The organism is Amycolatopsis sp. cmx-4-61 (assembly GCF_046548775.1).
Taxonomy (GTDB): Bacteria; Actinomycetota; Actinomycetes; order Mycobacteriales; family Pseudonocardiaceae; genus Amycolatopsis.
Genome location: NZ_JAEBEI010000024.1, coordinates 1 through 53,828, shown reverse-complemented (window position 1 = coordinate 53,828; position 53,828 = coordinate 1). Strand labels below are relative to the sequence as shown.

Annotated in this window: 57 protein-coding genes, 1 pseudogene and 1 riboswitch (1 of these 59 running past the window's edge); of the genes and pseudogenes, 21 read left to right on the top strand and 37 right to left on the bottom strand. The window is 72.5% G+C overall.

What is annotated here, in order from left to right:
• The 4 genes in view from ACLJOU_RS40880 to ACLJOU_RS40865 are tightly spaced (at most 24 nt apart) and all read right to left on the bottom strand, a layout consistent with a single transcriptional unit that may run on beyond the window.
• Window positions 1-399 carry the 5' portion of an ESX secretion-associated protein EspG gene (locus tag ACLJOU_RS40880; protein ID WP_410574705.1) on the bottom strand. Its footprint begins 330 nt before the window's first position, so the window shows 399 of its 729 coding nt (coding positions 1-399); it begins with the start codon at window positions 397-399; its stop codon lies off the left edge, out of view.
• 24 nt (window positions 400-423) lie between these two features.
• Window positions 424-1,803: a hypothetical protein gene (locus tag ACLJOU_RS40875; protein ID WP_410574648.1), complete on the bottom strand. Its 1,380-nt coding sequence runs from the start codon at window positions 1,801-1,803 to the stop codon at window positions 424-426.
• A gap of 3 nt (window positions 1,804-1,806) precedes the next feature.
• Window positions 1,807-2,445 carry a DUF3558 domain-containing protein gene (locus ACLJOU_RS40870; RefSeq protein ID WP_410574647.1) on the bottom strand — a complete coding sequence of 213 codons (639 nt, stop codon included), beginning with the start codon at window positions 2,443-2,445 and terminating at the stop codon, window positions 1,807-1,809.
• A gap of 2 nt (window positions 2,446-2,447) precedes the next feature.
• A complete protein-coding gene (locus tag ACLJOU_RS40865; RefSeq protein ID WP_410574646.1) occupies window positions 2,448-2,849 on the bottom strand; it encodes a hypothetical protein in 402 nt (133 codons plus the stop codon).
• A gap of 183 nt (window positions 2,850-3,032) precedes the next feature.
• Here ACLJOU_RS40865 and ACLJOU_RS40860 point away from each other — a divergent pair, with 183 nt between their 5' ends.
• From ACLJOU_RS40860 to ACLJOU_RS40840, 5 genes are all read left to right on the top strand, one after another.
• Window positions 3,033-3,614, top strand: a complete 582-nt coding sequence (locus tag ACLJOU_RS40860; RefSeq protein ID WP_410574645.1) for a TetR/AcrR family transcriptional regulator — start codon at window positions 3,033-3,035, stop codon at window positions 3,612-3,614.
• A gap of 202 nt (window positions 3,615-3,816) precedes the next feature.
• On the top strand, window positions 3,817-5,178 hold the full coding sequence (locus ACLJOU_RS40855) for a hemolysin family protein (protein ID WP_410574644.1): 1,362 nt from the start codon (window positions 3,817-3,819) through the stop codon (window positions 5,176-5,178).
• Window positions 5,175-6,218: a hemolysin family protein gene (locus ACLJOU_RS40850; protein ID WP_410574643.1), complete on the top strand. Its 1,044-nt coding sequence runs from the start codon at window positions 5,175-5,177 to the stop codon at window positions 6,216-6,218. The genes ACLJOU_RS40855 and ACLJOU_RS40850 overlap by 4 nt, the downstream gene beginning before the upstream one ends.
• The gene (locus ACLJOU_RS40845; RefSeq protein ID WP_410574642.1) at window positions 6,215-7,096 is read left to right on the top strand and encodes a 3-methyladenine DNA glycosylase; all 882 of its coding nucleotides are present in this window, start codon (window positions 6,215-6,217) and stop codon (window positions 7,094-7,096) included. The genes ACLJOU_RS40850 and ACLJOU_RS40845 overlap by 4 nt, the downstream gene beginning before the upstream one ends.
• A 116-nt stretch (window positions 7,097-7,212) precedes the next feature.
• Window positions 7,213-8,868 carry a hypothetical protein gene (locus ACLJOU_RS40840; RefSeq protein ID WP_410574641.1) on the top strand — a complete coding sequence of 552 codons (1,656 nt, stop codon included), beginning with the start codon at window positions 7,213-7,215 and terminating at the stop codon, window positions 8,866-8,868.
• Here the strand turns inward: ACLJOU_RS40840 and ACLJOU_RS40835 are convergent.
• Together ACLJOU_RS40835 and ACLJOU_RS40830 are read right to left on the bottom strand one after the other, a co-directional pair.
• Window positions 8,865-9,644 (bottom strand): aldo/keto reductase, encoded by a 780-nt coding sequence (locus tag ACLJOU_RS40835; RefSeq protein WP_410574640.1) that lies wholly within the window; start codon window positions 9,642-9,644, stop codon window positions 8,865-8,867. The genes ACLJOU_RS40840 and ACLJOU_RS40835 overlap by 4 nt on opposite strands.
• A gap of 40 nt (window positions 9,645-9,684) precedes the next feature.
• Entirely contained in the window at window positions 9,685-10,479 is a 795-nt protein-coding gene (locus ACLJOU_RS40830; protein WP_410574704.1) for a helix-turn-helix domain-containing protein, read from the bottom strand.
• A gap of 193 nt (window positions 10,480-10,672) precedes the next feature.
• Here ACLJOU_RS40830 and ACLJOU_RS40825 point away from each other — a divergent pair, with 193 nt between their 5' ends.
• Window positions 10,673-11,032 (top strand): nuclear transport factor 2 family protein, encoded by a 360-nt coding sequence (locus ACLJOU_RS40825; RefSeq protein WP_410574639.1) that lies wholly within the window; start codon window positions 10,673-10,675, stop codon window positions 11,030-11,032.
• A 37-nt stretch (window positions 11,033-11,069) separates the two neighbouring features.
• Here the strand turns inward: ACLJOU_RS40825 and ACLJOU_RS40820 are convergent, their stop codons facing one another.
• Window positions 11,070-12,224 (bottom strand): NAD-dependent epimerase/dehydratase family protein, encoded by a 1,155-nt coding sequence (locus tag ACLJOU_RS40820; protein ID WP_410574638.1) that lies wholly within the window; start codon window positions 12,222-12,224, stop codon window positions 11,070-11,072.
• A 139-nt stretch (window positions 12,225-12,363) separates the two neighbouring features.
• On the opposite strand from ACLJOU_RS40820, the gene ACLJOU_RS40815 reads away from it, so the two are divergent.
• Window positions 12,364-12,861: a GtrA family protein gene (locus ACLJOU_RS40815; RefSeq protein WP_410574637.1), complete on the top strand. Its 498-nt coding sequence runs from the start codon at window positions 12,364-12,366 to the stop codon at window positions 12,859-12,861.
• On the opposite strand, the gene ACLJOU_RS40810 is transcribed toward ACLJOU_RS40815, so the two are convergent.
• The 4 genes from ACLJOU_RS40810 to ACLJOU_RS40795 form a co-directional block, all read right to left on the bottom strand.
• Window positions 12,791-14,965, bottom strand: coding sequence for a glycosyltransferase family 2 protein (locus tag ACLJOU_RS40810; RefSeq protein ID WP_410574636.1), 2,175 nt, complete (start codon window positions 14,963-14,965; stop codon window positions 12,791-12,793). The genes ACLJOU_RS40815 and ACLJOU_RS40810 overlap by 71 nt on opposite strands.
• Window positions 14,962-15,897: an NAD-dependent epimerase/dehydratase family protein gene (locus ACLJOU_RS40805; protein ID WP_410574635.1), complete on the bottom strand. Its 936-nt coding sequence runs from the start codon at window positions 15,895-15,897 to the stop codon at window positions 14,962-14,964. The genes ACLJOU_RS40810 and ACLJOU_RS40805 overlap by 4 nt, the downstream gene beginning before the upstream one ends.
• Before the next feature lie 36 nt (window positions 15,898-15,933).
• Window positions 15,934-18,810, bottom strand: coding sequence for an aminomethyl-transferring glycine dehydrogenase (gene gcvP / locus ACLJOU_RS40800; RefSeq protein ID WP_410574634.1), 2,877 nt, complete (start codon window positions 18,808-18,810; stop codon window positions 15,934-15,936).
• Window positions 18,811-18,975: 165 nt separating this feature from the next.
• Window positions 18,976-19,074: riboswitch (glycine riboswitch) on the bottom strand.
• 42 nt (window positions 19,075-19,116) lie between these two features.
• Window positions 19,117-19,695, bottom strand: a complete 579-nt coding sequence (locus ACLJOU_RS40795; protein WP_093946742.1) for a MerR family transcriptional regulator — start codon at window positions 19,693-19,695, stop codon at window positions 19,117-19,119.
• A gap of 279 nt (window positions 19,696-19,974) precedes the next feature.
• On the opposite strand from ACLJOU_RS40795, the gene ACLJOU_RS40790 reads away from it, so the two are divergent.
• Window positions 19,975-20,610: a TetR/AcrR family transcriptional regulator gene (locus ACLJOU_RS40790; protein ID WP_410574633.1), complete on the top strand. Its 636-nt coding sequence runs from the start codon at window positions 19,975-19,977 to the stop codon at window positions 20,608-20,610.
• Here ACLJOU_RS40790 and trxA read toward each other — a convergent pair.
• The 8 genes from trxA to ACLJOU_RS40750 form a co-directional block, all read right to left on the bottom strand.
• A complete protein-coding gene (trxA, locus tag ACLJOU_RS40785; protein WP_410574632.1) occupies window positions 20,591-20,926 on the bottom strand; it encodes a thioredoxin in 336 nt (111 codons plus the stop codon). The genes ACLJOU_RS40790 and trxA overlap by 20 nt on opposite strands.
• A gap of 11 nt (window positions 20,927-20,937) precedes the next feature.
• Window positions 20,938-21,333, bottom strand: coding sequence for a MerR family transcriptional regulator (locus ACLJOU_RS40780; RefSeq protein WP_410574631.1), 396 nt, complete (start codon window positions 21,331-21,333; stop codon window positions 20,938-20,940).
• Window positions 21,334-21,374: 41 nt separating this feature from the next.
• Window positions 21,375-21,848: a bifunctional nuclease family protein gene (locus ACLJOU_RS40775; RefSeq protein ID WP_004559569.1), complete on the bottom strand. Its 474-nt coding sequence runs from the start codon at window positions 21,846-21,848 to the stop codon at window positions 21,375-21,377.
• 216 nt (window positions 21,849-22,064) lie between these two features.
• Complete coding sequence (locus tag ACLJOU_RS40770; protein WP_410574630.1) at window positions 22,065-22,811, bottom strand: MerR family transcriptional regulator; 747 nt, start codon at window positions 22,809-22,811, stop codon at window positions 22,065-22,067.
• Window positions 22,808-23,272 (bottom strand): glycogen accumulation regulator GarA, encoded by a 465-nt coding sequence (gene garA / locus ACLJOU_RS40765; protein ID WP_410574629.1) that lies wholly within the window; start codon window positions 23,270-23,272, stop codon window positions 22,808-22,810. The genes ACLJOU_RS40770 and garA overlap by 4 nt, the downstream gene beginning before the upstream one ends.
• A gap of 114 nt (window positions 23,273-23,386) precedes the next feature.
• Window positions 23,387-23,773, bottom strand: a complete 387-nt coding sequence (gcvH, locus tag ACLJOU_RS40760; protein WP_410574628.1) for a glycine cleavage system protein GcvH — start codon at window positions 23,771-23,773, stop codon at window positions 23,387-23,389.
• A gap of 92 nt (window positions 23,774-23,865) precedes the next feature.
• Complete coding sequence (locus ACLJOU_RS40755; protein ID WP_410574627.1) at window positions 23,866-24,486, bottom strand: CDP-alcohol phosphatidyltransferase family protein; 621 nt, start codon at window positions 24,484-24,486, stop codon at window positions 23,866-23,868.
• A gap of 356 nt (window positions 24,487-24,842) precedes the next feature.
• Entirely contained in the window at window positions 24,843-25,049 is a 207-nt protein-coding gene (locus ACLJOU_RS40750) for a hypothetical protein (protein WP_410574626.1), read from the bottom strand.
• A gap of 316 nt (window positions 25,050-25,365) precedes the next feature.
• Here ACLJOU_RS40750 and ACLJOU_RS40745 point away from each other — a divergent pair, with 316 nt between their 5' ends.
• Together ACLJOU_RS40745 and ACLJOU_RS40740 are read left to right on the top strand one after the other, a co-directional pair.
• Window positions 25,366-25,869 carry a hypothetical protein gene (locus ACLJOU_RS40745; RefSeq protein WP_410574625.1) on the top strand — a complete coding sequence of 168 codons (504 nt, stop codon included), beginning with the start codon at window positions 25,366-25,368 and terminating at the stop codon, window positions 25,867-25,869.
• Window positions 25,870-25,902: 33 nt separating this feature from the next.
• The gene (locus tag ACLJOU_RS40740; RefSeq protein WP_410574624.1) at window positions 25,903-26,301 is read left to right on the top strand and encodes a hypothetical protein; all 399 of its coding nucleotides are present in this window, start codon (window positions 25,903-25,905) and stop codon (window positions 26,299-26,301) included.
• Between the two features lie 112 nt (window positions 26,302-26,413).
• Here ACLJOU_RS40740 and ACLJOU_RS40735 read toward each other — a convergent pair whose 3' ends face one another.
• Both ACLJOU_RS40735 and ACLJOU_RS40730 read right to left on the bottom strand, forming a co-directional pair.
• Window positions 26,414-28,117: an AMP-binding protein gene (locus ACLJOU_RS40735; protein ID WP_410574623.1), complete on the bottom strand. Its 1,704-nt coding sequence runs from the start codon at window positions 28,115-28,117 to the stop codon at window positions 26,414-26,416.
• 11 nt (window positions 28,118-28,128) lie between these two features.
• Entirely contained in the window at window positions 28,129-28,971 is an 843-nt protein-coding gene (locus ACLJOU_RS40730) for a crotonase/enoyl-CoA hydratase family protein (protein WP_410574622.1), read from the bottom strand.
• A gap of 146 nt (window positions 28,972-29,117) precedes the next feature.
• Here ACLJOU_RS40730 and ACLJOU_RS40725 point away from each other — a divergent pair, with 146 nt between their 5' ends.
• On the top strand, window positions 29,118-29,993 hold the full coding sequence (locus ACLJOU_RS40725) for an alpha/beta fold hydrolase (protein WP_410574621.1): 876 nt from the start codon (window positions 29,118-29,120) through the stop codon (window positions 29,991-29,993).
• A 48-nt stretch (window positions 29,994-30,041) separates the two neighbouring features.
• Here ACLJOU_RS40725 and cobA read toward each other — a convergent pair whose 3' ends face one another.
• From cobA to ACLJOU_RS40705, 4 genes and pseudogenes are all read right to left on the bottom strand, one after another.
• Window positions 30,042-31,262, bottom strand: a complete 1,221-nt coding sequence (gene cobA / locus ACLJOU_RS40720) for a uroporphyrinogen-III C-methyltransferase (protein ID WP_410574620.1) — start codon at window positions 31,260-31,262, stop codon at window positions 30,042-30,044.
• Window positions 31,263-31,677: 415 nt separating this feature from the next.
• The gene (gene rpsN / locus ACLJOU_RS40715) at window positions 31,678-31,983 is read right to left on the bottom strand and encodes a 30S ribosomal protein S14 (RefSeq protein WP_410574619.1); all 306 of its coding nucleotides are present in this window, start codon (window positions 31,981-31,983) and stop codon (window positions 31,678-31,680) included.
• 7 nt (window positions 31,984-31,990) lie between these two features.
• Window positions 31,991-32,149: pseudogene (gene rpmG, locus ACLJOU_RS40710) on the bottom strand (50S ribosomal protein L33); the annotation flags it as partial.
• The gene (locus ACLJOU_RS40705; protein WP_410574618.1) at window positions 32,149-32,289 is read right to left on the bottom strand and encodes a large ribosomal subunit protein bL28; all 141 of its coding nucleotides are present in this window, start codon (window positions 32,287-32,289) and stop codon (window positions 32,149-32,151) included. The pseudogene rpmG and the gene ACLJOU_RS40705, both read right to left, overlap by 1 nt.
• 345 nt (window positions 32,290-32,634) lie before the next feature.
• Here ACLJOU_RS40705 and ACLJOU_RS40700 point away from each other — a divergent pair, with 345 nt between their 5' ends.
• Together ACLJOU_RS40700 and ACLJOU_RS40695 are read left to right on the top strand one after the other, a co-directional pair.
• Entirely contained in the window at window positions 32,635-32,889 is a 255-nt protein-coding gene (locus tag ACLJOU_RS40700; protein ID WP_410574617.1) for a type B 50S ribosomal protein L31, read from the top strand.
• 187 nt (window positions 32,890-33,076) lie between these two features.
• Complete coding sequence (locus ACLJOU_RS40695; protein WP_410574616.1) at window positions 33,077-33,745, top strand: hypothetical protein; 669 nt, start codon at window positions 33,077-33,079, stop codon at window positions 33,743-33,745.
• Between the two features lie 5 nt (window positions 33,746-33,750).
• Here ACLJOU_RS40695 and ACLJOU_RS40690 read toward each other — a convergent pair whose 3' ends face one another.
• Window positions 33,751-34,053, bottom strand: a complete 303-nt coding sequence (locus ACLJOU_RS40690) for a hypothetical protein (RefSeq protein ID WP_410574615.1) — start codon at window positions 34,051-34,053, stop codon at window positions 33,751-33,753.
• Window positions 34,054-34,195: 142 nt separating this feature from the next.
• Here ACLJOU_RS40690 and ACLJOU_RS40685 point away from each other — a divergent pair, with 142 nt between their 5' ends.
• From ACLJOU_RS40685 to ACLJOU_RS40670, 4 genes are read left to right on the top strand one after another with little or no spacing between them, the layout of a single operon-like run.
• Window positions 34,196-34,630 carry a MarR family winged helix-turn-helix transcriptional regulator gene (locus ACLJOU_RS40685; protein WP_410574614.1) on the top strand — a complete coding sequence of 145 codons (435 nt, stop codon included), beginning with the start codon at window positions 34,196-34,198 and terminating at the stop codon, window positions 34,628-34,630.
• Window positions 34,627-36,312, top strand: a complete 1,686-nt coding sequence (locus tag ACLJOU_RS40680; RefSeq protein WP_410574613.1) for an MFS transporter — start codon at window positions 34,627-34,629, stop codon at window positions 36,310-36,312. The genes ACLJOU_RS40685 and ACLJOU_RS40680 overlap by 4 nt, the downstream gene beginning before the upstream one ends.
• The gene (locus ACLJOU_RS40675) at window positions 36,309-37,049 is read left to right on the top strand and encodes a dienelactone hydrolase family protein (protein ID WP_410574612.1); all 741 of its coding nucleotides are present in this window, start codon (window positions 36,309-36,311) and stop codon (window positions 37,047-37,049) included. The genes ACLJOU_RS40680 and ACLJOU_RS40675 overlap by 4 nt, the downstream gene beginning before the upstream one ends.
• 12 nt (window positions 37,050-37,061) lie before the next feature.
• Window positions 37,062-37,334 (top strand): DUF6295 family protein, encoded by a 273-nt coding sequence (locus ACLJOU_RS40670; RefSeq protein WP_410574611.1) that lies wholly within the window; start codon window positions 37,062-37,064, stop codon window positions 37,332-37,334.
• 3 nt (window positions 37,335-37,337) lie between these two features.
• Here the strand turns inward: ACLJOU_RS40670 and ACLJOU_RS40665 are convergent, their stop codons facing one another.
• From ACLJOU_RS40665 to ACLJOU_RS40650, 4 genes are all read right to left on the bottom strand, one after another.
• A complete protein-coding gene (locus ACLJOU_RS40665) occupies window positions 37,338-38,753 on the bottom strand; it encodes a pyridoxal phosphate-dependent decarboxylase family protein (RefSeq protein ID WP_410574610.1) in 1,416 nt (471 codons plus the stop codon).
• Window positions 38,740-40,053, bottom strand: coding sequence for an MFS transporter (locus ACLJOU_RS40660; protein ID WP_410574609.1), 1,314 nt, complete (start codon window positions 40,051-40,053; stop codon window positions 38,740-38,742). Before ACLJOU_RS40660 ends, ACLJOU_RS40665 begins: the two co-directional genes overlap by 14 nt.
• Before the next feature lie 361 nt (window positions 40,054-40,414).
• Window positions 40,415-41,440, bottom strand: a complete 1,026-nt coding sequence (locus ACLJOU_RS40655; protein ID WP_410574608.1) for an LLM class F420-dependent oxidoreductase — start codon at window positions 41,438-41,440, stop codon at window positions 40,415-40,417.
• A 9-nt stretch (window positions 41,441-41,449) separates the two neighbouring features.
• Window positions 41,450-42,367, bottom strand: a complete 918-nt coding sequence (locus ACLJOU_RS40650) for an oxygenase MpaB family protein (RefSeq protein WP_410574607.1) — start codon at window positions 42,365-42,367, stop codon at window positions 41,450-41,452.
• A gap of 87 nt (window positions 42,368-42,454) precedes the next feature.
• Here ACLJOU_RS40650 and ACLJOU_RS40645 point away from each other — a divergent pair, with 87 nt between their 5' ends.
• From ACLJOU_RS40645 to ACLJOU_RS40635, 3 genes are all read left to right on the top strand, one after another.
• Window positions 42,455-43,075, top strand: coding sequence for a TetR/AcrR family transcriptional regulator (locus ACLJOU_RS40645; RefSeq protein ID WP_410574606.1), 621 nt, complete (start codon window positions 42,455-42,457; stop codon window positions 43,073-43,075).
• A gap of 58 nt (window positions 43,076-43,133) precedes the next feature.
• On the top strand, window positions 43,134-43,919 hold the full coding sequence (locus tag ACLJOU_RS40640) for an IclR family transcriptional regulator (RefSeq protein ID WP_410574605.1): 786 nt from the start codon (window positions 43,134-43,136) through the stop codon (window positions 43,917-43,919).
• Between the two features lie 73 nt (window positions 43,920-43,992).
• Complete coding sequence (locus tag ACLJOU_RS40635; protein ID WP_410574604.1) at window positions 43,993-46,035, top strand: glycosyl transferase; 2,043 nt, start codon at window positions 43,993-43,995, stop codon at window positions 46,033-46,035.
• 252 nt (window positions 46,036-46,287) lie between these two features.
• On the opposite strand, the gene ACLJOU_RS40630 is transcribed toward ACLJOU_RS40635, so the two are convergent.
• The 6 genes from ACLJOU_RS40630 to ACLJOU_RS40605 all read right to left on the bottom strand — a co-directional run bounded on the left by ACLJOU_RS40630 (window position 46,288) and on the right by ACLJOU_RS40605 (window position 51,669).
• Window positions 46,288-47,439, bottom strand: a complete 1,152-nt coding sequence (locus tag ACLJOU_RS40630) for an LLM class flavin-dependent oxidoreductase (RefSeq protein WP_410574603.1) — start codon at window positions 47,437-47,439, stop codon at window positions 46,288-46,290.
• Window positions 47,436-48,446, bottom strand: a complete 1,011-nt coding sequence (locus ACLJOU_RS40625) for an ABC transporter substrate-binding protein (protein ID WP_410574602.1) — start codon at window positions 48,444-48,446, stop codon at window positions 47,436-47,438. The genes ACLJOU_RS40630 and ACLJOU_RS40625 overlap by 4 nt, the downstream gene beginning before the upstream one ends.
• Window positions 48,433-49,137, bottom strand: a complete 705-nt coding sequence (locus ACLJOU_RS40620) for an ABC transporter ATP-binding protein (protein WP_410574601.1) — start codon at window positions 49,135-49,137, stop codon at window positions 48,433-48,435. The genes ACLJOU_RS40625 and ACLJOU_RS40620 overlap by 14 nt, the downstream gene beginning before the upstream one ends.
• A complete protein-coding gene (locus ACLJOU_RS40615; RefSeq protein WP_410574600.1) occupies window positions 49,122-49,940 on the bottom strand; it encodes an ABC transporter permease in 819 nt (272 codons plus the stop codon). Before ACLJOU_RS40615 ends, ACLJOU_RS40620 begins: the two co-directional genes overlap by 16 nt.
• A gap of 126 nt (window positions 49,941-50,066) precedes the next feature.
• Window positions 50,067-50,777: an MBL fold metallo-hydrolase gene (locus ACLJOU_RS40610; protein WP_410574599.1), complete on the bottom strand. Its 711-nt coding sequence runs from the start codon at window positions 50,775-50,777 to the stop codon at window positions 50,067-50,069.
• 10 nt (window positions 50,778-50,787) lie between these two features.
• Window positions 50,788-51,669 carry a LysR family transcriptional regulator gene (locus tag ACLJOU_RS40605; protein ID WP_410574598.1) on the bottom strand — a complete coding sequence of 294 codons (882 nt, stop codon included), beginning with the start codon at window positions 51,667-51,669 and terminating at the stop codon, window positions 50,788-50,790.
• Between the two features lie 102 nt (window positions 51,670-51,771).
• Here ACLJOU_RS40605 and ACLJOU_RS40600 point away from each other — a divergent pair, with 102 nt between their 5' ends.
• The gene (locus tag ACLJOU_RS40600; protein ID WP_410574597.1) at window positions 51,772-52,383 is read left to right on the top strand and encodes a dihydrofolate reductase family protein; all 612 of its coding nucleotides are present in this window, start codon (window positions 51,772-51,774) and stop codon (window positions 52,381-52,383) included.
• Here ACLJOU_RS40600 and ACLJOU_RS40595 read toward each other — a convergent pair.
• Window positions 52,352-53,479: a hypothetical protein gene (locus ACLJOU_RS40595; RefSeq protein ID WP_410574596.1), complete on the bottom strand. Its 1,128-nt coding sequence runs from the start codon at window positions 53,477-53,479 to the stop codon at window positions 52,352-52,354. The genes ACLJOU_RS40600 and ACLJOU_RS40595 overlap by 32 nt on opposite strands.
• Window positions 53,480-53,828: the final 349 nt, after the last annotated feature.

The window sequence follows — 53,828 nt, the reverse complement described above, 5'->3', positions numbered from 1 at the left end:
GCCCGGCCCGACCGGCGGCAGCTGCTCGACGAGGGATTCGACGAGCCGGCTCCGATCGATCTCCTGCACGCCGACGTGGGTCCCGTCGGAGACGGCCAAAACCGCCTGCAGGCCCTTGGCGGCGGCGAGCACGCCGTAGGTCCGGCCGCCGGTGCCGACCCAGCCGTAGCACTCGCGGGCCGGGCTGACCAGCAGCGGCAGCCAGTCGAGGAAGTCGACGGTGACGCGGCCCCGGGCGTCGACGAGCCCGGCCTCGGCCAGGGCGGCGTCGACCCGCTTGTCGGCCTCTTCCCGTTCGTCGTCCGAGAGCCACAGCGGCTCCGGACGCAGGGTGAGGTGGAGCTGGCCGACCTGCTCGCGTTCGGCGAGCGCGGCCAGCGCCTCGACCGGAACGTCCACCCGGCCTGTTGCCACGTCCACCGCCTATTCGCCGATGACCGGCGGGCTGGTCCGCTGGTCGGTACCGAAGATCGCGTCCGGGTCCGCCTCGATCAGGAAGTCCGGCCGCTGGTGTTCCTCGTCCTCGTCGCCTTCGCCGCGGCGCCCGCCGGGCCCCATCGGTCCCATCGACCCGTTCCGCCCGGCGGCCGACCGCGCGGCGGCCGCCTCCGCGGCGGCGGCGTTGCCGAGGCTGCCCATGCCGGAGCCGGAGCCCCGGCCCAGGCCGCGCTCCCCCGCTCCGGCGCCGGCGCCACTCCCGGAGCCGCCGCCGGTCCCGGAGCCGGTTCCGCTGCCGGTCCCGGTGCCGCCCCGGCCGGTCGGGTCGAGCAGCCGCCCACCGGCGTTGCCGCTCGTGGAGCCCCGGCCGCCGGTACCGGAGTTCGGGTCGCTGACGTTGGGGTAGTTCTGGCCGTAGTTCGGGCCGCCGCCGGTGTTGGCGGGGTAGAAGTCGATCCCCCCGGTGTTCGGCGGCGTCTTCCCCGGCTGGTCGGTGGCCTGCCCGGGCCGCGGCAGGGTGGGGACGCCGGGGCGGCCGGAGCCGGTGGTGTGGGTGTCGTCGCCGGTGCCGGTTCCCGTGCCCGTTCCCGTTCCTGTTCCGGTGCCGCCCGTTCCTCCGGTGCCCCCGGTCCCGCCGGTACCTCCGGTGCCGCCCGTACCCCCGGTGCCTCCCGTGCCGCCGGTCCCGCTGGCGCCCCCGGTGTGCCCGGGGTCGAAGCCGGTGGTGGAGGTGCGGTCGGTGCCGCCGGTGCCGGGGTGGCCGGGCAGCCAGTTGCCCTGGCCGCCCGGCTGGTCGACCCCGCCGGGACCGCTCGGGGTGTTCACGGCGATGGCGGCACCGTCGGCCTCCAGGACGCCGTAGTCGGTGGGCAGCACGGCCCTGGTCCCGCTGGTGACGCTGCTGTACTGGTCCATCACGCGGACATTGGTCTCGTTCGCGGCGTTGTACCGCGCCATGCCCTCTTGGTAGTTGTCGATGTCGTCCTTCGCCATGAACGGCCCGGCGATGGGAATGGCGGCCTTGAGCCCGGTGGTCCAGGGGTTGGGCTTTTCGGGCTTGGGCGGAATCTCGACGACGGAGTTGCTGGAGGAGTCGAAGACGGCAGCTTGGGTGTCGACGGAGGCCTTGGTGACATCGAGGGGCGCGGCAGTCTCGGCGAAGGCCTGCTCGAGCGGGCCGGCCCCGGCGTTCGCCGCGTCGGCGGCGTTCCCGGTCCACGCCTGCTTCATCCGCTCCTGCAGCGACTTGATGCCCTGGGCCCGGTCCAGGTAGGCCGACGAAAGCTTCGAAACCTCATCCGCGGCGTTGCGGAGGCCGCTGGTGTCGCCCTGTCTGAAGTTGTCGTAGATCTGCTTGCCGTCCACTCGTCATGCCCCCTTGAGTGTGGTGATGATCGATGCCGCCACCTTTTGGGCCGCGGCGCAGGAGTCGTCCGCGCCTTCGTACCCCCCGGCGTACACGTTGATCGCGACGTCGTCGGCGACACCGACGTCCATGACGCAGTTGCCGATCGGCCGGCGGTCCCGCTTGTCCAGGTAGATCGCCGGGTAACCATCCACGGCCGGGGCAGGCTCGAGGAACGGCAACTGGCCGCTTTCGTGCGCTCCGTACAGCCCCGCCAGTCCTCCGGCGCCCCGGTCACGGTTCCCGGTGCCGATGATGACCTGCATGCTCACGCCTTCGCCGGAGATCTTCCAGCCACACCCCGGCCCGGCCGCGCCGAGTCCGTCGTCCTGCAGCTGGGTGTGCCCCGGGTCCGTGAACCGCAAGGACGACAGCACCGAACCCGGCACGATGTCGCAAGGCTTCGAAGCGTATTTCGAGACGTCGAGCGGTGCGGTCACCTTCGGCACGTCGGGGTCGGACGACGCACCGGACGACGCACCGGACGATGACGCCGCCCCGCTCGGCGCCGGGGTGGCCGTCCCGGTCGTTTCGGGGGAACACCCCGCGAGCAGCAGCGCGGCGGCCACGCCGCCGGCCAGGACGCGGGCAGGCAGGCGCACGGTCACACCGTCCGGAACGGGTCGGCCATGCCCTGGTCGGTCGCGACGGTCTTCGTCTGCGCTTCCTTGAGCTTCTTGATGTACCCCTGCACGTACTTGCGCATGGAGTCGTTCTGGCTTTGGAGCGCCGCGAGGGAGTCCATGCTCGTCGACACGTAGCCCCCGCTGACCGAGTCCTTCCCGGGCGCTTCGAGCATCACCATGATGTTCTGGATGCGTTCACCGTCGTCGACGATCTTGTCCAGTTCCGCTTCCCACTGGCCGATCACCGCGGCGAGCTCACCGGGCTCCATCTCGAACCGGCCGCCCCCGCCGCCACCGCCGCCGTAGACGCGGCCGCGCTCGCCGAGGATGTCGCCACCCCACACCGCTTGGACCGCCTGCCCGGCCTCACCGATGATCACGCCGCACCTTCCCCTCAGTTCACCCACCGTGATGGGGCAAACCTTAGCCAACCGTCTCACTTCGTGTCAGCGAAACGCCGCAACGTTCGACGGTGGGGACACTCGGCCGGTTCCCCCGCACTCCGGGTCACAGTACGTACGTACGGATTGCGAGATGCCGGTCCGCGGTGCCAGGATTTCAGGATGCCACGCGTAAGCCAGGATCACCTCGACGCACGCCGGCGCCAGATCCTCGACGGCTCGCGCGTCTGCTTCGCGCGCTACGGCTACGAAGGTGCCACAGTCCGGCGCCTGGAGGAAGCCACCGGTCTCTCGCGCGGGGCCATCTTCCACCACTTCCGGGACAAGGAGTCGCTCTTCCTCGCCCTCGCCGAGGACGATGCCCTCCGGATGGCCGACGTCGTCGCCGAACAGGGCCTCGTGCAGGTCATGCGGGATCTGCTCGCCGGCGGCGACCACCCCGCCGACTGGCTCGGCACGCGCCTGGAGGTGAGCCGGCGGCTGCGGACCGACCCGGAGTTCCGGGGCCGCTGGGCCGAACGCTCGCAGCAGCTCACCACCGCCACCCGGCTGCGGCTGCTGCGGCAGCGGGAGGCCGGGAACCTGCGGGACGACGTCGACGTCGACGTCCTCACCGCCTTCCTCGAACTCGTCCTCGAAGGACTCGTCTCGCACCTGGCCATGGGCCTGCCCGCCGCCGGCCTGGGGCCGGTGCTCGACCTCGTCGAGGAAACCGTGCGGCGGCACCGGCCGGGCGCCGCCTGATCCGCGGATGAGCGCACCGACACACCCCGCGCCTCAGCGGCGGGGGCCGGGGACGAGTTAAGCTGGTCCGCACTACCCGCCGATTCACTGCTAGGAGTGACCGTTTCGTGCGCGCAGCGCAGTCACCCGGTGACAGTACCGGGCCGGGTGACCGACCCGGCTGTCCGATAGGTTCATCCCCCGCCATCGAGGCGGGTGCGGAATGATCCAGATCCTCTTCGCCGTGCTCGGCGTCCTCCTCTTCCTGCTGCTGACGATCGGCACCGGCCTCGCCGTCGCCGCCGAGTTCTCGCTCACCGCGCTGGAACGCAGCACCGTCGAGGCCAACGTCCGCCAGGTCGGCGACCGCCGCGCGCTGACCGTCCAGAAGGCGCACCGGACGCTGTCCTTCCAGCTCTCCGGCGCCCAGGTCGCGATCACCCTCACCACGCTGATCACCGGGTACCTGGCCGAGCCGCTGATCGGCGAGCTCGTCCGGCCGCTGCTCACCTGGCTCGGCCTGCCGGAGGCGTTCGCCGCGGGCGCGGCGATCGTGCTCGCCCTGATCATCGCCACGTCGATGTCGATGATCCTCGGCGAGATGGTGCCGAAGAACCTGGCGATCGCCCGGCCGCTGCCGACCGCCCGCGCGGTCGCCGGCTACCACTCGCGGTTCTCCGCGCTCTTCCGCTGGCTCATCACGCTGATGAACAACAGCGCGAACTTCCTCGTGCGCAAGTTCGGCGTCGAGCCGCAGGAAGAACTGCGGTCGGCCCGCTCGCCGCAGGAGCTGGGCTCGATCGTGCGCTCCAGCGCCGAAAGCGGCACGCTCGACACGTCCACCGCGGAGCTGCTTGACCGCTCGCTGCGGTTCGGCGAGCGCACCGCGGAGGAACTGATGACCCCGCGCGTGCAGCTGGAGTCCCTCGCCGTCGACGACACCGTGGCCGACCTGATCGCGCTCTCGCTGCGCACCGGGTTCTCCCGCTTCCCGGTGCACGCCGAAGACCTCGACGACGTCCGCGGCGCCGTGCACGTCAAGCAGGCCTTCGCCGTGCCCGCCGCCGACCGGGCCGCCGTGCCGATCGGCTCGGTCATGCGGCCGGTGCCGACCGTGCCCGAGTCCCTGCCCGGCGACGACCTGCTGCTGCGCCTGCGCGACTCCCGCTTCCAGCTGGCCATCGTCGTCGACGAGTACGGCGGCACGGCCGGGCTGGTGACCCTCGAGGACGTCGTCGAAGAGATCATCGGCGACGTCCGCGACGAGCACGACGAACGCGAAGCACCGGCGTCCCAGCAGGTCGGCACGGACAGCTGGCTGGTGTCCGGGCAGCTGCGCGCCGACGAGGTCACCAGTGTCACCGGGTTCCGGATGCCGGACGGCGACTACGAGACCATCGCCGGGCTGATCCTCGAGCGGCTCGGCAAGATCCCCGCCGAGGGCGACGCCACCGAGGTCGACGGCTGGCTGCTCACCGTGACCGTGATGGACAAGCTCCGGATCGCCGAGGTCGAGGTCGCCCCGGTCCGCACGGCCCCGGAACTGACCCCGGAAGCGGCCCCGGAAGCGGAGGTGGCCTCGTGACCGACTGGCTGAACATCGCCCTCGTCGTGGTCCTGCTGCTGACCAACGCCTTCTTCGTCGGCGCCGAGTTCACCCTGATCTCCTCGCGCCGCGACCGGCTCGAAGCGCTGCTCGAGCAGGGCAAGACGCGCGCGAAGATCGTCATCAACGCGAGCAGGCACGTGTCGCTGATGCTCGCCGGCGCGCAGCTGGGCATCACCATCTGCTCGCTGCTGCTCGGGCGCCTCGGCGAGCCGGCCGTCGCGCACCGGCTGTCGGCGGGCTTCGACCTGCTGGGTCTGCCCGAGGCCCTGCTGCACCCGATTTCGTTCGCCATCGCGCTGGCGTTCATCACGGTGGCGCACGTGCTGATCGGCGAGATGGTGCCGAAGAACCTCGCCATCGCCGAGCCCGAGCGGCTCGCGCTGTGGCTGGTGCCGGTGCACGTGGGCTGGATCAAGCTGGCCCGGCCGTTCATCTGGCTGCTGAACTTCGTGGCCAACTCGCTGCTGCGCGCGGTCCGCGTCGAGCCGAAGGACGAACTGGAGACGGCCTACACCTCCGACGAGCTGGCCGAGCTGCTCAGCGAGTCGCGCCGGGAGGGCCTGCTCGACCAGTCCGAGCACCAGCGGCTCGCCCAGACGCTCTCGTCGGTGCAGAAGACGGTCGCCGACGTGCTGGTGCCCACCGCCGAGCTGACCACGCTCCCCTGCGGGCCGACCGTCGGCGAGGTCGAGCAGGCCGTGTCCTCGACCGGGTTCTCGCGTTTCCCGGTCTGCACCGACGACGGCCGCCTGACCGGCTACATCCACGTCAAGGACATCCTCGACCTGGCCGGCCAGGACCCGAAGACGACCGTGCCCGCCACGAAGACGCGGGCGCTGACCGAACTGCGCGCCGACGCCCGGCTCGACGTGGCGCTCTCGGCCATGCGCAAGGAGCGCAGCCACCTCGCGCGGGCACTGGACGCGGAGGGGAACGCCGTCGGCGTCGTGGCGCTGGAAGACCTCGTCGAGGAGTACGTGGGCACGGTGCGCGACGGCACCCACGTGAGCGCATGACCGGCACCGAGGTGCTCGCCGAGTCGGACTGGCTGGCCCGGGAGGCGGCGCACGTCTCGCGGATGCGCCGGTGGACCGGCCCGCACCAGCAGCGGCGGTCCCGCGGCGAGAAGCACCCGGTGCTGGACTTCCTGTTCACCTACTACTCGCACCGGCCGTCGCACCTCGAGCGGTGGCAGCCCGGGCCCGGCGTCACGCTCGCCGGGCCCGCGGCGCGGCGCTTCCTGGACCGCAAGGGGTACGTCGAAACACCGGACGGCGTGGTGCTGGATCCCGCCGGGTTCGGCGCGGGCAAGGTCCGGACGGCCGAGTTCGTCCTCGGCCTGCTGACCGCGACGGCGGCCCGCGCGCCCCGGTTGAGCTGCTTCGGGCTGCACGAGTGGGCGATGGTCTACCGCGAGCCGGCGGACTCCGTGCGGCACGACCAGGTGCCGCTGCGGCTCGGGTCGGCGGGCACCGACGCGGTCGTGGAGTCCCTGGACATCCGGTGCGGGCACTTCGACGCGTACCGGTTCTTCACCCCGCCCGCACGGCCCCGGAACGGGCTGACGCCGTCGCGGGAGACGCAGATCGCACTCGAGCAGCCCGGGTGCCTGCACGCGAACATGGACCTGTTCAAATGGGCGTACAAGCTCGACCCGTTCGTGCCCGCCGAACTCGTGGCGGACTGCTTCGAGCTGGCGGTGGAGATCCGGACGCTCGACATGCGGGCGAGCCCGTACGACCTGGCTTCCCTCGGCTACGCCCCGGTCCGGATCGAGACGGCGGCGGGCCGGGCCGAATACGCCAGGGCGCAGGCGGAGTTCGCCCGTCGGGCGGCGCCGCTGCGTCATCGCCTGATTGCGCACTGCCATCGCCTGGTCAGCGCAGCACCCTGAGCACGATCAACTGTGAGTCAGATTATTCTCTCTCCGATACTCACCTGTTAGGGTGATAACGGTTTGATTGCATAGCAGCGCGTGCTTGGCATGCGCTCACCCCGAAAGGATGACGGATGGGGCGACACTACCGGGACGAGGAGCCGGTGCCGCACCCTCAGGACCGCACGCCGCGCGCTCCCGCCGAGGGGCGCAGCGAAGCTTCCGGCGCGTTCCGCACCCCCGGCCGCAGCTCCATCTCGGACGCGTTCGGCATCGCGGGCCGCGGTGGTGCCGCCGCGCGGACGCCCGGCCAGTCATCCGGTTCGGCCTTCTTCACGGAAGGGGCGGCGGCGCCCGGCTTCCCGCCCGAGAACGGCGGCGCGCAGCCGGCCGGCCGTCGAGGCGAGACGTCGGGGTCGTATCCGGCCGCGGGTGGTCGCCGCGGCGAGACTTCGGGGTCCTACCCGGCCGCGGGTCGCCGCGGCGAGACGTCCGGGTCCCACCCCGTGGCCGGTGGGGAATCCGTCGTGACCCGCGCTCCGCGCCGCGGCGAGACGTCCGGCGCGTACCCGGTCACCAGCAATGAGATCACCACGACCCTCTCGCCGCACCGGGGCGAAGCCGCCGGCTCGTACCCGGTCGCCGGCACCACGACCCGCTCGCGCCGCAAGGGCGGCGACAACCCGGCCCCGGACCGCATCGAAGCCCCCGGTGGCCGATTCACCCGGGCCGCCCGGCGCGGCGAAGCCACCGGCGCCCACCCGGCCGCCACCCCGGGGGCGGTTCCCGCCGAGTCCGCCGGCCCGCGCTCGCGGCGCAAGGGCCGCGCTGCCTCCCCCGAAACCGCGGCCGAGCGGACCGAGGTCATCACCCGGCAGGACGACGACCCCGCCCCCGGCGAAGCGACCGGAGCGGCCCGCACCCTCGAGCCAGGCGACGCGAGCGAGACGGCCCGTACCGAAGACCGCGCCGAAGCGACCGGGTCGGCCCGCACGCTCGACCGCGGCGACGACACCGGCACCTCCCGAGCCGTCGGGCGGCGGGGGCGCACCGCGGACCGCAGTGATCCGGCCGGGCCCGACCGCGGCCGGGACGACACCACCGGCCCGCAGCGCGCCGGCCGCAGCGAAGGCACCGGTTCGCACCGCATCGTCGCCAAGAGCGGGGTCGCCAAGAGCGATGCGACGGGGTCGCACCGGATCGTCGGGAAGAAGGCGCCGCGCCGGCGGATCGCCACCTGGCCGATCGCCTGCGCCGTCCTCGCCCTGCTGATCGGGCTCGGCGTCGTCGGCTGGAACTGGGCCGACAACGAGCTCAACAGCCGCGCCGAGGCGCAGGCGTCCAGCTGTGACGGCGGGACCGCGAACATGCGGGTGGTCGTCACCCCGAGCGCGCAGAAGCCGCTGACCGCCGCGGCCCAGCGCTGGAACCAGGCCGCCACCGTCGTCCACGGGCAGTGCGTGCACGTCGTGATCGAAGCCAAGCCGTCGGCGCAGGTGCTCGACGCGCTGGTCGGCCGGGCCAACCTCGACTCGATCGGCGGGCTCCCGGCGGCGTGGCTGCCCGAATCGTCGTACTGGGTCAGCGAGCTCACGACCAAGAAGCCGGAGATGATCGGCTCGCCCGCGCAGTCGGTGGCGAACGCGCGCTCGGCGGACTACCCGTTCGTCGGGCTCGCCGGCCCGGGCATCGACGACACCGCACTGCGCGCCGCGCAGACGTTCCGCGAGTACCTGGAGCAACCCGCGCAGCAGGCCGACTTCGCCGCGGCGGGCATCAAGTCGGCCTAGACGCGGGTGCCGTTGTCGAGCTCGGCCACCACGGCGAGGTCGTCGTCGGCCAGCTCGAAGTCGAAGATCCCGAAGTTCTCCCGGATGCGGGTCGTGGTGGCCGACGCCGCCACCGCGACCGTGCCGGTCTGCAGGTGCCACCGGAGCACGATCTGGGCCGGCGTCTTGCCGTACTTGGCGGCGAGCGCGGTGACCGTCTCGTCGGACAGCAGCGCGGCGTTCGCCGCCGGGCTGGCCGCGGCCGTCACGATGCCGTGCTCGCCGTGGAACGTGCGCAGCGGGACCTGCTGCAGCCACGGGTGCAGTTCGACCTGGTTGACCGGGGGCACCGAGCCGGTCGCGTCGATCAGCCGGCGCAGCTCGGAGACCCCGAAGCCGGCCACGCCGACGGCGCGGGCCCGGCCGTCGGCGCGCAGCCGGCCCAGTGCGCGCCAGGTGTCGGTGAACGCGCCCTTCGTGCCGTCCAGCAGGCACAGGTCGACCTGCTCCAGCTGCAGGGCCTCCAGTGCCTGGTCGACGGCCCGGCGGGTGGTGTCGTAGCCCTGGGCGGGCACGTGGACGCTGACGAAGAGCTCCTCGCGGGGCACCTCGGCCGCGGCGAGGACCGCGCCCACCGCGGCCTCGGTGCCCGGAGCGGTGTCGATGCCGCGGTACCCGGTGTCGAGGGCGATGCGGACGGCGCGGCCGGTTTCGGCCGGGGACAGGCCGGCGACACCGAACAGCAGCTGGGGGATGCGGACTCCGACGGACAGGGCGAGCGAAGGCGGGACGGCCATCAACCGGTGATCCTCACTTCGGATGCTGCGCGGACCCCCATCATCCCACCCGGGCGGTCCGCTCGCGCAGGTACGCCGCCGTCGCCGGGTCGGCCGGGAAGAACGACTCGATGACCAGTTCCGCCACGGTGACGTCCAGCGGGGTGCCGAACGTGGCCACCGTGCTGAAGAACGTCAGGTCGGTGCCCTCGTGGCGGAACTTCAACGGCACGAAGATGTCTCCCGGCCCGGGAACCTCCACTTCGGGCACCGGCTGGTCGCAGGGGTAGCCGCGCAGCTCGTCCAGCAGTTCGGCGAGCCCCGCGTCCGCGCTCTGGGCCACCTGGCGCCGCAGCCGGCCGAGCAGGTGGGCGCGCCACTCCCCCAGGTTCAGGATGTGCGGTGCCATGCCGTCCGGGTGCAGGGTCGCGCGCAGGACGTTGGTGGTCAGCCCGGGCGCGATCCCGGCGACGAACAGCCCGATGCCGGCGTTGGCGTCGACGAGGTTCCAGTTCCGGTCGACGACGGCGGCCGGATAGGGGTCGTGGCCCGCGAGCAACTGCCGCACGGCCTGGCGGACGGCGTCCATTTCCGGGTCACCCAGCGCGTTCTCGGTGTAGGCGGGCGCGTACCCGGCGGCGAGCAGCAGCCGGTTGCGTTCCCGCAGCGGGACGTCGAGGTGCTCGCCGAGCCGCAGCACCATGTCCCGGCTCGGCCTGGACCGCCCGGTTTCCACGAAACTGAGGTGGCGGGTGGAGATGTCCGCCGAGATCGCCAGGTCGAGCTGGCTGATCCGGCGCCGGTCCCGCCATTCCCGCAGCAGCTCACCGACCGGCCGCTGCCGCGCCTGCACCATCGTCGTCACGCGGGTGACGCTACGGCGATCACTGCCGTCCTGCCATTACTTCGGGGGTAACGCCCGGGACCGGATTGCCGTCCGCCGCGGCATTACCTCCCGCGTAATCGACGCGCCGCCGCTCGGTGCGCCAAAGTCGATCTCAGCACCGGACGACGGCGAAACCGTTGTCCCCCAACCGAAGGAGAAAGTCATGACCGACGTCCGCGCCCTCGTCGAGCGGTACATCGCCGTGTGGAACGAGACCGACGCCGACAAGCGACGCGCCCTGATCGCCGAGGTCTTCACCGACGGCGCCGGCTACACCGACCCACTCGGCGCCGTCACCGGGCACGACGGGATCGACCAGTTCGTCGCCGGGGCGCAGCAGCAGTTCGGCGGCCTCACCTTCAGCCTGCCCGCCGGCCCGGACGCCCACCACGACCTCGCCCGGTTCCAGTGGTACCTCGGCACGCCCGGCGCGGAGCCGGTCGCCATCGGGTTCGACGTCGTCGAGCTCGAAGACGGCAAGATCGCGAAGGTCCACGGCTTCCTCGACAAGCTGCCCGGCTGACGGAGTGGGGGCTCCCGCGCGGGAGCCCCCACTCCCGCTAGGCCTTCAGCGCGCCCCGCCAGCGCACGGTCGGGCGCAGCTTCTCCGGGTTCACCCGGTGCTTGTTGGCGCCCACGATGTCGAACATCGACTCGATGAGCGTGTCCGACAGCAGGTGCGGCTCCAGGCCCAGCCCGACCAGCCCGGTGTGCTTGACGTTGTAGTAGTGCTCCGGCGCCTCGGTGCGCGGGTTCTCCAGCTGCTCGATCTGCACCGGGCCGGGGAACCGGTCGGCGACCAGCTCGGCGATGCCGGCGACCGGCATGCTTTCGGTCATCTGGTTGAACACGCGGAACTCGCCCGGCTCGGCCGGGTGCTCCACGGCGAGGCGGATGCACTCCACGGTGTCGCGGATGTCGATCAGGCCGCGGGTCTGCGTGCCCTTGCCGTACACCGTGAGCGGCTGGCCCAGCACGGCCTGGATGACGAAGCGGTTGAGCACCGTGCCGAACACCGCGTCGTAGTCGAAGCGGGTCGCCAGCCGCGGGTCCAGCGCCGTCTGCGGCGTCTGCTGGCCGTACACGATGCCCTGGTTGAGGTCCGTCGCGCGCAGTCCCCACGCGCGGCAGGTGAATTCGATGTTGTGCGAATCGTGGACCTTGGTCAGGTGGTAGAACGACCCCGGCCGCTTCGGGAACAGCACCCGGTCGGCGCGGCCGTTGTGCTCCAGCTCCAGCCAGCCCTCTTCGATGTCGATGTTCGGCGTGCCGTATTCGCCCATCGTGCCGAGCTTGACGAGGTGGATCGCCGGGTCGATCTCCGCGATCGCGTACAGCAGGTTCAGCGTGCCGACCACGTTGTTGTGCTGGGTGTACACCGCGTGTTCGCGGTCGATCATGGAATACGGCGCCGACCGCTGCTCGGCGTAGTGGACGACGGCGTCGGGCGCGAAGTCGCGCACCGCACCGAACAGGAACTCCGCGTCGAGGAGGTCGCCTTCGTACCCGGTGATCGTCCGGCCGGAAACCTCGTGCCACGCGGCGATCCGATCGGCGAGGGATTCGATCGGGACCAGGCTTTCGACGCCGAGTTCGGCGTCGTAGCCGCGCCGGGCGAAGTTGTCGAGGACGGCCACCTCGTGGCCCTTGTCCGACAAGTGCAGCGCGGTCGGCCAGCCCAGATATCCGTCACCGCCGAGAACCAGCACCCGCATTGTGCCGCCTTTCCTGCTCGTTTACGCCACACGAACGCTATAGATCACGTGCTGATGAGGACCTGGCAATGGCCTGTGAATCTCCTATGCATGAGGGGGTCGGACGGCGGCGCGACCGGCCCGCGGGGAGGATGGGGACATGACGACCGTAACCAACGGCGTGCGGCCCCGCACAGCGGACGAAACCCGCCGCCGCGGCTGGGCGCGGCTGGCGCGCGCCGCCACGACGTCGGTCGCGGCCACGGTCCTCAGCCAGGTGGTGCTGCTCGCCGTCCTCGCGACCGGCGGCGCCGCGGCCCTGGCGAGCACGCTGGCCTGGGCGGCCGGCGCGGTGCTGAACTTCCTGGTCACCCGCCGCTGGGTGTGGGGCCGCACCGGGCGCCCGCGCGTCCGCCGGGAACTGCTGCCCTACCTGGTCGTCATCGGCCTCGGCGGACTCGCTTCGATCGGCCTGACGACGCTGGCGGGTTCGCTGCTGACACCGCTGGCGCTGCCGCACTTCTGGTGGGTCGTGCTCGTCGACGGCGCGTACGTCGCCAGTTACGCGCTGGTGTTCGCCGTCAAGTTCACCCTGCTCGACCGGCTCGTGTTCGGCCGCGGCGCAGCACGTACCCCCGCCACCACGTCCCGGTCATGACGCGGGCGTAGTTGGCGCCGTAGACGAGGCTGCCGCCCTTCTTGCTCTTGCCCGCCGTGCGCAGCCGCATGCTCATCGGCAGCTCGGCGACCCGGGCCCCGCGGGCGGTGACGCCGAGCAGCAGCTCCGACGACTGGTACTGCGGCTCGCTCAGCGGCACCGCACAGGCCAGCTCCGCCCGCATGGCGCGGAAGCCGAACGACGTGTCGGTGATCCGCCGCCCGGTCAGCACCGACGCCAGCACCGCGAACACCCGCACGCCGAGCCAGCGGACGCGGCTGTCGGCCTCCTCGTGCCCGAGCCGCCGGGAGCCGGTGACGAAGTCCGCGGCGTCCTCGACGACCGGGCGGACGAGCGTCTCCAGCTCGCTGTTGTCGTACTGGCCGTCGGCGTCGGTCGTCACGACGTACTCCGCGCCGCCCTCCGCCGCGAGGTGGTAACCGAGCCGCAGCGCGGCGCCTTGGCCGCGGTTGCGGGGCGCGACGCACACGTACGCGCCGTGTGCCTCGGCGATCGCGGCCGTGTCGTCGGTCCCGCCGTCGACGACGACGAGCACGTCGACCGGCATGCCGAGGCACTGGTCCGGCATCTTCTCGAGGACTTCGCCGATGCCGCCGGCTTCGTTGTAGGCGGCGATGACGACGGTCAGCGGCGCCAGCCGCAGTTCCGGGTGGCGGCCGCGGAAGTCGTCGAGGGCGCCTTGGTCGACGTCGTCGGGGAAGGCGGCGAGCCGCTTCCGGCTCGCCGACGTCAGCGTGGTGAAGCCGAGCGCTCCGGCGACCGGCAGGAGGACGAGCGCCGGGAGCTGGTAGCGCCAGGAGAACTCGAACGCCGCCGAAGCGAAGAGCAGGACGAGCCCGCTCGACGCCGCCAGCAGCGCGCCCGCCTGGGCGCGGTCGAGGGGTTTCTTGCGCCGGAACACCGTCAGGAGACCGAGGAGCGCGCCGATGCCGAGGACCGCGCCCGGGACGTACCCGCCGCCGAGCTGGTAGTCGCGGAGCAACTCCGCCAGTGGCTGGTCGACGCTCGCCTCGACGCCGTCGTTCTGCAGCGTGACCAGGTCGATCAGGGACTGGTCGGCCCACTGCGGGTAGGTGAGCTGGAACTGCCACCGGTCCAGCGGGACGTCGGTGGGATCCTGCTCGCGGCTCCAGGCGAAACTCTTGGCGAAGTCGTCCAGGACGGCTTCGGCGACGTCGCCGGGCTGGGCCTTCAGGACATCGACAGCGAACTCGTGGGCCAGTGCGGCCCGGTCGGCGCCCGGGGGCAGCGGGCCCGGCCAGCCGGGGTCGAGGTCGGCGTGGGTGTAGTTGTCCACCAAGCGCGTCTCGCGCGGCTCGGCCGGGCAGAACACCTGCACCTCGGGGGCGAGGTGGAGGTTCGCGCAGTCGGCGACGGCGGCGGTGCGGCCGTAGAGCATGTTGCCCGACGGCCCGGTCAGGCCCCACTTGCCGGTCTCGGCGTGCAGCCGCGCCGCATACGGCACCAGGACGACGAGCAGGCCGAGGAGGCCGGCGCCGGCCCGGCGCCAGCCCGCCCAGCGCCGCCCGGCTCCCCCGGCGACGACCAGGAACACCAGCAGTGGCAACGCGAGCGAGATCCCGATCAGCCGCGTCAGGACGCCGAAGCCGAGCAGCAGGCCGGCGGCGCCGGCGCGCTTCCAGCCGGGGGTGCCCCGGCCGAGCAGCAGCCAGAGGAGCCCGAGGAGCACGGCCTCGAACGTCACCTCGGACATGATGTTCTGCTCGATCTGCAGCTGGTAGGCGTCGAGCAGCACCGGGGCCGCGGCGAGCGCGCCGACCCACGGCCGGCCGCCGAGGCGCAGCACCAGCGCGTGGAGGCCGATCGCGATGAGGATGCCGCCCCCGTGCTGCACCGCCGCGACCCAGGCCAGTCCGCCGACGGCCAGGAGCGGCCGCAGGACGAGGTCGTAGCCGATCGGGTTCAGCTGGTCGGCGCGCAGGGCGTGCAGGTTGTCGAGGTACCGGAACGAATCGATGTACAGCAGCGCCGGGCGGTAGGCCAGCCAGGTCAGCACCCGCAGGACGATCGCCGGGACGAGGAGCAGGAGCAGCAGCCAGTGCCGCTTGAGAAGGACCTTCACGGTGTTTCGAGGCCGGAGAAGTACTTCCACGCCGTCGCCAGGCCGTCGGTCAGCGACACTTCCGGCCGGTAGCCGATGGTCTCCGCGCTCGCCGAGACGTCGACGACGACCGCGGGCATCTCCCCGGCCGGGGCTTCGACGTGCTCGACCGGCAGTTCGGCGCCGGTCACCTCGCGCACGGCCTCGACCATCTCCAGCACGGACACCGAGCGCCCGGCACCGACGATCGCGCGGCCGGAGTAGCCGCTGTCCAGGGCCAGCAGGATCGCGCGGACGACGTCGTCGACGTGCACGAGGTCGCGGCGCTGGCGGCCGTCGCCGTAGACCTTGATCCCGCTGCCGCTCAGCGCGGCCCGCATCATGCGCGGCACGAAGCTGTCCTTGTGGGACATCCCGGGGCCGTAGACGTTGGTGAACCGCAACGCACACGTCGTCATGCCGTACGCGCCGGCGTAGCCCGAGAGCAGCATTTCGCACGCCGCCTTCGTGGCGCCGTACGGCGTCAGCGGGCGCAGCGGCAGGTCCGGGGTGATGGTCGCGGTGCCGACGTCGCCGATGACCGCGTTGGTCGAGGCGAGCAGGAACGCCGGCACTTCCCGGCGGCGCGCGAGTTCCAACAGTGCCTGCGTCACCAGCACGTTGTCGGCGAAGGTGTCCTCGGGCAGCTCCACCGACTTCAGCACCGACGTCAGGGCGGCGAGGTGGACGATGCCCGCGGTCTCCGGCGTGACGGCTTCTTCGCGCACCGCGGCTTCCCGGAGTTCCCCGGTCACCACGCGGACGCCGTCGAGGTCCTCCGGGAACGGGACCCGGTCCACGACGACGACCGGGACGCCCCGGTCGCGCAGGGCTCGCACGACGGCCCGGCCGATGAAGCCGCTGCCGCCGGTGACGACCACGGACGTCCGATCGGGACCGTGCGCACTCAGCATGGCGCCAACCTACCTTCCGTTCCTGTGCGGCGCGGATCAGGCGAAGGCCGCCGGCGGCGGGCAGGAGCAGACCAGGTTCCGGTCGCCCGCAGGGCCGTCGATCCGCCGGACCGGGGGCCAGATCTTCGGCGCGGCCGGGCCCGCCGGGAACACCGCCGTTTCGCGGCTGTACGGGCGGTCCCACTCGCCCACGAGGCACCGTGCCGTGTGCGGGGCCTGCCGCAGCGGCGAGTCTTCGAGCGGCCACTCCCCCGCCGCGACGCGGTCGATCTCGCCGCGGATCGCGATCATCGCGGCGCAGAAGCGGTCGAGTTCGGCGAGGTCTTCGCTCTCCGTCGGCTCCACCATCAGCGTGCCCGCGACCGGGAACGACATCGTCGGCGCGTGCAGCCCGTAGTCCGCCAGCCGTTTCGCGACGTCGTCGACCGTGACGCCGGTGGCCTTCGTCAGCGGCCGCAGGTCGAGGAGGCATTCGTGCGCGACCAGCCCCTCGCGCCCGGCGTACAGCACCGGGTAGTGCCCGGCGAGGCGCCGCGCGACGTAGTTGGCGTTGGCCACCGCGACCAGCGTCGCCCGGCGCAGGCCCTCGGCGCCCATCATCCGGACGTAGGCCCACGAGATCGGCAGGATCGACGCGCTGCCCCACGGCGCCGCGCTGACCGGGCCGACGCCGGTGGCCGGGCCGGCCGCCGGTTGCAGCGGGTGGTTCGGCAGGAACGGCGCGAGGTGCGCGCGGACCCCGATCGGGCCGACGCCCGGCCCGCCGCCGCCGTGCGGGACGCAGAACGTCTTGTGCAGGTTGAGGTGCGAGACGTCGGCGCCGAACCGGCCGTACTGGGCGACGCCGATCAGCGCGTTGAGGTTGGCGCCGTCGACGTACACCTGGCCGCCCGCGTCGTGCACCGCCGCGCACACTTCGCCGACGGTGTCTTCGTACACGCCGTGCGTCGAGGGGTAGGTGAGCATGATCGCGGCGAGGTCGGCGCGGTGCTCGTCCACTGTGGACCGCAGGTGCGCGAGGTCGATGTTCCCGTCCTCGTCGCAGCGGACGACGACCACGCGCAGGCCCGCCATCACCGCGCTGGCCGCGTTCGTGCCGTGGGCGCTGGCCGGGATCAGGCAGACGTCCCGCGCGTGCTCGCCGCGGGCGCGGTGGTGGGCGCGGATGGCGAGCAGGCCCGCGAACTCACCCTGGCTGCCGGCGTTGGGTTGCAGCGAAACCGCGTCGTAGCCGGTGATCCGGGCGAGCCAGCCGCTCAGGTCGGCCGCCACGTCCAGGAGCCCGGCGGCGTCCTCGGCCGGCGCGAACGGGTGCAGCCCGGCGAACTCCGGCCAGGTGATCGGTTCCATCTCCGCGGTGGCGTTGAGTTTCATCGTGCAGGAGCCGAGCGGGATCATGCTGCGGTCGAGCGCGACATCCTTGTCGGCCAGCTGCCGCAGGTAGCGCAGCATCGCGGTTTCCGACCGGTGCGCGTGGAACACCGGGTGCGCGAGGTATTCGCTCGTGCGCCGCAGCGGGGCCGGGAGCGCGTCCGCCGTGTCGGCGTCAAGTCCGTCCACATCGGACACCGAAACGCCGAACGCCTTCCACACGCGGGAAAGCCGCTCGCGGGTCGTCGTTTCGTCGCAGGCGATGCCGACGTGGTCCGCGTCGATCCGGCGCAGGGAGACGCCGAGGTCGCGGGCCGCGGCGACGACCGCGTCCGCCCGGCCGGGCACCGCCGCGGCGACGGTGTCGAAGAACTCGCCGTGCACGACGTCGACGCCGCCTTCGGCGAGGCCGGCGGCCAGCACGGTGGCCATCCGGTGCACCCGCCGCGCGATCGAGCGTAAGCCGCCGGGCCCGTGGTACACGGCGTACATCGACGCCAGCACCGCCGGCAGGACCTGCGCGGTGCAGATGTTGGAGGTCGCCTTCTCCCGGCGGATGTGCTGCTCGCGTGTCTGCAGGGCGAGCCGGTACGCCGGGTGGCCGTCGGCGTCCCGGGAAACGCCGACCAGGCGGCCGGGCAGCTGCCGTTCGAGCCCTTTCCGCACGGCGAGGTAGGCGGCGTGCGGGCCGCCGAAGCCGAGCGGGACGCCGAACCGCTGCGTCGACCCGACGGCGACGTCGGCGCCGAGCTCGCCCGGTGGCCGCAGCAGGGTCAGGGCGAGCGGATCCGCGGCGACGACCACGCCGGCGCCGTGCTGCTTCGCCTCCGCGATCGCGAGGTCGAGCTCGCGCACCGCGCCGGACGCGCCGGGGCAGGACAGGAGAATGCCGAAGAAGTCCCCGCCGAGCCCGAGCCCGGTCAGCCCCTGCGAGAGGTCCTCGACGACGAGCTCGATCCCCAGCGGATCGGCTCGGGTCCGCAGGACGGCGAGGGTCTGGGGCAGGGTGTCGGCGTCGACGACGAACCGGGGCGACGTCGCTCGCCCGGCCCGGCGCACGAGGGTCATCGCCTCGGCGGCGGCGGTGGCCTCGTCGAGCAGGGAGGCGTTCGCGACGGGCAGCCCGGTCAGGTCCGCGATCACGGTCTGGAAGTTGAGCAGCGCTTCGAGGCGCCCTTGGGAGATTTCGGGCTGGTACGGCGTGTAGGCGGTGTACCAGGCCGGGTTCTCGAGGACGTTGCGCCGGATCACGGGCGGGGTGACGGTGTCGTGGTAGCCGAGCCCGATCATGGCGGCGGTCGGCCGGTTCCGCGCGGCCCGCGCCCGGAGTTCGGCGAGCGCTTGGGCTTCGGAGGCGGCGGGCGGCAGCTCGAGCGGCCTTGCGGACGTCCGCAAGGATGCCGGCACGGCCCGCTCGGCGAGTTCGTCGAGGGAAGCGACGCCGATGACGTCGAGGATGTGCCGGAGTTCGTCCGGACCGGGCCCGATGTGCCGGTCGGCGAAGGGGATGCCCTGTTCCAGGGAGGCGAGTGACGGATCCACGATGGCCTCCTGGGGACAGCAGGGCCGGACCGCGACGCGCGGTCCGGCCTCCCCACTCTGTCTGTGCCCGGAGGCGCCTGAGAGTTTCGCCCGCAGGTTGACCCGGGCTTGCACCGTCGGCGGGGCCATCAGGGTGTGTCCTGACGACCCGCTTTCCAGAGGCGTCTCGTCCGCGCGGTCCAGGGTGCCTGAGAGGTTCCGGGGAGGACTTGCTCCTTCGGCGCCGAGCTCAAGGTGTGACTCGGACTCTCCCGCGCGGATTCGTCGACCGCACGGTGAACCCTACTCTGCCCGCTGCCGTGGTGATCAACCGGTCTTGCGGGCGTTGCGGCGCTGGGTCAGTTCGTCCGGTTCGTGCGTCTCGACGATGCCGCCGTCGGCGCGCTCGGCCGGGAACTCGTGGATCGTGCCGCTGATTTCCTGCATCGCGCCGCTGACGGCGATGCCGAAGACGCCCTGGCCGCCCTGGAGCAGGTCGACGATCTCTTCCGGGGACGTGCACTCGTAGACCGTGGTGCCGTCGGAGAACAGCGTGACCCGGGCCAGGTCGCGGACGCCGCGGACGCGCAGGTGGTCGACGGCCACCCGGATGTTCTGGAGCGAGACGCCGGTGTCGAGCAGGCGCTTGACGACCTTGAGGACGAGGATGTCCTTGAAGGAGTACAGCCGCTGCGAGCCGGAGCCGTGTGCGGTGCGGATGCTGGGCGCGACCAGCTTGGTGCGGGCCCAGTAGTCGAGCTGGCGGTAGGTGATGCCGGCGATCTGGCACGCCGCCGGACCCCGGTAGCCCACCAGCTCGTCGGGCAGTGAGTCGTCGGGGAACAGTTCACCCTGCTCACCAGCCGCGACCTCGACAGGCTGCTTCTCGGAACCAGCCTCGACCACGCAAGCCTCCCCTCGCCCGACCTGACGGCCGGCGAATGACAGCCGGACGGTCCCAGGAGCGGGACCCGCCGGAGATCAATCGCCACGATCCGGCCCCAGACCGTGAATCACACCGTGACGATTTACCTTCTTCGACGGTAAGCGTCCGGAGAACACCGGTCAACGCGACGCGCGGCAAGCCGGGGCGGTCGGCTGCGCCTTTGAGCCGTTCGCCGTACCCCTGATCGCGTGGCTTCAAACCTGGTGCACTTTTTTACTCAGTCAGGTAACTTCTTACTCATGCAAGTAAACACCGACCTCATGGCGGAACTGGGGCTCAGCGTCACCGAGGCCGCGCGCCGGGCGCAGATCCTCGGCGCGACCATCGGCGTCCTCGCCGATCTCGGCTACCGCCGGACGACCTTCGCCAAGATCAAGGAGCGCGCCGGGCTGAGCAGCACCCGGCTCATCTCCTACCACTTCACGAACAAGGCCGGGCTGATGCAGTCCGTGCTCAGCACGGTGCTGGAGACGCGGCAGCAGTTCCTCACCGAACGCACCGGTGGCGGCCTCGACCCGGCCGACCGGCCCGGCTACCTGCGCGCGCACATCGAGACGTCGATCGCGTTCCTGCGCGCGTACCCGGAGTGCGTCCGGGCGTTGAAGGAGCTGGCGGCCAACGCCGGCGACGCCGACAGCTGGGTGATGACGAAGGTGGTGGTCGACGACCTGCGCGTGCACGGCCTGGCCCGCCAGCTCAAGCAGGGCCAGGCCGAGGGCGCCTTCGGCCGCGGCTTCACCCCCGAGGTGATGGCGATGTCCATCGCGCAGGCCATCGACGGCGTCGCGGCGGCCTACGCGGCGGACCCTTCGCTGGACCTGGAGCAGTACGGGCGCGAGGTGGCCGAAACCTTCGTCAAAGCGACGGCGCCTTGAGCACCCGGTCGAGGCGGTCTTCGATGCGGGCCTTCGGGAACGCGCCGACGATCGTCTCGACCGGTTCGCCGCCGCGGAAGAGGATCATCGTCGGCAGCGACATGACCTGGTAGGAGCGGGTCGTTTCCGGGTTCTCGTCGGCGTTGATCTTGCGGACGGCGAGCTCGCCGTCCCGCTCGGCGGCCAGCTGCTGCAGCACCGGGCCGACCATCCGGCAGGGGCCGCACCAGGTGGCCCAGAACTCGACGAGCACGGGGACGTCGTGGGCGAGGACCTCGGCGAACGTGCCGTCGGTGGTTTCCAGAACTTCGGACAAGGCGGGCTCCTTCACGGGCGCGGGAATTCGGGCACGACACACGGATCGGGCGCCTGCCGGGCCAGGGCGCCGGCGAGTTTGGCGGCCAGTTCGCCGCGGATGCCGCCGAGCCGCGCGAGGAGTGCGTCGGCTTCGGCCAGCTTGCGCCGGTAGACCTCGATCGAGTTCGCACAGGAATCGCCGGTCTCGTGGCCGCTGCGCAGGCATTCGACGAACGGGCGCGTCTCCTCCAGCGTCAGGCCGACCGTCTGGAGGGTCTGGATCTCCTGGACGAGCTGGAGGTCGTCCTCGTCGTACTCGCGGTAGCCGTTGGCCGAGCGCCGGGCCCGCAGCAGGCCCTGGTCCTCGTAAAACCGCAGCGCACGGGTGGTGGTACCCGTGCGCTGCGCCAGTTCTCCGATCCGCATGCCTCGACGCTAGACGTTGACGTCCACGTCAAGGCAAGGTCTTACGTGTCCGCTCCGCGGAAGTCTTCCGGGGAGACCGAGTCGAGGAACTCGCGGAACTTCTCGACCTCGTCCTCCTGCTCGTCCGGGATGATCAGGCCGGCTTCCTCCAGCACCGAGTCCACGGCGTGGATGGGGACGCCGATCCGCAGGGCCAGCGCGACCGAGTCGCTCGGCCGGGCGGACACCCGGATGTCGCCGTCGAACACGAGCTCCGCGAAGAACGTGCCTTCCTTCAGGTCGGTGATGACGACCTGCTCCAGCTCCCGGCCGAGCGCTCCGATGACCTCTTTCAGCAGGTCATGCGTGAGCGGGCGGGCGGGGCGGACCCCCTGCTGCTCCAGGGCGATGGCGGTGGCTTCGACCGAGCCGATCCAGATCGGCAGGTACCGTTCACCTTCGGTCTCCCGCAGCAACAAGATCGGCTGATTCGCGGGCAGCTCGACCCGCACACCGACGACGCGCATTTCGCTCATCGGGCTTCGCCTCCCTCTCGTGCACACGGGCTGCAGCGCTCAACCGGCTTCACGCCCATACTCCCGACGCTACCCGTCATCCGTGCGCTGTGCTCGCTGTCCGGACTCTCTCGGTTCGCCTGCCGCAAACCCGTCCCTTCACGGTACGGCATGCGGTGCCGAACATTCAGTCATTGACATGGGACCGCAAAGAGGATCTCACTGCCCCGTTACCGATCAACACCCGGCGACGCCGCGGATTCCGGCCTTGACGAGGAGCGTGTGCAGCGTCACGGACAGGGCCGCGAGCTCCCGCACCACTTCGTCGGCGCGCGCCTTGGCCTCCGGGTCACGGTGCCGGTACACCGGGGTCACGATCTGCTCCAGCAAGCCGACCTCGCGGTCGGCCGCGGCGCGGAAGGCACGGAGGTGTCTCGGTTCGATCCCGAATTCGGTCATCGCCTTCACCGTCCGCGCGACCAGCACCGCGTCCGGGTCGAAGAACCCGGCGGCACCGGGCCGGACCAGGCCGTACTGCTGCAGTTCGGCCAGCACCGACGCGTCGATGCCCGCCTGCTCCAGGAGTTCCTCCCGGGTCAGGCGCAGCTCCTTGCCCGCGGCGAAGTCCGCCGCCACGGGCAGGCCGACGTTCTCCGCCGAGACGTCGATGGGCACCAGCCGGCGCGGCGGGCGGGGCAGGGCCGCGGCGGGCTCGGCCCCCGAGTCCGCCGCGTCCAGCTGTTCCTTGATGACTTTCAGCGGGAGGTAGTGGTCCCGCTGGGCGGCCAGGACGAACCTCAGTCGCTCCACGTCCGCCGCGGCGAACTGCCGGTAACCCGACGGCGTCCGGCCCGGGGTGACCAGGCCTTCCGCTTCGAGGAACCGGATCTTGGAGATGGTGACATCGGGGAAGTCGCCGCGCAGCTGCGCGAGTACCGCCCCGATGCTCAGTCCGTGGTTCTGTGGCCGTCCGGCCGCCGTCACTGCGCCCCCTGGCCCCCGTGCCCCGGGCCGGTCAGGAAGACCAGGCGGAACTTCCCGATCTGCACCTCGTCGCCGCCGGCGAGGACGGCCTGGTCGACCGGCTCGCGGTTGACGTAGGTGCCGTTGAGGCTGCCGACGTCGATGACGACGAACTCGCCGCCCTCACGCCGGAACTCGGCGTGCCGGCGGGAGACCGTGACGTCGTCGAGGAAGATGTCGCTGTCCGGGTGCCGTCCGGCGCTGGTGGTGTCGCGGTCGAGCAGGAACCGCGAACCCGCGTTGGGGCCGCGCTTCACGACCAGCAGTGCCGAACCCGAGGGCAGGGCGTCGACCCCCTGGACCGGGGCTTCCGGGGCGGGCTCGCGACCTTCGGCTTCGGCCAGGAAGTCGGCCCGGAAGACAGAGGTCCGCTCCGGAGACTGCTCCGGGGGAACGCCGCCGGGCCCGTCGTTCGTGCTCACCTGAGCTCTCCTCCACACATGCTGTGTTGCCAGTACTCAAGAACGTGTAGCTGCCAACGTACCGTGCCTGATCGATTCTCCGAGCCCCGGCTCCCCGAACCGGCGGAGCGGGCTTCAGCCCTTGGTCAGCGCGTCGTACGCCTCGGCTTCGAGCAGGGCATCCAGCCCCGCCGGGTCGTCGAGCCGGATCTCGATCAGCCAGCCCTCGCCGTAGGGGTCGCTGTTGATCAGCTCGGGCGAGTCGGCGACGGCGTCGTTGACCGCGACGACCTCCCCGTCGACCGGCGCGAACAGCTCGGAGACGCTCTTGGTCGACTCGACCTCGCCGAAGACGTCGCCCGCGCTCACCTGCCTGCCGACGTCGGGCAGGTCGACGAAGACGACGTCGCCGAGCTGGTCCTGCGCGTACTCGGTGATGCCGACGCGCACGAGGGTGTCCTCGCCGCGGGTGGCGACCCACTCGTGTTCCTCGGTGTAGCGAAGCTCTTCAGGAGCGGACACCGCCGGTCCCCTTTCATGCCCTCACTGGCGAAAAGTGTTGGGCGAAGTCTTACACCCACACGGCGCAGCCGCCCGCCACGACCCGGGAAAACTCACTCTCCGGCTCCGCGGAGCGCGTTGCGCGCCTGCACGACGTAGAGGACCCCGGACCAGACGTAGAGGACGGCGCCCCAGATGGTGAAGGCGTACCCGATGGGCCGCGCGATCGCGGCGACGTCCGAGCCACCTTGGGCGAGCAGCAGGAACGGGAAGGCGTACATGAGGACGAAGGTGGCGCCCTTCCCGATGTAGGTGACCTCGGGCGGCGCGAAGCCCCGGCGGCGCAGGGTGACGACGCAGACGCCGAGCACGGCCTCGCGCAGCACGAGCGGGACGACGACCCACCACGGGATGATGCCGCGCACGAGGAAGGCGACGAGGGTGGCGAGGATGTAGAGCCGGTCGGCGGCGGGGTCGAGCAGCTGCCCGAGCCGCGACATCTGGTTGAGCCAGCGGGCGAGCTTGCCGTCGAGCCAGTCGGTGAGGGCGCTGAAGACGAGCAGGGCCAGCGCCCAGCCGTCTTCTTCGGGGCCGAGCAGCAGCCAGAGGAAGACGGGGACCCCGGCCAGCCGCAGCAGCGACAGGATGTTGGGGACGTTGAGGGCCTGCCGCAGCAGCGACGGCTCGGCGGCGGGGCCCGTCTGAGCGGCGGGTTCGGGGGCGGCTGTGCTCACCGGGCCATTAAACAGCGGGTCGGGGACGCGGCGCCCGGTGGTGCGGCGGGGGCAGGGGTGGGTTGGGGCTTGCGGCGCGGCGCGCTTCGGACCGGGGGATGTTCCGCTGGCTGGGTCGTCTTGGTCGGGCTCGTGGCTCGGGGCGGCGGCTGCCTGGGTCCAGCAGCGGCGCCAGGCTTGGGCGCGAGGGTGGTGTGCGGCCAGACCGGCCACCCGGCTCCGGTGGTCGGCGACCGGCCTTGCAGGCTCCACTCCCCTGCCTACCCCGGCGGGCCCCCGGCTCAGGCGTCACCCCAGGAGCTCCAGCCAGGCGACCCGGGCCGGGCCGCCCCCTCGGCGCGGCCCGGCCCGGAGGCTCAGCTCGCGCGGCGGTGGCTCCAGCCGCGGCGCTGGAGGTCCGCGCTGGTCAGCGACTCGGGGCGGCCGCGGTAGTCGGTGCCCATCCAGCGGGCTCGGCCGGGCCGTCCCTCGAGGACGTACGGGCGGCCGCAGCACCAGACCACGGTGCTCGGGACGGTCGGCGGACTGGACGGGTCTTCGGTGCTCACAGCGTCGGCGTTCATCGCTCTCACGGGATTTCGGGACGGTTGTCGGGGACGGGAAGCTCGTCGGCCTCCACCAGGATCTTCGGCTCGCGCGGCCGGATTGTTAACCGTCGCGGCGCGAATTAGACCGATCGATTCTTGATGACAGCGGGAGGTTTCGGAGCGTGAACGGAATGTTAATCGTCCATTTTGGACACGATTTCGACGGCCACCGGACCGGGCCGCCACCCGGCTGGAGTAATCTCCGGCACACCCGTGGGCGCGTCGCTCCGCGGGGGCCCGGCCCGGATGGGCCAGGATGACCGCACCAGCCAGCCGGGGAGGAAGGATCGCGGTGCCCCACCCGACCACCACGAAGACGTGGCTCGTGGCCTGCCTCGCCTTGCCCGTGCTCGCCGCCTGCTCGGGCGATCCCGCCGGGCAGGCTCCCCCGGCGCCGCCGTCCGCGTCCGCGCCGGCCTCCGTGACGACGTCGGCGGGCACGCCGGCGCCGCCGTCGTCCCCCGGCGGCAGCGAGCCCGCGCCCGCTCCGGCGACCCGGCCGTCCGGGCCACCGCCGCCGGTGCCCGGCTCGTGCGGCACCGTGACCGCCGCCAGCGGGCTGACGCTCTACGTCTTCGACAGCGGCTCCGCCGGCGTCAGCTGCGTCGCGGCGACGAAGCTGGTCGGCGACTTCCACCGCAAGATCGCCGGGCGCCAGGGCGCTGGCTCGAACGACGCGGTGAACGAGACCGTCGACGGCTGGCTGTGCACCTCCGGGCCGCCCGCCGCCCAGGGCGGCACCACCTGCACGAAGGGCGAGCAGACGGTCTTCGCCGCCGTCGTGCCGTCCGAGTGAGTCCGTTCCGATCCCCGCGCTCCTGAAGGGTCCATGAAGACACTCGCCTACCCCCTGCTGCTCGTCGCCGCGGCCGCCGCACTGGCCGGCTGCGGCAGCGACCCGGCGCCCGCCGCGCCGCCGTCGGCACCCGCCCCCGTTCCCGCCGCGGCCGCGGCGGCCGCGTCGACGGCCCCCGGCGTGCCGTGCGGCGACATCACCGGCACGGGTGGCGCGAAGACGGCGGTCGTCGCGCACGGTCAGGTCGACTGCGCCGCGGCGACGAAGCTGCTCACCGACTACTTCGCGAAGCTGACCCCGGCGGAGGCGGCCTCCGCCGACGGCCCGGGCCCGGTCGCCCTCGACGAGTGGACGTGCGGCAGCGGCCCCAACGACCCGGTGACGGCGTGCTCGACCGAGGACGGCCGCCAGGTCGAGGGCACCCGCCACTGAGCGGCCCCCGAGCGCCCCAATGTGGCCTTCGGTGCGTCAGACGCACCCAAGGCGGCCTTCGGTGCGTGAGACGCAACCAAGGCCGCCTTGGGGCGCTTGAAGCGGGGTGCCGTCAGGACTTGAGGTCCGGGAAGTCCTCTTCGCGGTACTCGGTGCCCGCAGCCCGCGCGGGGTCGCTCTCGCGGCCGCGCAGCTCGACGCGGCGGATCTTGCCCGAGATCGTCTTCGGCAGCTCCGCGAACTCGAGCCGCCGGATCCGCTTGTACGGCGCCAGGTGCTCGCGGCAGTACGCCAGGATCGACCGCGCGGTCGCGGCGTCGGCCGCGAACCCGGCCGCCAGCACGACGTACGCCTTCGGCACCGCCAGCCGGATCGGGTCGGGGGCCGGGACGACCGCCGCCTCGGCCACCGCTTCGTGCTCGATCAGGACGCTCTCCAGCTCGAACGGCGAGATCCGGTAGTCCGACGCCTTGAACACGTCGTCGGTGCGCCCGACGTAGGTGATGTAGCCGCGTTCGTCGATCGAACCGACGTCACCCGTGTGGTAGAAGCCGCCGGCGAACGCCGCCGACGTGCGCTCGTCGTCGTCGGCGTACCCGGTCATCAGGCCCACCGGCCGGTGGGCGAGGTCGAGGCAAATTTCGCCCTCCGTCGCGCGCTCGCCGCTGACCGGGTCGACCAGCGCGACCACGAAGCCGGGCAGCGGGCGGCCCATCGAGCCGGGCACGACGTCCTGGCCGGGCGTGTTCGCGATCTGGACGCTGCTTTCGGTCTGGCCGAAGCCGTCGCGGATGGTGACGCCCCAGGCCTTCTCGACCTGGTCGATGACCTCGGGGTTGAGCGGCTCCCCCGCCCCGACCACCTTCTTCGGCGGGGTCTTCAGGGCCGTCAGGTCGGCCTGGATGAGCATCCGCCACACCGTCGGCGGCGCGCAGAAGCTGGTCACGCCGCACCGGTCCATCTGCGCCATCAGCGCGCCCGCGTCGAACCGGCTGTAGTTGTACAGGAACACCGTCGCCTCGGCGTTCCACGGCGCGAAGAAGTTGCTCCACGCGTGCTTCGCCCAGCCCGGCGAGGAGATGTTCAGGTGGACGTCGCCGGGTTCCAGCCCGATCCAGTACATCGTCGAGAGGTGGCCGACCGGGTAGGACACGTGCGTGTGCTGCACCAGCTTCGGCTTCGCGGTCGTGCCGGAGGTGAAGTACAGCAGCAGGGGGTCGCCGGCCCGGGTCGGGCCGTCCGGGGTGAACTCCGGGGACTCGGCGGACGCGGCCGCGTACGGGTGCCAGCCGTCGACCGGCTCGCCCACCGCGATCCGCGTGTAGTCACCCTCGACGCCGTCGAACTTCGGCGCGTCGGCCGAGCGGACGACGACGTGCCCGGCCGCGCCGCGCTCGACGCGGTCGGTCAGGTCGGCCGGCCCGAGCAGCGTCGAGGCCGGGATGATCACCGCGCCGAGCTTGATCGCGGCGAGGATCGTCTCCCACAGCTCGCCCTGGTTGCCCAGCATGAGGATGAGCCGGTCGCCGCGGCGGACGCCGAGGCCGCGCAGCCAGTTCGCCACCCGGTTGGACCGGGCGGCCATCTCCGGGAACGTCCAGCGGTTCTCGGTGCCGTCCTCCTCGACGATCCACAGCGCGTACCGCGCCGCGTTGGCCGGGTCGCCCGCGACGACGTCGAACCAGTCGATCGCCCAGTTGAACTCCGTGAGCTCCGGCCAGACGAAGTCGCGGTACGCCGTGTCGTAGTCCTCGCGGTGGGCCTGCAGGTAGTCCCGCGCCGCGCGGAACGCGTGGTGGACCTCCGAAGCGGTCACGCTGCCTCCTTCTACTCGCCCTTGAACTCCGGCGGGCGGCGTTCCATGAAGGCCTGGACCGCTTCGCCGAGGTCCTTGCTGGGCAGGAACGCCGAGTTCCAGGCGGCGACGTACCGGAGGCCGTCGGCGACCTGGCGTTCGGTGTTCGCCGCCAGTACCTGCTTCGTACCCTGCACCACCAGCGGCGGGTTCGCAGCGATCTCGCCGGCGAGTTCCCGTGCGGCCTTCAGCAGGGCCTCCTGGTCCGGGTGGACGTCGTTGACCAGGCCGATCTTCTCGGCGCGGGCGGCGTCGATGTCCTTGCCGGTCAGGGCGAGCTCGCGCAGGTGGCCCTCACCGACGATCGAGGCCAGCCGCTGGAGACTGCCGAGGTCGGCGACGATGGCGACGCGCACCTCGCGGACGCTGAACTTGGCGTCCGCGCTGGCCAGGCGGACGTCCGCGGCGGCGATGACGTCGACCCCGCCGCCGATGCACCAGCCGGACACGGCCGCGACGACCGGTTTGCGGCATTCCGCGATCGAGCTGACCGCCGCCTGCAGCGACCGGACCTGGTCGAGGAACGCCGTCCGCGGGCCGGCCAGGCTGTCCCCGCCCAGCATCGGCGCCCAGTCACCCATCATCGCGGGCAGGTCGAGGCCGTAGGAGAAGTGCCGGCCGCTGCCGGTGAGCACGACGGCCCTGACCTGCGGGTCGGCGTCCAGCGCGCGGAACACCAGCGGCAGTTCGCGCCAGAAGTCCGGGCCCATCGCGTTGCCCTTGGACGGGCCGAGGAGCGTCACTTCGGCCACGTGGCCGTCGACGTCGACCTTCAGGGACACGAGGTCGGGCAGACTGTCAGCAGTAGCGGTCATGGGGTCATCTTGACCCATGCCCGCGACACCCCGCCATTGGCACCGTGTCAATTGCTTGCCGTGTCGTTGCCATGTCACTGTGCCAACCCGGCCGGGGGATGCTTTCCTGAAAGAGACTCGCACACGACCGGGGAGGACGGTGGGACATGAGCCCGGCCGGCGCGACCGCGATCGAGCCCGAAACCCCGGCCCCGCCGGTCCGGCGGGCCTCCCGCCCGATCGAGCTGACCGGCTCGTTCGACCACGAGGGGCACCGGCTCTGGTACACCGAGTTCGGCAGCGGCGACCAGGTCGTCGTCCTCACCCACGGGATCATGCTGACCCGCCGGATGCACGCGCCGCTGGCCCGCCGGCTGGCCCGCGCGGGCTTCCGGGTGATCACCCTCGACCTGCTCGGCCACGGCGACTCCGACCGGCCGACCGAGTCCTGGCTGTACTCGATGCCGTCGTTCGCCGACCAGACCCTGGCGCTGCTGGACCACCTCGAGGTGTCGTCCGCGGTGGTCGGCGGGACGTCACTGGGCGCGAACGTCTCGCTGGAGGTGGCGGTCCGGGCGCCTTCGCGGGTGCGCGGGCTGATCGTCGAGATGCCGGTGCTGGACAACGCGATCGTCGCGGGGCTGGTGACGTTCGCGCCGCTGCTGATGGCGGCCCGGTTCCTGCCGTTCACCGTGCAGGCGGTGGCCTTGGCGGCCTCGGTGGTCCCGCACGGCAACCAGTGGGTCGACGTCGTGACGGACACGCTGTCGCAGCGTCCCGCGCCGATGGCGGCGCTGCTGCACGGGGTGCTGTTCGGCCGGATCGCGCCGCCGAAGTCGGTGCGCCGCAAGATCACGACCCGCGCGCTGGTGATCGGCCACCAGGGCGACCCGATCCACCCGTTCGGCGACGCAGACACCCTGGCGGTCGACATGCCGGCGGCGGAGTTCGTCCAGGCCCGCAGCCCGGTCGAGCTGCGGTTCGACCCGACCCGGCTCTCGGACGCGATCCGCGACTTCGCGGCGAGCTGCTACGAAGACTGAGCCGGCCACGATCACGCGTGATGCCCCTCGGGGCACGCGTGGTTCCCGTCAGGACACGGGGGCCAGACCGGCCACCGGGCCGATCACGATGACCGCCGGGGGGCGGACTCCCGCGGCCGCCGCGTCCGCGACCACTGTGTCCAATGTGGACCGGAGGGCGCGCTGGGTGCGCATCGTGCCGTCCTCGATGATCGCCACCGGGGTGTCCGCGGGGCGGCCGCCGTCCAGGAGGGCCTTCGCGAACTGCGGGAGCCGCTCCACGCCCATCATCAGCACGATCGTGCCCTTCATCCGGGCCAGGAGGTCCCAGTCGACCAGGGACCGGTCGTCGCCGGGGGCGACGTGGCCGGAGACCACCACCACCTCGTGGGCCACGCCGCGGTGGGTCACCGGGACGTCCGCGGCCGCCGGGACCGCGAACGCGCTCGTGATGCCCGGGACCATCGTCACCGGGATGCCCGCCTCCGCGCAGGCCAGCACCTCCTCGAACCCGCGGCCGAACAGGTACGGGTCGCCGCCCTTGAGCCGGACGACGAACTTGCCCTCCTTGGCGCGCTCGATGAGCGTGCTGTTGATGACGTCCTGGCTGGCCGCGCGGCCGTACGGGATCTTCGCCGCGTCGACGATCTCCACCTCCGGCGCGAGCTCGTCGAGCAGCTCGCGCGGCGCCAGCCGGTCCACCACCACGACGTCCGCGCGCGACAGGAGCCGACGGCCGCGGACGGTGACCAGCTCCGGGTCGCCCGGGCCGCCGCCGACCAGCGCGACGCCGGGCAGGGTGCCCTCCGGGTGCGGCTGGCGGCCGTCTTCGATCGTGCCGTTGTGCAGGCCGTCCAGCATCGAGTCGCGGACCGCCGCCGAGCGCAGCGGCTCGCCGCCGGAGAGGACACCGAACAGCAGGCCGCCGTGCCGGCCGGACGCCGGGGTGACGGCCGAACCCGACTCGCCCTCGTCGGCGCGGACGCAGAACACCCGCTCGCGCTCGGCCTCGGCGCAGATCGCCGCGTTGACCTCGGGATCGTCGGTGCAGGCCAGGGCGTACCAGGCATCGCGAAGGTCACCGGGCTCGTAGCGGCGTTCGTGCCAGACGAGTTCGCCCGCGTCCACCATCCCCTGCACCGACGGCGTCGTGTGCGGCGACACCAGCTCGACGCGGGCCCCCGCGCTGATCAGGCGGGGCAGCCGGCGCTGGGCCACGGAACCGCCGCCGAACATCACGACGCGGCGGCCGGTGAGCTGGAGGCCGGAAAGGTAGTGCGGGTCGTCCATGGGCGGGAGTTTATTGGCGGTTCACCCCTGCGCCAGCCCAGCGTGGGTCATGCCACGCGGAACAGCGGCCCGCGGACGGCAGCCGCGCGCCCCGCGGCACGGGGTACGCGTGCTCGCGGCGCGGCCGGACGTGGTCGCACCGGGTGCCGGTGATGAGGATCGGCCCGTCCGGCGTCGCCGGCTGGCGGCGCGACACCCGCGCGTAGCCGCGCACCGGCAGCTGCGGTGGTCGAGGGCACGGATCTCCCGCCGACCCCGCCGGCAGGAGTCCACGCCGGGCGCCGGGTGAGGTGTTCGATCAGCGACAGGTGGATACCGCGGCCCGCCGCCCGGCGCGGCCCGCAGGTGACGTGGACCTGTTCCTGCGGGGTCAATCGCGTCACGCGGCGGTCACGGTTCGGCTTCGGCATCCGGTTCACCAGCTCGACTTCGCGACGCCGGGCAGCTCGCCGTTGTGCGCGGCCTGCCGCACCTTCACCCGCGACAACCCGAACTTCCGCAGGTAGCCACGGGGACGACCGTCGGCGGCGTCCCGGTTGCGGATCCGCGTCGGGCTCGCGTCCCGCGGCAGCTTCTGCAGCGCGACGACGGCCTCGGCCTTCTCCTGCGCCGACGAGCCGGGGGCGGCGATCACGGCCTTGAGCGCGCGGCGGCGATTGACGTACCGCGCGGCGACCACCTTCCGCTGCTCGTTCTTCGCGATCTTCGACTTCTTGGCCATCAGCGCTCTTCCTTGAATCGACGTGCTTGCGCGCGACCGGGTCGTACTTGCGCAGGACCACCCGGTCCGGATCGTTCCGGCGGTTCTTCTTCGTCACGTACGTGTAGCCGGTGCCCGCGGTCGACCGCAGCTTGATGACCGGCCGGACGTCGGTGCTCTTCGCCATTACAGCTTCACCTCCTTCGCCTTCAGCTCGGCCACGACGGCCTCGATGCCGCGTTTGTCCACGGTCTTCGTGCCCTTGGCGTGCGAGACCTGCTTGCCGTAGCCCGGCTTGCGGCCGGTCACCTGGCACACGGCGGACAAAGGCCCTCCCAAGTTGATAGTGGTTTTCATTTCCATGTACCGTAGCGCACCGGACCCCGCCCGCATTCCTGGAGCCCCGGTGACCCACCACACCCGCGTCCCGCTCGTCCTCGTGAGCGGTCTGGCCGGACGCCACGCTCGCCGAACTGTGGTGACGGACCAGACACCCCCGGACGAGATCGACGCGGCCCTCCGCGGCGCTCTACTGACCGAAGCGGAACTCGCGGCCGGACCCGGGGCTTGGGCGCACTACCCCGATCCGTTCGGGGACTGGCACGGGGAACCGCCCGAAGACACCGAACCGACCCGGCGCGGCGCGACCGCGGCGAACCGAAAGGAAGACCGATGAAATCCGGCATCCACCCCGACTACCAGCCCGTGGTGTTCAAGGACTCGTCGACCGGCGACGCCTTCCTGACCCGCTCCACCATCGCCTCCGACCGGACGATCGAGTGGTCGGACGGCCGCACGTACCCGCTCGTCCTGGTCGACATCAGCTCGTGGTCGCATCCGTTCTGGACCGGCACCCAGCGGATCATGGACAGCGCCGGCCAGGTCGAGAAGTTCCACCGCCGCTACGGGAAGCGCGGCGGCCGCTGATAGCCGTCCCCAAACGCAGGACCTCGCGCAGCAACACCTCCACGCGCAGTGAGCGTGCCGGTCGGCTTCCGCGGCGCGGGCGAGACGACGCTGTTCGACCACACCCTCGCCAGTTCCCCGGCGTCCGACCCGGTGGCGCTGGGGCATTTCGTCCGAACTCCCTTGACGACCGGGCAAAAATGACGGCATGGACGGGCGCCGGTACCTGGAGAAGCTGATTGCCGACCGCCTCGGCGCGGGGCGGGGGCAGCCGGAGTCCGGGCGGCAAGCCGCGGTCGACCGGCCGGAGATCCGCGGCGTGGCGATCGGCCTGGTGGCCGCGGGAACGCTGGCCCAGGAGGACGCCGAGGAGATCCTCGCCGACCTGGACGCCACCCTGGAACGGTCCGGCCGGCTCGAGGTGGTGCACGCGGAAGGCTCGGCCACGATGCAGGCCCCGCCGGTGGCCCGGCGCGTGGGCGCCGAGCGGCCCGAGTGGCGGCAAGCGATCGAGGAGCCGCCGGCGCCGGTCCTGCGGCACGTGGTTTCGCTGGCGGGCCGCACCTTCACGATCGGCGACCGCACAGCGCAGCTGGTGAGCCTGGAGGTGTGGTCGTCCCTCGTCGTCCTGACCATGGCCCACGACGGCGTCGATCCGCGCCGCGTGCGGGAGCACTTCGCACTCCGCACACGCTGGCGTGGGTGGGATGACGCCGGCACCCAGTACCGCGGCGGTGGTGGCGGCGGGTCGGGATCCCACGGCCTGCTCGTGGAGCGGCGGATCTTCGAACCCGGGCCGCCGGCCGAGGCCCGGGTGCTGACCCTGGCCGCCGAGTCCGAAGACGGTCAGACCACCGTCGAAGTCCCGCTCGGCTGACCCCCTCAGTGGTCGTCGTAGTGGTCCTCGTGGACCGCGTGGCGGTGCCCGTCGTGCAGGTAATCGACGTGGTCGCCGTGCGGGACCGCGATGTGGCCGCAGCCGTCGCCGTGGGTGTGGTGCTCGTGCTCGGGGTGGGGCACGTGCCCGGTGATCTCGCACTCGTCGAAGTGGCCGTCGTGGGCGCGGTGCAGGTGGCCCTCGTGCACGTAGTCCACGTGGTCGCCGTGCGGCACCGCCGCGTGGCCGCAGCCTTCGCCGTGGGTGTGGTGCTCGTGGCCGGCGTGCGGAACGTGCAGGTGCGTCATCGGCGGTCCCCTCCAGGTCAGTCCACTTCGGACGGTAACACCGGAGACCGGCCACCACCCGGGCGAAACCTCCCGGCTCACCCGATAGCGGCGCTCTCGTCCGAGTTGATCAACCCAGGTTTATCAGTCTAGGTTGACGATCGTGACGGACGAGGAACTCCTCCAGGCGAGCGCCGATCTGCGCGTCGCGCTCGGCCGGCTGGTCCGGCGGCTGCGGCAGAGCTACGTCGCCGGCGAACCGACCCTGCCCGAACGCTCGGTGCTGTCCCGGCTCGACCGCGAGGGGCCGGCCACCCCCGGGTGTCTCGCCGACCTCGAACGGGTGAAACCGCAGGCCATGGGCGTCACCCTCGCCGGGCTGGTCGACCGCGGGCTGGTCGAGCGGCGCAGGGACGACTCCGACGGCCGCAAGGTGCTGATGTCGGTCACCGAGGCCGGCGTCAGCCTGCTCACCGACCGGCGCTCGCAGACGACCCGGCAGATGGCGGCCGCGCTGGCCGGGAAGTTCACCGAAGCCGAGCGGCGCGCGCTGGTCGCGGCCATCCCACTGATCGAGCGGCTGGCGGACGAGCTGTGAGCTACAAGTGGGTCGCGCTGTCGAACACCACCCTCGGCGTGCTGATGTCCGCCCTCGACGGCTCGATCGTGATCATCTCGCTGCCGGCGATCTTCCGCGGGATCGGGCTCGACCCGCTCGCCCCGGGCAACATCGGCTACCTGCTCTGGATGATCCTCGGCTACCTGCTGGTGCAGGCCGTGCTGGTGGTGACGCTCGGGCGGCTCGGCGACATGTTCGGCCGCGTCAAGATGTACAACGTCGGGTTCGTCGTGTTCAGCGCCGCGTCGGTGGCGCTGTCGTTCGACCCGTTCCACGGCGGCGGCGGGGCGCTCTGGCTGATCGGCTGGCGGATCGTCCAAGCCGTCGGCGGGTCGATGCTGACGGCGAACTCCGCGGCCATCCTCACCGACGCCTTCCCGGCGCGGCAGCGCGGGATGGCGCTGGGCGTCAACCAGATCACCGCGCTCGCCGGGCAGTTCCTCGGCCTGGTCGTCGGCGGCCTGCTGGCCGAGATCGACTGGCGCGCGGTGTTCTGGGTCAGCGTGCCCTTCGGCCTGCTCGGCACGATCTGGTCGATCCGCAGCCTCCGCGAGGCCGGGACGCCGCAGCGCGCGAAGATCGACTGGGGCGGCAACGCCACCTTCGCGGCCGGGACCGCGCTGGTCCTCGCCGCGATCACCTACGGCATCCAGCCGCACGGCGGCGCCGCCACCGGCTGGGGCAACCCCTGGGTGCTCGGCGGGATCGGCGCCGGAGTGCTGCTGCTCGTGGTGTTCGGCATCATCGAGACCCGCGTCGCCGCGCCGATGTTCCAGCTTTCCCTGTTCAAGATCCGGGCGTTCGCCGCGGGCAACATCGCCGCGTTGCTGACTTCGGTCGCCCGTGGTGGCATGCAGTTCATGCTCATCATCTGGCTGCAGGGCATCTGGCTGCCCCTGCACGGCTACGACTACGAGCGGACGCCGTTGTGGGCCGGCATCCACCTGCTGCCGCTGACCGTCGGGTTCCTCGTCGCCGGGCCGGTGTCGGGGTACCTGTCCGACCGCTTCGGCGCCCGGCCGCTGGCCACCGGCGGGCTGCTGCTGGTCGCCGCGGCGTTCTTCGGGCTGCTGGCGCTGCCGGTGGACTTCCCGTACCCGGCGTTCGCGGCGCTGCTGGTCCTCAGCGGCATCGGCCAGGGCATGTTCGCCGCGCCCAACACGTCGGCGATCATGAGCAGCGTCCCCACCGAGCAGCGCGGGGTCGCCTCCGGCATGCGGGCGACGTTCCAGAACTCCGGGACGTCGCTGTCGATCGGCGTGTTCTTCTCGCTGATGATCGCCGGGCTGGCCTCCTCGCTGCCGCAGACGCTCACCGGTGGCCTGCAGGCCCACGGCGTCCCGGCTCCGGTCGCCGACGGGGTCGCGCAGCTCCCGCCGGTCAGCACGCTGTTCGCCGCGTTCCTCGGCAGCAATCCGGTCGGGCACCTGCTCGGCCCGGACGTCCTGGCCGGGCTGGCGCCGGGCGACCGGGCGGCGCTGACCGGCGGCGAGTTCTTCCCGCGGCTGGTCTCCGGACCGTTCCACCACGGCCTGGTGGTCGTGTTCACCGCGGCGGCGGCGATGGCCGTCGTCGCCGCGATCGCGTCCGCGTCGCGCGGCGGGCGTTACCTGCACTCCCCCGAAGAAGGCTTGCCCGAACAAGCGAAGGAGAACCGATGAAGGACGAGATCGTCGCCGGGACGGTCACCATCTCCGGCCACGGCGGGGACGAGCTCGAGGCGTACCTGGCGAAACCGACCGACGCGGCCCCGCGCGGCGGCGTCGTGGTGATCCACCACCTGCCCGGCTACGACGCGGCGACGAAGGAGATGGTCCGCCGCTTCGCCGTCGAAGGCTACAACGCACTCTGCCCCAACCTGTACACGCGCGAAGCGCCGGGTGCGGACCCGGACGACGCCGCCGCGACGGTCCGCGCGGCGGGTGGCGTCCCCGACGACCGCCTGGTGGGTGACGTCTCGGGCGCGGCGGACTACCTGCGTGCGCTGGAGAACGCGAACGGCCGCATCGGCGTCATCGGGCACTGCTCCGGCGGCCGTCACGCGTTCCTGTCCGCGTGCTCGCTGGACCTCGACGCGGCGGTGGACTGCTACGGCGCCTTCGTCGTCAACGATCCGCCGGAGGCCATGAAGCAGATGAAGCCGCTGCTGGGCCTGGCGCCGCAGCTGTCCTGCCCGCTGCTCGGGATCTTCGGCGCCGACGACCAGTTCCCGAGCCCGGACGAGGTGGCGGTGCTCGCGGCGGAGCTGGAGAAGCACGGCAAGGAGCACGAGTTCCACACGTATGCCGGCGCCGGCCACGCCTTCTTCGCCGTCGACCGCCCGAGCTACCGCCCCGAAGCCGCGAAGGACGGCTGGGAACGCATCCTCGACTTCTACGCCCGCACGCTCACCGCCTGAGAGGACCCGCGCATGTGCACCTACCTGACCGAAAAGTTCGAGCTCGAGGGCAGCGGCAAGGGCGCCCGCGGCTGGTTCCGGCTGGCCGAAGGCACCGTGTACGTCGACCACCCGGTCCACGCGCCGTACGCGCACACGGTGAACATCGACTTCCGGAACCCGGCACTGGGCGCCTCGGCGCGCGTGGCCCTCGAACTGACCGAAGAGGACGCCTTGGCCCTGGCGGACGCCATCCACGCGGCCGTCAAGTCCGCGCCCGCGGGGCTGGCTTCGCGCACCCAGTGAAGTTCAGGGCGTGTAGAGGGCGCCCAGGAATTCGAGCAGCAGCCGCTCCCGCAACGGCGCCGGTGCCGTTGCGAGGAGCGCGTTGATCTCCGCCATCCGGTCCGGCAGTCCTGAAGCGCCACCCAGGCCCGCTGCCGCCAGCAGGCCCGCGAACTGCTCCGGTGTCAGCGTGTCCGGGTCGAGGGCCGCGACGAACTCGGCCACGGCGGGGTCGACGACCACCGGACCGGCCGCGCGGGCCGCGTCCACCGAGGCCGCCAGGTCGGTCAGGAACTCCGGCTCGCTGCCGTGGTTGGCCGCCGTCACCGTCAGGTGCAGGTTCGCCGGGGATGCTTCGAAAGCGAACTGCGGCTGGACGTACCAGCCGCGCGCCTTCATCTCGTCCGCCACTGTGAAGAGGTCGAAGCCGTCGTCGCCGGTGAACGCGACCAGCGTCGACACCGGGTCGCCCAGCACCCGGAGCCCCGGCAGGTCCTCGATACCGGCGCGGAGGCGCGCGGTCGCTTCACGAGCGGCCGACGCCAGCTGCAGGTAGCCGTCGGCACCGAGGTGGTGGACGACCGCCCAGGCCGCGGCCAGCGGGCCGCCCGAGCGCGTGCTCTGGATCGTCGTGTTCAGCATCGTGTACCCCGGCCAGCCGGCGCTCGCGAAGTAGTGCGTGCGCCGCAGCTGCGCCGAGGCGTGCAGCAGCACCGACGTCCCCTTGGGACAGTAGGCGTACTTGTGCAGGTCCACCGAGATGCTCGTGACGCCGGGGACGCGGAAGTCGAACGACGGGACGTCCGCGCCGAGGCGGGCGAAGTACGGCAGCACCCAGCCGCCGATGCAGGCGTCGACGTGCATCCGGACCCCTCGCGCCGCCGCCGCGGCCGCGATTTCGGGGATCGGGTCGAGCACGCCGTGGGCGTAGGACGGCGCGCTCGCCACGACCAGCACCGTCGAGCCGTCGATCGCCGCGGCCATCGCCGCCGGGTCGGCGCGGAAGGTCACCGGGTCGACCGGGACGTCGATCCGCCGCAGCCCGAACAGGTGGGCGGCCTTGTGGAACGCCGCGTGCGCGGTCGTCGGCAGCACGATCGACGGCTCGGCGATCGACGGGGCGGCGTCCCGCGCGGCCAGCACCGCCAGCAGGCACGACTCGGTGCCGCCGGACGTCACCGAACCGACCACGCCCGGAACGTCACCGAGCAGCTCGGCGGCGGCCGAAACGAGGTCGTTCTCCATCTTGAGCAGGCTGGGGAACGCCGTCGGGTCCAGGCCGTTGGCCGACGACGCCAGCGCGTGCGCCGCCGCGCCCAGGGAGTCCACTTCGGACAGACCGCTGTCGTAGACGTAGGCCAGGGTCCGGCCGCCGTGCGTCGGCAGGTCACCCGCGCGCAGCTGCCGGAGCTGTTCGAGGACGTCCTCAGGCGAGCTCATGCCGCGGCTCCAGCACCGTGCGCCGCAGCAGCGGCAGGGCGAGCGCGATGAGCACCCCGGGGACGATCGACGCCCCGACGAGGATCGCCACGATTGCGCTGTGCGGCTGGAACGCGGTGGCGTCCGTGCTGGACACGTATCCGCCGAACTGCAGGATGAGCGCCCAGAGCCCGCCGCCGAAGGCCAGGCCGAGGGTCTCCCCCGCCGTCCACACGCCGGCCGCGATCCCGGCGCGGGTCTCGCCCGTGCGCTCCTCTTCAGCGGTGATCAGGTCGGGCAGGATGGCCAGCGGGAACACCGAAATCCCGGCGTAGCCGACGCCGCAGAGCGCCACGAAGAGGAACGACACGACCAGCGGGATCGACTGGGCGAAGACCAGCCCCAGCAGGCCGACCGCGAAGGCCGCGGTGGCCAGGCGGAAGCCGTTGAGCTTGCCGACCCGGTCGCCCAGCCGCGGCCACAGCGGCATGGTGAGCAGCGCCGGGCCGACGAAGATGACGAACAGGATCGTCCCGTAGCCCTCGCTGCCCAGGATGCGCTGCGCGAAGAACGGGATCGCGGCGAGCACCGTGCCGATGCCGAGCGCCTGGATGAAGTACGTGCCGAGCAGCCAGCGGAACGGCCGCCAGGCGGCGAGCGTACGCACCAGTTCCTTCAGCCGCACGGTGTTCGGCCGCAGCGAGCCGACCGGGGCGTCCTTGAGCCCGAAGTAGACCAGCAGCGTCGCGGCCAGCACGATCAGCCCGATCACCACGGCCATCACGCGGTAGCCGGCGACCCCGCCGACGCCGGCGCTGATGGCGGGCGCCCCGCCGCCGCAGATCAGGATCGTCACGGCGAGCACGCCGATGCGCACGCTGGTGAGCTTCGTCCGCTCGGTCGCCGATTCGGTCAGCTCGGCCGGCAACGCGTTGAACGGCACCTGGAACAGCGCGTACGCCGTGGCGCAGGCGGCGAACATGATCGCCACGTACAGCGCGTCGGGCAGCGGGCTGCCGAAGCCGGGGTGGGCGAACATCGCCGCGAACAGGATCGCCACGCCGATGCCGCCGATCAGCAGGAAGCGGCGCCGGCTGCCGGTCTTGATCAGGTCGGCGTCGGACAGCCGGCCGGCGACCGGGTTGAACAGCACGTCCCAGGCCTTGGGCACGAACACGATCGCCGCGGCCCAGCCCGCGGGCACGGCCATCGTGTCGGTCAGGTACTTGACCAGGACCAGGCCGGGAACCGTGCCGAAGGACCCGGTGACGAACGAGCCGAGCGAATAGCGGAACCTCGTCCGGCCGGACAGCGTCGCCATGGTCCTCCTCGAAGGCGTACCGGGTGCCCGCATGAGTATTCGATCTCGGCGGGCACCCGGTAGTGGGTCGAGGGAATCGTGCCATCGTCGTGACCTTCGGCACGGACCGGCCCGCGCTAGTGTCGCGCGGCCGGAGGGTCGGCAGGGCCCCGGCTCAAGCGCCCCAAGGCGGCCTTGGTTGCGTCTGACGCACCCAATGTGGCCTTCGGTGCGTCTGACGCACCGAAGGCCACATTGGGGCGCTCGGGACCCGCACCCGCGCTCGGCTCGGTGAGGGTCGGCTCGGTGAGGGTCGGCTCGGTGAGGGTCGGCTCGGTGACGGTCGGCTCGGTGAGGGTCGACGAACCTGCGACGCGCGGTATTAGCCGAGCGCGCGGGCGATCTTCTCCAGTGTCGCCGCGTCACCGCGCAGGAGCAGTTGCGTGACGACGGTTTCCTCCCAGGCCTGCAGCTCGTCGCGGATCTTCGCCGGCGGCCCGATCAGCGAGGTGTCCTCGACCAGCGACGTCGGGATCGCGGCCGTCGCCTCCTCCTTGCGGCCGGCCAGGTAGAGCTCCTGGACCTTGTCCGCCACGTCCTCGTAACCGAGGCGGGCGAAGACGTCGTGGTGGAAGTTGACACTTTTCGCGCCCATCCCGCCGATGTACAACGCCAGCGACGGCTTGATCCAGCTCGCCGCCTCCTCGACGTCGTCGTGCACGATCACCGGCAGCGAGCACGGCACCTCGAACGTGTCGAAGGTGTGCCGCGCGCCCGGCCGCGCGAAGCCCTCTTCGAGCGCGGCCTTGTAGAAGCCGTTGCTCTTGGGCGAGAAGAACAGCGGCAGCCAGCCGTCGGCGATCTCCGCGGCCAAGGCGACGTTCTTGGGTCCCTCCGCGGCCAGGTGGATCGGGATGTCCTTGCGGAGCGGGTGCACGGTCGGCTTCAGCGCCTTGCCGAGCCCGGTGCCGCCCTTGAGCGGCAGCTGGAAGTGGTCGCCGTCGAGGGTCACCGGCGCCTCGCGGGCGATCACCTGCCGGACGATGTCGACGTACTCGCGGGTCCGGGCCAGCGGCTTCGGGTACGGCTGGCCGTACCAGCCCTCGACGACCTGCGGGCCGGACGCGCCGAGCCCGAGCACCATCCGGCCGCCGGAGAGGTGGTCGAGGGTCAGGGCGCTCATCGCCGTCGCGGTCGGGGTGCGCGCGGCCATCTGGACGATGTTCGTGCCGAGCCGGATGCGGCTGGTGGCGGCGCCGTACCAGGCCAGCGGCGTGAAGGCGTCCGAGCCGTACGCCTCCGCCGTCCACACCGAGTCGAAGCCGAGCTCCTCGGCCTTGAGGACGGCCTCCAGCGCACCCGGGGTCGGGCCGCTCTGCCAGTACCCGATGTGGAATCCCAGCTTCACGAAGGCCTCCTAGACGTGGGGTGCGTAGTGCTCGGGCTTGCCCCGCTCCGGCAGCGGCGGCAGGTTCCTGGGTGGAGTCTCGACCACGGGGGCGTCCACGGCCACCTGCCCGCGTTCGCGACGCCAGCCGGCGCGGGCCCGCGGGTGGTAGCGGCGGTCGTGCGGGATGAGCTTGAACACGGCGTCGACCAGCTTCCCGAACCGCCGGTGCCGTCGCGCGTCGCGTTCGGTCCAGCGGAAGCCGAGCAGGTCGCGGATCTCGGGGTCGTAGAGGCCGGTCGTCAGCCAGACGAAGTGGCGGGCGACCACCCGCTGGACCGGCCGCCACAGCGCGTCCGGCAACCAGGGCAGGAACGGCGGCTTGCCGAGCCCGCGGATGTCGAGGACGTCCCGGGTGGCCTTGTTGTCCTCCAGGACCTCGGTGCACATGTGCTTCCAGTACCCCCGGAAGTCCTCCCAGCTCTCCGGGACCGGGCGCATGGTCAGGTCGTACAGCCGCCACCAGCGGACGTGCTCGTCGAACAGTTGCCGCTTCTCCGCTTCGCCGATGCCGCCCGCGAAGTGGTCGGCGATGAGGATCGTGCTGACGAAGAAGGTCGCGTGCGCCCAGTAGTAGGTGCCGGGGTCGAGCGCGTGGTAGCGGCGGCCCTGGGCGTCGACGCCCTTGATGCGGTCGTGGTATCCGCGGACCTGCAGGGCCGTCGCGTGGGCGCGCGGTCCGTCGTAGACGACCCCGCCGATCGGGTAGAGCGAGCGGAACAGCCGCTGCCAGCGCTCTTCGAAAAACCGCGAGTGCTGCTCGACGCCGGCGCCGAGGCCGGGGTGCATGTTCTGCATCGACCCGGCCCACAGGCCGACGAGCAGGCCGCGCCAGTCGCCGAAGTACTTCCACGTCAGCGAGTCGGGACCCAGCGGCTGGGGCGTCATCGGCGCACTCCTCGTCGAGCCTCGAACTGACCACGGCCGTTGTCAGGCTAGGATCTGACAACAGTTGTAGTCAACCGAGGAGTCACCATGCCGGGCCGGACCTGGGCGGGCACGACGCTGGACGACCGGAAGGCGCTCCGGCGCGGGCAGCTCCTCGCCGCCGGGCTGGAACTGCTGGGCACCGAGGGTTCGGCCGGGACGAGCGTCCGTGCGGTGTGCCGGCACGCGAAGCTGACCGAGCGCTACTTCTACGAAAGCTTCGCCGACCGCGAAGAGCTCGTCGCGGCGGTCTACGAGCACGTCGGCGAAGAGGCGCGGCAGGCGCTCGTCGACGCGGTCCGGGACGCGCCCACCCCGGTGCTGCGGGCGGAGCACGCCGTGCGCGCGTTCGTCGAACTGATCGTCGACGACCCGCGCAAGGGCCGGGTCCTGCTGCTGGCGCCGCTGACCGACCCCGCGCTGACCCGCCGGGGGCTGCACCTGCTGCCGGTCTTCGCCGCGCTCGTCGGCGAGCAGCTGTCCCGCGGCGACGAGACCGAACGCCGGATGGTCGCCGTCGGGCTGGTCGGTGCCCTCGGCAACGTCTTCATCGCCTACCTCGACGGGTCGCTGAAGGTTTCGCGCGAGCGGCTCGTGGCGCACTGCGTGAACCTCGTCCTCGGTGCCGACGGCCACCGACCCACCTCCTCCCCTGAACCAACTCCCTGAGCCGACCCCCTGAACCGACCCCCTGACGGTCGCGCGGCGGATCGGGCACACTCAACCCATGCGTACCGCTGGGCGGAACGACGGCGTGAGCGGCGACGGTCTCGTCGCGGCCCGGCTCGCCGCGCTCCTGGAGGCCTTCCGGCCGGGTGACGAGACCCTCGGCGTCTCCGAGCTGGCCCGCCGGACCGGCCTGGCCAAGACGACCGTGCACCGGCTCGTCGGGCACCTGGCCGAGACCGGCCTGCTCGAACGCGACGCCGGGGCCGTGCGCCTCGGCCTGCGCCTGTTCGAGATCGGCCAGCTGGCCTCGCCCCGCCGCGGCCTGGTCGAGGCGGCCCGGCCGTACCTGGCCGACCTCCGCGAGGCCACGCGCAACACGGTCCACCTGGCGATCCTCGAAGGCACCGAAGTCGTGTACCTCGACGTGCTGCGCGGACCCGACGCGCCGACGCTGCCCTCGCGCATCGGCGGCCGGTTTCCCGCGCACGCCACCGGCGTCGGCAAGGCGATCCTCGCGTTCTCGCCGGAATCGGTGGTGGACAAGGTGATCGAGGCGGGGTTGCCGCGGATGAGCGCGCGGACGATCACCGCACCCGGGTTGCTCCGGCGCCAGCTCACCCGCGCCCGGGAGGACGGGATCGCCTTGGAGCGCGAGGAATCCGGCGTCGGCGTGGTGTGCGCGGCCAGCCCGCTGCTCGACGCCCGCGGTGTCGCGGTCGCGGCGGTGTCGATCTCCGGCTGGGCCAACCGGATGCGGACCGAACGGGTCGCCCCGGCCGTCCGGACGGTGGCGCTCGCGTTGACCCGGACACTCTCCGGCCCGGCTCCCGGCGAGCGGAAATAATCTTGCCCCGCAAGGGTTCCGGCGGTGGGGTCCCGGAATCGCGGGGCCGGGGCGACCCGCTACAGTCCGTGCAATGGCCCAGCACCGCCCGGTCTCCGCCGCCCACCGGTTGCTGTCGCTCGACCTCGTCCTCGCCCTGTCGGCGCTGGCCGCCGGGCTGCGCGTGCTCTACCTCGCGGCCCCGGAACCGGCCCTGCCCACCGAAGCGGCCACCGTCGCGCACGCCTACGCGCTCGGCCACCTGACGTCGTTCGCCGACGCGGGCGGGGCCGGCGTCAGCCCGTTCGGCTGGCTCCAGCTGGCCGCGGCCACGACGATCTCGGACGCGTTCGGCCGTTCGGCGACGGCCCTGGCGGCGGTCCGCGAAACCGTGCTCGCCGCGGCGCTCACCGGCGCGGTGCTGCTGTGGATCCTGGCCCGCCGCCTGGGCTTGACGCGCTGGGCGGCGTCGGCGGCGGTGCTGCTGCTCGCGGCCTCCCCGCTGGCGCTCGGCGTGCAGCGGCTGGTGGTGGTGGAGCACCTGGCGGCGGTGTGGGCGCTGGGGGCGCTGGTCCTGATCACCCGCCCGGAAGCCCGCGTCCGGCACGACGCCGCGGCGGCGGCCTGCCTGCTGGCGGCGGTGCTGACGTCACCGCTGGCCCTGGTGTTCCTGCCGGCCGCGGGCTGGCTGCTGGTGCGCCGCGCGCCGGTCCGGGCCGCACTGGTGGCGGTGGTGCTGAACCTGGGGCTGGGCCTGGCGTTCGGCCCGGCAGCGGCCGTCCTGCGCCCCCACCTGGCGGCGGCAACGGGCCCGTCGGTGGCGGACTGGGCGGCTCTGGATCCGGCGTGGGCGGTCCTGTCGGCGGTCGCTTCGGTGGCGGCGCTGGGGGTGAAGCCGCTGCGGCCCTTGGCGGCGACGGGCCTGCTGCTCGCGGCGACGCTGCTGGTGCCGGGCGTGCCGGCCACGGCGGTGCTGGCGCTGGTGGTGCCGGTGACGCCGGTGCTGGTGGCGGGGGTCGCTCAGGCGATCCTCCGGCGTGGTTTTCCGGCGCGCGACGGGAAAGTGCCGCGCCTGGTACGGCCCGGACCGGCCGAGGCCACCGCGGCGTGCCGGAAGGCCGCGCACCACGGGGGCGCCGACCGGACCGGGGGTGCACCTGCCGACGCCACCGCGCGCTTCGGCCACGAGAGCGATCCGCGCTCAGGCCGGGCGGCCGACTCGGCCCGTGCGGTCACCCGGCACCTCGGCTCGGGCCACTCCGACCGCCCCTCGCCCGCCCACCGCCGGGACGCGAACCGCCCGCGCCGGACGGAAATCGCGCCACCCACCGCCGCCGGACGCCCCGCGCACCACGGCCGTCCGGCCCGGCGGCGGCTCGTGCCCGCCCTCCTGCTCGCCGCCTTCGCCGTCAGCTGGGGCCTCGGCTACCCCGCCCTGCACCCCACCCTCGACCGCGGCGGCCCGCTCGCCTCGGCCCGTGATTGGTTGCAGGCCAACGCTTCCGGCTCGCGGTTGCTCGTCGACGACGCCGCGTGGGCCGAACTCGCCGGCTCCGGCTGGCCGACCGGCCTGCTCGCCGCGCCCGCCGCGTGCGCCGTCGCCTGCCCGGCCGCCGAGTGGGCCGTCTTCGGGGGCGGCGAAACCGGCCTCCGGCAGCACTACCCGGCGCTCGACGCCGCCTTCGCCGGCGCCGGCGCCACCGCGGTGTTCGGCTCCGGTGCCACCCGGGTCACCGTCTGGCGGCTCGGGCTGCCCCCGGCCGATCCCGCCGCGCCGCCCGAGGCACCGGCCCGGGCCCACGCCGGCGAAGCCCTGACCGAGTCGGCCCGGATCGCCCTCACCACGCAGGCCGCCGACGTGCTGCGCGAAGGCTGCGCGGACCCGCGGCTCATCACCACGATCGCCGCGCTCGCCGCCCTCCAGCCCGTGGGTGTCGCCGCCTTCCCCGAGGTCCCCGGCGAGGACGCCGCCGGGCAGCCGCGCCGCCGCGTCCTGCTGACCGGCGGCGAAGCCGGCACGACCGCGTTCTACGCCGGGCAGCGCGACCTGTTCCGCCCGGCTTCCGTCGTCCGGACCGCCGACGGCGTGCTCGTCACCTACCCGCTGTTCGCGCCCCCGGGGCTGCTCGTCCGCTAGATTTTTGGTTCGTGGGCCGGGAAAGCGGGTTGGTGATCACCGCCTACGACGAGGTCCGGATCCTCGATGTGGCCCGCGCGCGGCGGCTCGCCGCGATCACCGGCCCGCCGGACACGCTGACGGTCGTCGGCGGCGCGGGCAACGGCGCCACGGCGGCCCCGCCGCTGAAGGAGCTCGCGTTGCGGCTGCTCGCCGAGTCGCAGCTGGTGACCCGGGTGGTGCGGGGACGAGCGGCGCGTCCCCGCACCGCCGCTACAGCGCCGAGACGGTGCGCTCCGGGTGCGCGGGCCGGGGCAGGGCCGGGACGCCGGCCAGCAGGCCACGCCGGGCCAGCTCCGGCCGGACGCCGTCGCCGAACCAGTACGCCTCCTCCAGGTGCGGGTAGCCCGACAGCACGAACTCGCGCACGCCGACGCTGTGGTACTCCTCGATCAGGTCCGCGACCTCTTCGTGGCTGCCGACCAGCGCGGTGCCCGCGCCGCCGCGGACCAGGCCGACGCCCGCCCACAGGTTGGGGTGGATCTCCAGCCCGCGCACCCCGTCGCCGTACCGGCCGCCGTGCAGCGCGACCATCCGCTGCTGCCCCACCGACTCGCTGGCGGCCAGCTGCGCCTGGGCCTTCGCGACCTGCTCCGGGCTCAGGGCGTCGAGCAGCTTCTGCGCCTCCGCCCAGGCCTCGGCCGAGGTGTCCCGCGAAATCGTGTGCAGCCGGACGCCGAACCGGATCGGCCGGTCCCCGGCCAGCTCCCGCACCTTGCCGATCTTCTCCGCCACCTGCGCGGGCGGCTCGCCCCACGTGAGGTAGACGTCGGCGTGCCGCGCCGCGACCGGCAGCGCGGCCGGCGAGGAGCCGCCGAAGTAGATCGGCGGCAGCGGGTCCGGCGCGGCCAGCGTCGTCGCGCCTTCGACCCGCAGGTGCTCGCCCGCGAAGCTGAACGGCTCGCCGGACCAGACCCCGCGCACGATGGTCAGGAACTCGTCGGTGCGGGCGTACCGGGCGTCGTGGTCGTGCCAGTCGCCGAACCGGCGCTGCTCCACCGCATCGCCGCCGGTGACGACGTTGAGCAGCACCCGGCCGCCCGACAGGCGCTGGAACGTTCCCGCCATCTGCGCGGCCAGCGTCGGCGAGATGACGCCCGGACGGAACGCGACGAGGAACTTGAGCCGGGTCGTCTCGCGGATCAGCGCGGCCGTGGTGAGCCACGCGTCCTCGCACCACGTGCCCGTCGGGGTCAGGACGCCTTCGAAGCCCTGCCGTTCGGCCGCGCGGGCCACCTGGGCCAGGTAGTCCAGGTCCGGGTCGCGCTGGGCGGCCGGGCCCGCGGACCGGTTGGCGTGGAAGCGTTCCACGATCGTGCGGCCGTCCCCGCTGGTGGGCAGGAACCAGTGCAGCCCGATGCTCATCCGTTGCTCCTCGCCGCGTCCAGGTCGGGGCCGAACCGCCGGTCGACGAAGGCGGCGAAGTCCACCTTCCCCGGCAGCGTCTTCTCTTCGGTGAAGGCATCCGCGAGCTGCTGTTCGGCGGCCACCACGGTGTCGTCCAGCACGATCGGCACGTCACGGCCCGCCGCGACGGCCTTCTGCGCGACTTCGAGCTTCAGCCCGGTCTCCTTCGCCCACGCCTGCGCCCACGCTTCGCGGTGCGTGTCGGCCCACTTCTGCGCCTTCACCACCCGCACGGCGAAGTCCCGCAGTGCGGAGTTCTTGCCGGGGTCGCCGAGTGCCGCCGTGCTCGCGGTCAGGAAACCCAGGCCGTTGGACGCGCCGCGACCGTCGGCCAGCACCCGCGCGTGGGCCTCGAGCTGGGCCTGCGCGGTGTAGGGGTCCCAGATCGCCCAGGCGTCGATCGTGTGCTGCGTGAACGCCGCGTAGGCCTCGGACGGCTGGAGGAAGCTCAGCTTGACGTCCCGGGTGGACAACCCGTTGTTGTGCAGCGTGTTCAGCAGCTGCCCGTGCGCCGAAGTGCCCTTGGCGACGCCGATCGTCCTGCCCTTCAGCGCAGCGACGTTCTGCAGCGGAGAGTCCGGCGGGACGAGGACGGCCTCCCGTTCGACGTTGCTGCGCGACACGCTGATCACCTTGATCCTCGCCTTCGCGGCGGCCGCGAAGATCGGCGGCGTGTTGCCGACGCGCCCGGTGTCGATCGCGCCGGCCGAGGCGGCCTCGAGCAGCGGCGGGCCGGAGGTGAACGTCGCCCATTCGATCCGGTACGGCGTCCCCTGCAGCAGGTTCGCCGCGGTGAGCAGCGACTTCACGCCGCCCTTCTGGTCACCCACCTTGAGCGTCACCTTCGCGAGGTCGGCGTTGCCCACCGCGGCCGGCACGGCGGCCGGACCGTCGCCGGTCGCCGTCCCGCACGCGGACAGCGCCAGCGCCGCCCCGACGATGGTGATTCCCTTACGCCACAGCATCTTCGGTCACTCCCAGGTCGGCCAGCACGCGGCGGCGGAGGTCGTCGTGGCCGGCGGTGTCGCGCGGCCGGTGCGCGGCCACGATCCGCCCGCCGTCGAGCACCAGGACCCGGTCGGCGAGCCGCAGGGCCTCGTCGACGTCGTGGGTCACCAGCAGCACGCCCGGCCGGTGCCGCCGCCAGAGGTCCTGGACCAGGCCGTGCATGGAGATCCGCGTCAGCGCGTCCAGGGCGCCGAACGGCTCGTCGAGCAGGAGCAGGCCGGGTTCGCGCACCAGCGCGCGGGCCAGCGAGACGCGCTGCGCCTCGCCGCCGGACAGCGTGAGCGGCCAGTCGTCGGCGTGCTCGGCCAGGTGCACCTCGGCCAGCGCCTTCTCGGCGAGCGCCCGGTTGCGCGACTTGGTGACGCCGTCCTGGCGCAGGCCGAGGACGACGTTGCGCCAGACCTTCCGCCACGGCAGCAGTCTCGGCTGCTGGAAGGCGACCGAGACGGTCCCGGTGACTTCCGCGGTGCCTTCGACGTCGCCGTCGAGCCCGGCGAGCACCCGCAGGAGCGTCGACTTGCCGGATCCGCTGCGGCCGAGCAGGGCGACGAACTCGCCGCGCTCGACGGTCAGATCGAGTCCGCTCAGGACGGACCGCTCCCCGAACCGCTTGGTGAGGCCGGCGACCTCGGCTACCGGGTTCGCCACCGCAGCACCTTCCGTTCGAGCAGCCGGACCAGCGCGTCGGTGACCAGGCCGAGCAGGGCGTACAGGACCAGCCCGACGACCACGACGTCGGTGCGCAGGAACTCCCGGGCGTTGTTGATGAGGTAGCCGACCCCGGCGTCGGCGTTGACGGTCTCGCCGACGATCAGCGCGAGCCAGGCCAGGCCGAGCGACTGCCGCAGCCCGACGAGCGCCTGCGGCAGGGCACCGGGCAGCACGACGTGCCAGAGCCGTTCCGCACGGCTGAACCCGAGCGCGCGGGCGGCTTCGACGAGGGCGGGGTCGGCGCCGCGGATTCCCGAGTGGACGTTGAGGTAGAGCGGGAAGGCCACGCCGAGCGCGACCAGCACGATCTTCGTCTCTTCGCCGATGCCGAACCACAGGATGAACAGCGGGATCAGGCCGAGGAAGGGCAGGGTGCGCAGCATCTGCACCGGCGGGTCGACCAGGGCCTCACCCCAGCGGGACAGCCCGGAGACGATGCCGAGCAGGACGCCGGCGACCGCGCCGAGGGCGAACCCGGCACCGACCCGGCCGAGCGAAACGGCGAAGGCGTCACCGAGTTCGCCGCTGCGCGCGGCTTCGATGCCGGCCTGCACGACCGTCCACGGTGCACTGAGCTTGTCGGGCGGCAGGACGCCGGTGGCGCTGGCGAGCTGCCAGGCGGCCAGCAGCACCACCGGGCTGATCCAGCGCCGCAGATCGAGCCGCCGGGTGGCTTTGCGCGGCGGCTCGGCGGCGCGTTTCCGGGCGTGCGCGAGCACACCCGTGGTGGAAATCGACACGGACTTCTCCCGGGGACGGGGACGTTCTCGGATTGCGTGGCCCCGACCATCCGGGGAGTGGGAACCGAAGTCAATCGGCGCCCACTCCGTGAACGGCCCACGTTTCACCCCGTGGAACGACTTGGCTCAGCCGCCGAACATGACCTTCCATTCGTCGAGCGACCGCGGCCGGTAGACGAAGTTGGTGCGCTTGACGTCCGACAGCGCGGCGGACGGTTCGGCCGAATACTGGTGCCCGGGGTAGACGACCGGGTCGCCGGGCAGGCCGGCGAGCGCCTGCAGGCTGCGGTAGATCTCTTCGGCGTCACCGCCCGGGAAGTCGGTGCGGCCACAGCCTTCCAGGAAGAGCGTGTCGCCGGAGACCAGCTTGTCCTCGACCAGGAAGCACTGGCTGCCCGGCGTGTGCCCGGGCGTGTGCAGCAGCCGGATCGGAATGCTGCCGACCTCGAGGACGTCGTCGTGGTCGTGGGCGCGCAGATCGCTGCCGGAGACGCCGGTGACCCGCTTGACCCACTCGGTTTCGGCGCCGTTGACGTGGATGGGCACCGGCTCGGCGGCGAGCAGTTCGGCGATCCCGGGCAGGGAGAAGCCGAGCATCTCGCCGCCGACGTGGTCGGGGTGGTGGTGGGTGGCGAGCACCCCGGTGAGCCGCATCCCGTCCTGCGCCAGGACGTCGAGGAGGTCCCGCACCGCGTAGGCCGGATCGACGATGACGGCGTCGCCCGTTTCGCGGTCGCCGATGAGGTAGGCGAAGTTCACCATCTGCGTCGCGACGGGGTCCCCGACGGCGAAGTCACGCCCGGCGAGCAGCTGCCGGAAGTAGAGCCGATCAGTCATGCCGGTCACCCTACGGGCCGCTCTGCGCCGGCGCGGCGGCCTGGGTGAGTGCCGCCAGGACGGCGGCCACCGCGGGCGGGTCGGGTGGGTCGCCGTAGGTGGCCGCGTGGATGCGGCGGTGGACGCCCGGGAGTTCGGTCGCGTGGATGCCGGGATGGCGATGCGCTCGCAGCGCGAGCCCGGGCAGGGTCGCGACACCGAGGCCGGCCGCGACCAGGGACTGCACGACGACCATGTCGTCGCTGGACGAACCGAGGCGCGGGCTGAAGCCCGCCCCCGCGCAGATGGCGGTCAGCTCCGCGCGGCACCGGGGGCAGCCGCCGATCCAGGCCGAGTCGCGGTGGGCGGCCAGGCTGTCGCCCGGCCGCCGGCTGATCAGGTGGATCGGGTCGTCGGCGAGGTGGCGGAACCGGAACCCGGCCTCCTCGGCCGGGGCGCCGGCGTGCTGGAAGACGAGGGCGACGTCGAGTTCGCCGCGGCGCAGCATGTCCAGCGCTTCGACGGGGTGCCGGTCGACCAGGCTCAGCTCGAGCCCCGGGTGCGCCTGGGCCAGCGACGCGGCGGCTTTCGGCACGAGGGTGCTCAGCGCGGACGCGTTGGCGGCCAGCCGGACGCGCCCGGCTCGCAGGCCGACCTGCGCGGCCAGTTCTTCGGCCGCCGCGGCCACGCGTCCGGCGATTTCGGCGGCGCGGTCGGCCAGCAGCCGGCCTTCCGGCGTCAGGCGGATCCCGCGCCCGGCCCGCTGCACGAGCCGGGCGCCGGTGGCCGCTTCCAGGCGGGCCAGGTGGTGGCTCACCGACGGCTGCGAATAGTGCAGTTCCCGCGCCGCTTCGGTCACCGAGCCGTGCCGGGCCACCGCGGCCAGGACCTCGAGCTGGACCAGGTTCAGCATTCATCGAGAATATCAATGGTTCGCCGGCTCGATTGGCATTGGACGTCATGCGACGGCCGGGCCATCCTGGTTCCGGAGCAGCCGACCGAGGAGGACACGGACATGACCGGCAAGGTGACCTGCGACCTCACGATCACCCTCGACGGGTACGCAGCCGGGCACCACCAGACCGAGCAGCGCCCGTTCGGCGACGACGGCGGCGACGGCTGGGGCGACAAGCTGCACGCCTGGTTCGGCGAAGGCCGCGACGAGCACCCCGCCGAGTTCGACCGGATGCTGACGGCCAAGGCGTTCATCATGGGGCGCAACATGTTCGGCCCCGTCCGTGGCGAATGGGACCGGCCGTGGACGGGCTGGTGGGGCGACAACCCGCCCTACCACGGCCCGGTCTTCGTGCTCACCCACCACCCGCGCGAGCCGCAGCCGATGGCGGGCGGCACCACGTTCCACTTCGTCACCGACGGCATCGAGGCCGCGATGGCCCGCGCCCGCGAAGCCGCCGGCGACGGCGCGATCTCCGTCCACGGCGGCCCGAGCACCGTCAACCAGTACCTCGCCGCGGGCCTGGTCGACGAACTGCGGGTGCACATCGCGCCGTACACGCTCGGCGGCGGCGTCCGGCTGTTCGACGGCGTCGGACCGCTGAACCTCGAGCAGCTGGACGCACGGGCGACGCCCTCGGTCACGCACCTGCGGTACCGCGTCCTCCGGTGAGCCCGGCCCACTCGTGGACGTTCCCGCGGTGCAGCCCGGCATAGGCTCGATCCCGGAGCACGTTCGCTTCCTGATCGGTCAACGTCCGGTCCAGGGGACGGAGGACCAGGCGGACGAGCAGGTTCTTCTGGCCCGGCGTCGCGCCGAGCCGGGCCCGGGCCTGCGCCGGCAGCCGGACGTACGGCGTCTCCTGCCGGATCTCGACCGACTCGACGACGTCGGCTTCGTCGCCGAGGGCGTCGCGGACGCGGTCGCCGAGGTCTTCGGCGCGGTCGTCGGCCGGCACCGCGATCGACAGGTCGCGGCGCACCGGCGGCAGCGCGGAAACCGGCCGGTAGGGCGCGAGGTCCGTCAGCTGCGCGGCGATGGCGGGCTCGGTCGAGCGCAGCAGCCGGATGTCCGGGATTCCTTTGCGCAGCATGACCATCCGGTCGAGACCCAGGCCGAGCGCCAAGCCGGACCAGCCGTTGCCGAGCCCCGCCCGCGCGAGGACACCGGCGTGGGCGAGCCCGCACTCGGCGACCTCGACCCAGCGCCCGTCGTGTTCGACGTCGAGCTGCGCACCGTCCACTGTGTACGGATGACGGCGCGCGCCGAGCCGCCAACGCCGGTCCGGCACGAGGGCGGCGACCATCTCCTCGAGGTCGGCCCGGGTGACGGTGCCGCGGACGATCCGCCAGAGGTCGAGCTGGTGCGGCGTGCCACTGTGCAGCCGGTCGATGCTGTCGCGGCGGTAGACGAGGCCGGGACACACGAGCAGCACGTCGTCGGCGGGGTCGGCGGCCAGGTTCCGCAGTGCGGCGGGGACGAGGGCGGTGGAGTGGCTGCGCAGGACGTGCCGGTCGTCGACGTACCGGGTGTAGCGGGCGTCGCGCGTGACGTCGGCCGGGTGGTAGCCGAGGTTGTCGTAGTTGTCGGCGACCGTGACGATGCGGTCGCCGGGGCACCTGCGGACCTCGCAGGACCACAGGCCGGCGAGGCTTCGGACGGCTTCGTCGACGAGGAGCTGGACGGCGTGCGGCCCGGCGCCGGGATCGGTGAGATCGCGGACGGCGAGGTCGCGGGCGAGCTGGGCCGGGGTGAGTGTTGCGGGCATGGTGGAACCTTCGGGCTCGGGTGGGTTTCGAGGGCGGTTCCCCCTGGCCCGGACGGCCCGGCGAAAGGTCAGGCGGGCATGGCGCCGAGACCCCGCCGGCCGGAAAAGGCCAGGGGGCCGGTAAATCGGCGGTACTCCGCAACGACGGCCACGAATCCAGGGTAGCGGTGTCTGTCACCCGGTTATCCGCGCCGGAGCCGGCTGCGGCCGGGGCGGTACCGCCCTAGGGCGTGTCTGACAAAAGTTCCGGCTGGCTGCTGGGATGCTGCTGGTCGTGTCGCGGTTTCAGTTGCTCTCCGATGATCAGTGGGCGTTGATCGAAGACTTGCTGCCGGTCCGGACCGGTAGG

What these genes read in the sequence shown, in the direction of transcription:
- ACLJOU_RS40675 (WP_410574612.1), top strand. Translation starts at nt 36,309, where the DNA reads ATGAAGGACGAGATCGTCGCCGGGACGGTCACCATCTCCGGCCACGGC.
- rpsN (WP_410574619.1), bottom strand. Translation starts at nt 31,983, where the DNA reads ATGGCCAAGAAGTCGAAGATCGCGAAGAACGAGCAGCGGAAGGTGGTC.
- ACLJOU_RS40645 (WP_410574606.1), top strand. Translation starts at nt 42,455, where the DNA reads ATGCCGGGCCGGACCTGGGCGGGCACGACGCTGGACGACCGGAAGGCG.
- ACLJOU_RS40805 (WP_410574635.1), bottom strand. Translation starts at nt 15,897, where the DNA reads ATGCTGAGTGCGCACGGTCCCGATCGGACGTCCGTGGTCGTCACCGGC.
- ACLJOU_RS40780 (WP_410574631.1), bottom strand. Translation starts at nt 21,333, where the DNA reads ATGCGGATCGGAGAACTGGCGCAGCGCACGGGTACCACCACCCGTGCG.
- ACLJOU_RS40860 (WP_410574645.1), top strand. Translation starts at nt 3,033, where the DNA reads ATGCCACGCGTAAGCCAGGATCACCTCGACGCACGCCGGCGCCAGATC.
- ACLJOU_RS40825 (WP_410574639.1), top strand. Translation starts at nt 10,673, where the DNA reads ATGACCGACGTCCGCGCCCTCGTCGAGCGGTACATCGCCGTGTGGAAC.
- ACLJOU_RS40600 (WP_410574597.1), top strand. Translation starts at nt 51,772, where the DNA reads ATGACCGGCAAGGTGACCTGCGACCTCACGATCACCCTCGACGGGTAC.
- ACLJOU_RS40835 (WP_410574640.1), bottom strand. Translation starts at nt 9,644, where the DNA reads ATGGCCGTCCCGCCTTCGCTCGCCCTGTCCGTCGGAGTCCGCATCCCC.
- ACLJOU_RS40855 (WP_410574644.1), top strand. Translation starts at nt 3,817, where the DNA reads ATGATCCAGATCCTCTTCGCCGTGCTCGGCGTCCTCCTCTTCCTGCTG.
- ACLJOU_RS40695 (WP_410574616.1), top strand. Translation starts at nt 33,077, where the DNA reads ATGGACGGGCGCCGGTACCTGGAGAAGCTGATTGCCGACCGCCTCGGC.
- ACLJOU_RS40605 (WP_410574598.1), bottom strand. Translation starts at nt 51,669, where the DNA reads ATGCTGAACCTGGTCCAGCTCGAGGTCCTGGCCGCGGTGGCCCGGCAC.
- ACLJOU_RS40730 (WP_410574622.1), bottom strand. Translation starts at nt 28,971, where the DNA reads ATGACCGCTACTGCTGACAGTCTGCCCGACCTCGTGTCCCTGAAGGTC.
- ACLJOU_RS40625 (WP_410574602.1), bottom strand. Translation starts at nt 48,446, where the DNA reads ATGCTGTGGCGTAAGGGAATCACCATCGTCGGGGCGGCGCTGGCGCTG.
- ACLJOU_RS40635 (WP_410574604.1), top strand. Translation starts at nt 43,993, where the DNA reads ATGGCCCAGCACCGCCCGGTCTCCGCCGCCCACCGGTTGCTGTCGCTC.
- ACLJOU_RS40725 (WP_410574621.1), top strand. Translation starts at nt 29,118, where the DNA reads ATGAGCCCGGCCGGCGCGACCGCGATCGAGCCCGAAACCCCGGCCCCG.
- ACLJOU_RS40840 (WP_410574641.1), top strand. Translation starts at nt 7,213, where the DNA reads ATGGGGCGACACTACCGGGACGAGGAGCCGGTGCCGCACCCTCAGGAC.
- ACLJOU_RS40820 (WP_410574638.1), bottom strand. Translation starts at nt 12,224, where the DNA reads ATGCGGGTGCTGGTTCTCGGCGGTGACGGATATCTGGGCTGGCCGACC.
- cobA (WP_410574620.1), bottom strand. Translation starts at nt 31,262, where the DNA reads ATGGACGACCCGCACTACCTTTCCGGCCTCCAGCTCACCGGCCGCCGC.
- ACLJOU_RS40740 (WP_410574624.1), top strand. Translation starts at nt 25,903, where the DNA reads ATGAAGACACTCGCCTACCCCCTGCTGCTCGTCGCCGCGGCCGCCGCA.
- ACLJOU_RS40845 (WP_410574642.1), top strand. Translation starts at nt 6,215, where the DNA reads ATGACCGGCACCGAGGTGCTCGCCGAGTCGGACTGGCTGGCCCGGGAG.
- ACLJOU_RS40690 (WP_410574615.1), bottom strand. Translation starts at nt 34,053, where the DNA reads ATGACGCACCTGCACGTTCCGCACGCCGGCCACGAGCACCACACCCAC.
- ACLJOU_RS40830 (WP_410574704.1), bottom strand. Translation starts at nt 10,479, where the DNA reads ATGGTGCAGGCGCGGCAGCGGCCGGTCGGTGAGCTGCTGCGGGAATGG.
- ACLJOU_RS40790 (WP_410574633.1), top strand. Translation starts at nt 19,975, where the DNA reads ATGCAAGTAAACACCGACCTCATGGCGGAACTGGGGCTCAGCGTCACC.
- ACLJOU_RS40670 (WP_410574611.1), top strand. Translation starts at nt 37,062, where the DNA reads ATGTGCACCTACCTGACCGAAAAGTTCGAGCTCGAGGGCAGCGGCAAG.
- ACLJOU_RS40630 (WP_410574603.1), bottom strand. Translation starts at nt 47,439, where the DNA reads ATGAGCATCGGGCTGCACTGGTTCCTGCCCACCAGCGGGGACGGCCGC.
- ACLJOU_RS40665 (WP_410574610.1), bottom strand. Translation starts at nt 38,753, where the DNA reads ATGAGCTCGCCTGAGGACGTCCTCGAACAGCTCCGGCAGCTGCGCGCG.
- ACLJOU_RS40595 (WP_410574596.1), bottom strand. Translation starts at nt 53,479, where the DNA reads ATGCCCGCAACACTCACCCCGGCCCAGCTCGCCCGCGACCTCGCCGTC.
- ACLJOU_RS40660 (WP_410574609.1), bottom strand. Translation starts at nt 40,053, where the DNA reads ATGGCGACGCTGTCCGGCCGGACGAGGTTCCGCTATTCGCTCGGCTCG.
- ACLJOU_RS40610 (WP_410574599.1), bottom strand. Translation starts at nt 50,777, where the DNA reads ATGACTGATCGGCTCTACTTCCGGCAGCTGCTCGCCGGGCGTGACTTC.
- ACLJOU_RS40750 (WP_410574626.1), bottom strand. Translation starts at nt 25,049, where the DNA reads ATGAACGCCGACGCTGTGAGCACCGAAGACCCGTCCAGTCCGCCGACC.
- ACLJOU_RS40650 (WP_410574607.1), bottom strand. Translation starts at nt 42,367, where the DNA reads ATGACGCCCCAGCCGCTGGGTCCCGACTCGCTGACGTGGAAGTACTTC.
- ACLJOU_RS40700 (WP_410574617.1), top strand. Translation starts at nt 32,635, where the DNA reads ATGAAATCCGGCATCCACCCCGACTACCAGCCCGTGGTGTTCAAGGAC.
- ACLJOU_RS40815 (WP_410574637.1), top strand. Translation starts at nt 12,364, where the DNA reads ATGACGACCGTAACCAACGGCGTGCGGCCCCGCACAGCGGACGAAACC.
- ACLJOU_RS40640 (WP_410574605.1), top strand. Translation starts at nt 43,134, where the DNA reads ATGCGTACCGCTGGGCGGAACGACGGCGTGAGCGGCGACGGTCTCGTC.
- ACLJOU_RS40775 (WP_004559569.1), bottom strand. Translation starts at nt 21,848, where the DNA reads ATGAGCGAAATGCGCGTCGTCGGTGTGCGGGTCGAGCTGCCCGCGAAT.